Annotated in this window: 49 protein-coding genes and 3 pseudogenes (1 of these 52 running past the window's edge); 21 read left to right on the top strand and 31 right to left on the bottom strand. The window is 65.5% G+C overall.

Going from position 1 to position 56,687, the window contains the following annotated elements; genetic code table 11:
- The 3 genes from xseA to KBY95_RS14060 all read right to left on the bottom strand — a co-directional run.
- Positions 1-851 carry the 5' portion of an exodeoxyribonuclease VII large subunit gene (xseA, locus tag KBY95_RS14070; protein ID WP_254965777.1) on the bottom strand. The gene continues 403 nt to the left of window position 1, outside the view, so 851 of the gene's 1,254 nt are visible here — the first part of the coding sequence; its start codon is at positions 849-851; its stop codon lies off the left edge, out of view.
- 4 nt (positions 852-855) lie between these two features.
- On the bottom strand, positions 856-1,050 hold the full coding sequence (locus tag KBY95_RS14065) for a hypothetical protein (RefSeq protein WP_254954316.1): 195 nt from the start codon (positions 1,048-1,050) through the stop codon (positions 856-858).
- 130 nt (positions 1,051-1,180) lie between these two features.
- On the bottom strand, positions 1,181-1,327 hold the full coding sequence (locus KBY95_RS14060) for a chlorophyll a/b-binding protein (RefSeq protein ID WP_015109196.1): 147 nt from the start codon (positions 1,325-1,327) through the stop codon (positions 1,181-1,183).
- Positions 1,328-1,576: 249 nt separating this feature from the next.
- Between KBY95_RS14060 and KBY95_RS14055 the strand changes: the two genes are divergently transcribed.
- Positions 1,577-2,314: an HAD family hydrolase gene (locus tag KBY95_RS14055; protein WP_254965776.1), complete on the top strand. Its 738-nt coding sequence runs from the start codon at positions 1,577-1,579 to the stop codon at positions 2,312-2,314.
- A gap of 35 nt (positions 2,315-2,349) precedes the next feature.
- On the opposite strand, the gene hrpB is transcribed toward KBY95_RS14055, so the two are convergent.
- The 3 genes from hrpB to KBY95_RS14040 all read right to left on the bottom strand — a co-directional run bounded on the left by hrpB (position 2,350) and on the right by KBY95_RS14040 (position 5,658).
- Positions 2,350-4,905: an ATP-dependent helicase HrpB gene (hrpB, locus tag KBY95_RS14050; protein WP_315861411.1), complete on the bottom strand. Its 2,556-nt coding sequence runs from the start codon at positions 4,903-4,905 to the stop codon at positions 2,350-2,352.
- A 14-nt stretch (positions 4,906-4,919) separates the two neighbouring features.
- A complete protein-coding gene (locus KBY95_RS14045) occupies positions 4,920-5,303 on the bottom strand; it encodes a hypothetical protein (RefSeq protein WP_216909205.1) in 384 nt (127 codons plus the stop codon).
- 64 nt (positions 5,304-5,367) lie between these two features.
- Positions 5,368-5,658 (bottom strand): DUF2973 domain-containing protein, encoded by a 291-nt coding sequence (locus KBY95_RS14040; protein WP_254954319.1) that lies wholly within the window; start codon positions 5,656-5,658, stop codon positions 5,368-5,370.
- 252 nt (positions 5,659-5,910) lie between these two features.
- Here KBY95_RS14040 and KBY95_RS14035 point away from each other — a divergent pair, with 252 nt between their 5' ends.
- A complete protein-coding gene (locus KBY95_RS14035) occupies positions 5,911-7,071 on the top strand; it encodes a trypsin-like peptidase domain-containing protein (protein WP_254965775.1) in 1,161 nt (386 codons plus the stop codon).
- A 61-nt stretch (positions 7,072-7,132) separates the two neighbouring features.
- On the opposite strand, the gene KBY95_RS14030 is transcribed toward KBY95_RS14035, so the two are convergent.
- From KBY95_RS14030 to KBY95_RS14010, 5 genes are all read right to left on the bottom strand, one after another.
- On the bottom strand, positions 7,133-7,402 hold the full coding sequence (locus tag KBY95_RS14030) for a hypothetical protein (protein WP_254965774.1): 270 nt from the start codon (positions 7,400-7,402) through the stop codon (positions 7,133-7,135).
- Between the two features lie 173 nt (positions 7,403-7,575).
- Complete coding sequence (locus KBY95_RS14025; protein ID WP_254954322.1) at positions 7,576-7,740, bottom strand: hypothetical protein; 165 nt, start codon at positions 7,738-7,740, stop codon at positions 7,576-7,578.
- A gap of 111 nt (positions 7,741-7,851) precedes the next feature.
- On the bottom strand, positions 7,852-9,615 hold the full coding sequence (locus tag KBY95_RS14020) for an ABC-F family ATP-binding cassette domain-containing protein (protein ID WP_315858938.1): 1,764 nt from the start codon (positions 9,613-9,615) through the stop codon (positions 7,852-7,854).
- Positions 9,616-9,856: 241 nt separating this feature from the next.
- On the bottom strand, positions 9,857-10,102 hold the full coding sequence (locus KBY95_RS14015) for a hypothetical protein (protein ID WP_254965773.1): 246 nt from the start codon (positions 10,100-10,102) through the stop codon (positions 9,857-9,859).
- A gap of 114 nt (positions 10,103-10,216) precedes the next feature.
- Complete coding sequence (locus KBY95_RS14010) at positions 10,217-10,525, bottom strand: hypothetical protein (protein WP_254965772.1); 309 nt, start codon at positions 10,523-10,525, stop codon at positions 10,217-10,219.
- 224 nt (positions 10,526-10,749) lie between these two features.
- On the opposite strand from KBY95_RS14010, the gene KBY95_RS14005 reads away from it, so the two are divergent.
- On the top strand, positions 10,750-11,082 hold the full coding sequence (locus KBY95_RS14005; RefSeq protein ID WP_254965771.1) for a ribbon-helix-helix domain-containing protein: 333 nt from the start codon (positions 10,750-10,752) through the stop codon (positions 11,080-11,082).
- Here the strand turns inward: KBY95_RS14005 and KBY95_RS14000 are convergent.
- From KBY95_RS14000 to KBY95_RS13970, 7 genes and pseudogenes are all read right to left on the bottom strand, one after another.
- The gene (locus KBY95_RS14000; RefSeq protein WP_254965770.1) at positions 11,071-12,210 is read right to left on the bottom strand and encodes an anhydro-N-acetylmuramic acid kinase; all 1,140 of its coding nucleotides are present in this window, start codon (positions 12,208-12,210) and stop codon (positions 11,071-11,073) included. The two genes, KBY95_RS14005 and KBY95_RS14000, sit on opposite strands and share 12 nt — an antisense overlap.
- A gap of 5 nt (positions 12,211-12,215) precedes the next feature.
- The gene (locus KBY95_RS13995; protein ID WP_254965769.1) at positions 12,216-12,920 is read right to left on the bottom strand and encodes a TrkA family potassium uptake protein; all 705 of its coding nucleotides are present in this window, start codon (positions 12,918-12,920) and stop codon (positions 12,216-12,218) included.
- A 73-nt stretch (positions 12,921-12,993) separates the two neighbouring features.
- Positions 12,994-14,373: a TrkH family potassium uptake protein gene (locus tag KBY95_RS13990; RefSeq protein WP_254965768.1), complete on the bottom strand. Its 1,380-nt coding sequence runs from the start codon at positions 14,371-14,373 to the stop codon at positions 12,994-12,996.
- Entirely contained in the window at positions 14,370-15,005 is a 636-nt protein-coding gene (locus KBY95_RS13985) for a peroxiredoxin (protein WP_254965781.1), read from the bottom strand. The genes KBY95_RS13990 and KBY95_RS13985 overlap by 4 nt, the downstream gene beginning before the upstream one ends.
- Before the next feature lie 84 nt (positions 15,006-15,089).
- A pseudogene (hflX, locus tag KBY95_RS13980) lies at positions 15,090-16,358 on the bottom strand (GTPase HflX); the annotation flags it as partial.
- 347 nt (positions 16,359-16,705) lie between these two features.
- Entirely contained in the window at positions 16,706-17,368 is a 663-nt protein-coding gene (locus KBY95_RS13975) for an HAD-IA family hydrolase (RefSeq protein WP_254965767.1), read from the bottom strand.
- Entirely contained in the window at positions 17,365-18,579 is a 1,215-nt protein-coding gene (locus KBY95_RS13970; protein ID WP_254965766.1) for an NAD(P)/FAD-dependent oxidoreductase, read from the bottom strand. Before KBY95_RS13970 ends, KBY95_RS13975 begins: the two co-directional genes overlap by 4 nt.
- A gap of 51 nt (positions 18,580-18,630) precedes the next feature.
- Here KBY95_RS13970 and KBY95_RS13965 point away from each other — a divergent pair, with 51 nt between their 5' ends.
- Positions 18,631-19,452: a phosphoadenylyl-sulfate reductase gene (locus tag KBY95_RS13965; RefSeq protein ID WP_254965765.1), complete on the top strand. Its 822-nt coding sequence runs from the start codon at positions 18,631-18,633 to the stop codon at positions 19,450-19,452.
- Position 19,453: 1 nt separating this feature from the next.
- Positions 19,454-20,227: a type III pantothenate kinase gene (locus tag KBY95_RS13960; RefSeq protein WP_254965764.1), complete on the top strand. Its 774-nt coding sequence runs from the start codon at positions 19,454-19,456 to the stop codon at positions 20,225-20,227.
- Here KBY95_RS13960 and bcp read toward each other — a convergent pair.
- Positions 20,197-20,664 (bottom strand): thioredoxin-dependent thiol peroxidase, encoded by a 468-nt coding sequence (gene bcp / locus KBY95_RS13955; protein ID WP_254965763.1) that lies wholly within the window; start codon positions 20,662-20,664, stop codon positions 20,197-20,199. The genes KBY95_RS13960 and bcp overlap by 31 nt on opposite strands.
- Before the next feature lie 161 nt (positions 20,665-20,825).
- Between bcp and KBY95_RS13950 the strand changes: the two genes are divergently transcribed.
- A complete protein-coding gene (locus tag KBY95_RS13950) occupies positions 20,826-21,539 on the top strand; it encodes an alpha/beta hydrolase (RefSeq protein WP_254965762.1) in 714 nt (237 codons plus the stop codon).
- A 54-nt stretch (positions 21,540-21,593) separates the two neighbouring features.
- Here the strand turns inward: KBY95_RS13950 and KBY95_RS13945 are convergent, their stop codons facing one another.
- On the bottom strand, positions 21,594-23,828 hold the full coding sequence (locus KBY95_RS13945; protein ID WP_254965760.1) for an AAA family ATPase: 2,235 nt from the start codon (positions 23,826-23,828) through the stop codon (positions 21,594-21,596).
- Between the two features lie 342 nt (positions 23,829-24,170).
- A complete protein-coding gene (gltS, locus tag KBY95_RS13940; protein WP_254965758.1) occupies positions 24,171-25,391 on the bottom strand; it encodes a sodium/glutamate symporter in 1,221 nt (406 codons plus the stop codon).
- Positions 25,392-25,886: 495 nt separating this feature from the next.
- Between gltS (KBY95_RS13940) and KBY95_RS13935 the strand changes: the two genes are divergently transcribed.
- The gene (locus tag KBY95_RS13935; protein WP_315861410.1) at positions 25,887-26,156 is read left to right on the top strand and encodes an NADH-quinone oxidoreductase subunit K; all 270 of its coding nucleotides are present in this window, start codon (positions 25,887-25,889) and stop codon (positions 26,154-26,156) included.
- 260 nt (positions 26,157-26,416) lie between these two features.
- On the opposite strand, the gene KBY95_RS13930 is transcribed toward KBY95_RS13935, so the two are convergent.
- Positions 26,417-28,666, bottom strand: coding sequence for a cation:proton antiporter (locus tag KBY95_RS13930; protein WP_254965753.1), 2,250 nt, complete (start codon positions 28,664-28,666; stop codon positions 26,417-26,419).
- A gap of 371 nt (positions 28,667-29,037) precedes the next feature.
- On the opposite strand from KBY95_RS13930, the pseudogene KBY95_RS13925 reads away from it, so the two are divergent.
- Positions 29,038-29,166, top strand: a pseudogene (locus KBY95_RS13925) (cation:proton antiporter); the annotation flags it as partial.
- Positions 29,167-29,191: 25 nt separating this feature from the next.
- Here the strand turns inward: KBY95_RS13925 and KBY95_RS13920 are convergent.
- On the bottom strand, positions 29,192-31,987 hold the full coding sequence (locus tag KBY95_RS13920) for an HAD-IC family P-type ATPase (protein ID WP_254965752.1): 2,796 nt from the start codon (positions 31,985-31,987) through the stop codon (positions 29,192-29,194).
- A gap of 1,697 nt (positions 31,988-33,684) precedes the next feature.
- On the opposite strand from KBY95_RS13920, the gene KBY95_RS13915 reads away from it, so the two are divergent.
- From KBY95_RS13915 to gltS (KBY95_RS13860), 12 genes are all read left to right on the top strand, one after another.
- Positions 33,685-34,674, top strand: a complete 990-nt coding sequence (locus tag KBY95_RS13915; protein WP_254965750.1) for an efflux RND transporter periplasmic adaptor subunit — start codon at positions 33,685-33,687, stop codon at positions 34,672-34,674.
- 10 nt (positions 34,675-34,684) lie between these two features.
- Positions 34,685-38,095 (top strand): efflux RND transporter permease subunit, encoded by a 3,411-nt coding sequence (locus tag KBY95_RS13910; RefSeq protein WP_254965749.1) that lies wholly within the window; start codon positions 34,685-34,687, stop codon positions 38,093-38,095.
- On the top strand, positions 38,095-38,379 hold the full coding sequence (locus KBY95_RS13905) for a hypothetical protein (protein WP_254965748.1): 285 nt from the start codon (positions 38,095-38,097) through the stop codon (positions 38,377-38,379). Before KBY95_RS13910 ends, KBY95_RS13905 begins: the two co-directional genes overlap by 1 nt.
- Positions 38,380-38,487: 108 nt before the next feature.
- Entirely contained in the window at positions 38,488-39,600 is a 1,113-nt protein-coding gene (locus tag KBY95_RS13900; RefSeq protein ID WP_254965747.1) for an efflux RND transporter periplasmic adaptor subunit, read from the top strand.
- A gap of 6 nt (positions 39,601-39,606) precedes the next feature.
- Entirely contained in the window at positions 39,607-42,906 is a 3,300-nt protein-coding gene (locus KBY95_RS13895) for an efflux RND transporter permease subunit (RefSeq protein ID WP_254965746.1), read from the top strand.
- Positions 42,907-43,000: 94 nt separating this feature from the next.
- The gene (locus KBY95_RS13890; protein WP_254965745.1) at positions 43,001-43,486 is read left to right on the top strand and encodes a hypothetical protein; all 486 of its coding nucleotides are present in this window, start codon (positions 43,001-43,003) and stop codon (positions 43,484-43,486) included.
- A gap of 145 nt (positions 43,487-43,631) precedes the next feature.
- Positions 43,632-44,468: a LysM peptidoglycan-binding domain-containing protein gene (locus KBY95_RS13885; protein WP_254965743.1), complete on the top strand. Its 837-nt coding sequence runs from the start codon at positions 43,632-43,634 to the stop codon at positions 44,466-44,468.
- A 245-nt stretch (positions 44,469-44,713) separates the two neighbouring features.
- Positions 44,714-45,340: a 20S proteasome subunit A/B gene (locus KBY95_RS13880; protein WP_254965742.1), complete on the top strand. Its 627-nt coding sequence runs from the start codon at positions 44,714-44,716 to the stop codon at positions 45,338-45,340.
- Between the two features lie 13 nt (positions 45,341-45,353).
- Positions 45,354-46,340, top strand: a complete 987-nt coding sequence (gene glsA, locus KBY95_RS13875; RefSeq protein ID WP_254965741.1) for a glutaminase A — start codon at positions 45,354-45,356, stop codon at positions 46,338-46,340.
- A 69-nt stretch (positions 46,341-46,409) separates the two neighbouring features.
- Positions 46,410-47,414 carry an AI-2E family transporter gene (locus KBY95_RS13870; protein ID WP_254965740.1) on the top strand — a complete coding sequence of 335 codons (1,005 nt, stop codon included), beginning with the start codon at positions 46,410-46,412 and terminating at the stop codon, positions 47,412-47,414.
- Entirely contained in the window at positions 47,359-47,973 is a 615-nt protein-coding gene (locus tag KBY95_RS13865) for a hypothetical protein (RefSeq protein ID WP_254965739.1), read from the top strand. The genes KBY95_RS13870 and KBY95_RS13865 overlap by 56 nt, the downstream gene beginning before the upstream one ends.
- 6 nt (positions 47,974-47,979) lie before the next feature.
- Complete coding sequence (gltS, locus tag KBY95_RS13860; RefSeq protein ID WP_254965738.1) at positions 47,980-49,191, top strand: sodium/glutamate symporter; 1,212 nt, start codon at positions 47,980-47,982, stop codon at positions 49,189-49,191.
- A gap of 12 nt (positions 49,192-49,203) precedes the next feature.
- Here gltS (KBY95_RS13860) and KBY95_RS13855 read toward each other — a convergent pair whose 3' ends face one another.
- Entirely contained in the window at positions 49,204-50,556 is a 1,353-nt protein-coding gene (locus KBY95_RS13855; protein WP_254965737.1) for a carbohydrate porin, read from the bottom strand.
- Positions 50,557-50,569: 13 nt separating this feature from the next.
- Entirely contained in the window at positions 50,570-52,216 is a 1,647-nt protein-coding gene (locus tag KBY95_RS13850) for an alpha-D-glucose phosphate-specific phosphoglucomutase (protein ID WP_254965736.1), read from the bottom strand.
- A 115-nt stretch (positions 52,217-52,331) separates the two neighbouring features.
- Between KBY95_RS13850 and KBY95_RS13845 the strand changes: the two genes are divergently transcribed.
- Positions 52,332-52,757, top strand: a complete 426-nt coding sequence (locus tag KBY95_RS13845; RefSeq protein ID WP_254965735.1) for a hypothetical protein — start codon at positions 52,332-52,334, stop codon at positions 52,755-52,757.
- 12 nt (positions 52,758-52,769) lie between these two features.
- Here KBY95_RS13845 and KBY95_RS13840 read toward each other — a convergent pair whose 3' ends face one another.
- The 6 genes and pseudogenes from KBY95_RS13840 to KBY95_RS13815 form a co-directional block, all read right to left on the bottom strand.
- Positions 52,770-53,237, bottom strand: a complete 468-nt coding sequence (locus KBY95_RS13840) for a hypothetical protein (RefSeq protein WP_254965733.1) — start codon at positions 53,235-53,237, stop codon at positions 52,770-52,772.
- 35 nt (positions 53,238-53,272) lie between these two features.
- Positions 53,273-54,475: an FAD-dependent monooxygenase gene (locus KBY95_RS13835; RefSeq protein WP_254965732.1), complete on the bottom strand. Its 1,203-nt coding sequence runs from the start codon at positions 54,473-54,475 to the stop codon at positions 53,273-53,275.
- Positions 54,476-54,513: 38 nt separating this feature from the next.
- Positions 54,514-54,786 carry a hypothetical protein gene (locus KBY95_RS13830; RefSeq protein WP_254965731.1) on the bottom strand — a complete coding sequence of 91 codons (273 nt, stop codon included), beginning with the start codon at positions 54,784-54,786 and terminating at the stop codon, positions 54,514-54,516.
- A 17-nt stretch (positions 54,787-54,803) separates the two neighbouring features.
- Complete coding sequence (locus KBY95_RS13825; RefSeq protein ID WP_254965730.1) at positions 54,804-56,234, bottom strand: phosphatidylserine/phosphatidylglycerophosphate/cardiolipin synthase family protein; 1,431 nt, start codon at positions 56,232-56,234, stop codon at positions 54,804-54,806.
- Between the two features lie 76 nt (positions 56,235-56,310).
- Positions 56,311-56,517 (bottom strand): hypothetical protein, encoded by a 207-nt coding sequence (locus tag KBY95_RS13820; RefSeq protein ID WP_254965729.1) that lies wholly within the window; start codon positions 56,515-56,517, stop codon positions 56,311-56,313.
- Positions 56,517-56,687: pseudogene (locus tag KBY95_RS13815) on the bottom strand (DUF4912 domain-containing protein); the annotation flags it as partial. The gene KBY95_RS13820 and the pseudogene KBY95_RS13815, both read right to left, overlap by 1 nt.

Below are 56,687 nucleotides of genomic sequence, written 5' to 3'. Positions count from 1 at the left end.
GAACGGAGCACCTGGCTGCGGTCCGGCAGCACGGCCACCAGGGCGGCTGTCGGTGTGGAGGCCCGATAGTCAGCCACGAGATCAGCGATGGTGACGTCATCTTCGTGGCCGATGCCACAGATGACAGGCCACGGCGACGCCGCCAGGCAGCGAGCCAGCTGCTCGCCGTCGAAGACGGCCAGATCCTCCCGGCTGCCCCCGCCACGGGCCAGCACCAGGGCTTCGAGGCCCAGGCTGGCGTGCTTCTGGCCAAGGCCGTCGATGGCACTGATGATCTGGGACTCCACATTCCCCTGAACGGGGATCGGCACCACGAGCAGCTCCGTGGCAGGCCAGCGTTCCCGTGCCGTACGCAGCATGTCGGCCAGGGCGGCGCTGGGCACGCTGGTGAGCAGGGCGATGCGACGAGGCCAGGCCGGTAGCGGACGCTTCCGCTCGGGGTCGAACAGACCTTCCGGCTCCAGGCGGTCGCGGACCTGCTCAAACTGGCGCAACACCGTGGTCAGGCTGGGGCGCAGATCCAGCACCTGCACCGTGAGGCTGGCCCGGGCGGCCCAGAAGTTGAGCTTGCCGACCACCACCACCCCATCGCCTTCCTGGGGAATGAAGCTGAGTTTCTGCAGCTGGGAGGCCCAGATCACCCCCTGGATGCTGGCCTGGCCGTCGAGGAGGCTGAGCCAGAGATGGCCTTTTTTCTGCTGGGGACGCCCCACGGTGGCCTCCAGCAGGAAGCGGGGCGCGAACCCTCGGTCAAGCAGGGTGCCGATGGCTTGGTTCAGCTCGGCGACCGTGAAACGGGGAATGCTGTCGTGCTGGCGGGCAGCCGCGGTGCTGCCAGGGGCCATGAGCATGGAGTCAGTGCTGGAGCTTGCGATAGCAGAGCCACCAATAGAGGCTAAGCAGGCCTGCCACCAGGGCCACAGCCCGTCCAACGGGATGGTCCAGGCGGATCAGGCCAGCCCCGGTGATCACCAGGGCGCTGCTCAGCAGCCTGGACCCATCGCGACGGTTGCCGACATAGAAGCGTGAAACAGTGGCGGTCGGTGCCATGGCGGGATGCAACCCGGGAAGAACCCCAACCTAGGACCGCCGCTGGGGCCATGAAAAAGCCGCCGGATGAACCAGCGGCCACGGCCACGGAGGCGATTCAACTGTTGGTGGGGGCGTTGGTCCCAGGGCTTCAGCCGAGGCCAACCTGGGCCAGAATGCCTTGGCCGGTAAGAATTTCGGTCGCGAGGCCGATCACAAAGCCCATCATGGCCAGGCGGCCATTCCAGGTTTCGGCGAAGTTGACGAAACCGAAGCGGGGCTGGGAAGCGTCAGACATGGAAGGAACCCTCGGGGGAGACCTCACTGTAACGAATCATGGAGGGATCTTGACAGTGGCGAAGGATACAAACTCGGGTGTGGGTTGCACGGTTGACAGGAGTGCCCTGTGATGGGATAGAGTCCGTTCACGGTCTCCGGTTCCGGGAGTGGTTCCCTCTGGGGGCCCGGTCGTGAGGCCCATCGGAGGGCTCCCCGGGCCCGCTTCCAGGAGCACCTGGCGGCGCCCCTGCCTAGCGAGATCGATCTGGTGCTGGTCACCGACCTCGATGGAACCTTGCTGGAAGGGACTATCCCGACCCGCCGTCGCCTGTATGGCTGGCTGGCCTCCCAGCGCCACAGGATCCTGCAGGTCTTCAGCACGGGACGGGACCTGCGTTCCGTCGCCCGGCTGCTGGTTCAGGAGGCCGCCCATGGCCTCCATCCCCCCCACCTGGTGATCGGCGATGTGGGCTGCACCGTGGCCTGCGGGGCTTCCCTCACCCCCTCGCCCCTGGCGCTGGAGCCGATCGAGGCCCTCTGGCGTGGACGGGCGGAGCAGGTTCTTCCCCTGCTGGCGAGCCTCCCCGGTCTCTCTGCCAAACCGCTCAGCACGGTTCGGCGCCTGGCCTACGGCATCGATCCCCTCAGGCTCGACCTCAGCCAACTGCCGGCGATTGAGGCCCATGGGGTGGATTGCCTCGTCTCCGGTGACAAGTACCTCGACGTATTGCCGGCCGGTGTCAACAAGGGCAGCACCCTGCTGGGGCTGCTCGAATGGCTGGAGTTGGAAGCCGCCCTGGTGGTCACGGCGGGAGATTCCCTCAACGATCTGGCCATGTTCGAGACGGGTCTTCAGAGCGTGATGGTGGGCAATGCCGAGCCCGGACTGGTGCGCGCCCTGCCGGGCCTGTCCCGCACCTACCGCGCCAGCGGCCATGGTTGCGAGGGCATCCTTGAGGGACTGCGCCATTTCGGTTACGGCCATCTGTTGCACGGACTGATCTGACCGACACCTGGTCTGGGCAGATCAGATCCGCTGGATCAGCGTTCCGGGGCCTGGTCGCGACGCTCCCGCGCCAGTCCGGCTTTGGTGCGTGCAGTGGCAATGCCCTGGCGGGGATCCTCGGGCCAGGGGTGGCGCGGGTAACGGCCGCGCAGCTCCCGGCGCACCTCGGCGTAGCCCTGGCTCCAGAAGCCGGCCAGGTCACTGGTGACCGCCGCCGGGCGTCCCGCCGGTGACAGCAGCTCCACCCGCACCGCCAGCCGGCCGTCCAGGACCGTCGGTCCTTCGAGGCAGCCGAACATTTCCTGCAGCTTTACCGCCAGCATCGGGGTGCCGTTCCCGTAGTCCAACGGCACTCGACGGCCGGATGGGACCGTCTGGGTGAGGGGCAACAGCCGATCCAGTTCCCGGCGCAGGGACCAGGCCAGATCACCCCAGAGCAGATCCGAAAGGTCCAAACGCTGCAGATCCTGAAGACTGCGCAGACCGCCCAGGTGGGGACCCAGCCATGACGCCGGATCCTGCTGCAACCGCTCCGGAGACCGGTCGGGCCAGGGTGATCCCAGGTGCTGGTGGGCCAGCATCAGACGCTGCTGCAGCTGGCGGCTGGCGTGGCACCAGGGCAGTACCTCCAACCCCAGCCCCTTCAGCCCTTCCAGCAAAGCCCGCTCCACCAGTTCCCCGCTGGCTTCGGGCCAGGGACGGCGCTCCAGCACCAGGGCCCCGGCGCGCCGCAGCTGTTCGCAGCGCACCCGCTGGTCGGCGCTATCCCAGCGGGCTTCGGTGCACGCCTCGATCCCGTCCGCCAGCAGCTCTTCCAGGCCCCGGCGGGAGAGGACCACCGCCAACCGCACCCGGGCTTCCTGGCCCTGGCCGTCGACGCTGGCGATCGCCAGAGCTTCGGCGCCGGCGAGGGGGTCCCCTGGGGGAAGGACGGCGCCGCGACCGCTGCGCATCAGAAAGTGCCCATCGCCCCGGCCCCGGCCCAGGGCCAGCCGTTCCGGATAGGCCCAGCCCAGCAGCTGGGCCGCCCGAGCATCGTCACCATCGGAGGCGGCATCGCGGCCGGAGCGGCTCGGCGCTGGTGCGCCAATGGAGCGCCCGTCCCTGAGCTGGCGCAGTAGCTGGGATTGGAGCTCTCGCCAGGGGCCCCTTGCCCCGGCACGGTCGTGGCCGCCAGGGCCTGCGGAACTCCGCCGCAGCCAGTCGAGGCGCCGTATCAGATCGCTGCCGGCCTCGCGGCGATCGAGGGGATCCCGTTCGCTCAGCAGCACCGCCACGGCACTGGCCAGGGCCTCCCAGCCCCGTTCCCGGGCCCGCAGCATCATGTGGGCCAGGCGGGGATGGACCCCCAGCCGGGCCATCGCCCGTCCATGGCCGGTGATGCGTCCGCCAGCATCAGTGGCGCCCAGCTGCAGCAGCAGGTTGCGGGCCTCCGCGAGGGAACGGCGGGGGGGCGCCGTGAGCCAGGGGAGCGTGTCGTCCGCCGCAGAGCCCCATTCGGCCAGTTGCAGGGCGATCGGCAGGGGATCGACTTCGAGCAGTTCCGGGGGATCGAAGGCGGGGCGACGCTGCTGTTCCGCCGGAGACCACAGCCGCAGGCAGTGTCCGGGTCCGAGCCGCCCGGCCCGGCCGCGTCGCTGTTCGGCACTGGCCTGACTGGCGGGCTGGGTGACCAGGCCATCCATGCCCGTGGCCGGGTCAAAGCGGCTGAGACGGCTGAGGCCGCTGTCGATCACCAGGGTCACGCCGGCGATCGTGAGCGAGCTCTCCGCCACCGCCGTGGCCAGCACCACCTTGCCGCCCGCCCGCTGGGATGCCGCGATGGCCCGACCCTGGGCTGCCAGCGGCAGCTGGCCATGCAGAAGAACGCAGTCCACTTCGGCCCCCCAGGGGGTGGCTTCGATGGCCCGTCGCGCCGTCTCCAGCTCCCCCAGGCCCGGCAGGAACACCAGCACGGTGCCCCTGGGCTGGGGCTGGTCGAGCCAGTGGCCCTCGAGGGCCCGCAGCACCTGGCGCTCAAGCCGCTCCTCCTGCCGCGGCGGTTGGTAGGCGACCGTGACCGGATGGCCACGGCCCTCACAGCTGATCACGGTGGCCCCATCCAGCTCGGCGGCCAGGGGTTCCAGGTCGAGGGTGGCTGACATCACCAGCAGCCGCAGCTCTGGGCGCAGCAGGCTGCGGGCCTGGCGCACCAGGGCCAGGCCCAGATCCGCCTCGGCCTGGCGCTCATGGAATTCGTCGAAGATCACGCAGGCCACCCCTTCGAGGGCGGGATCGGCCTGGAGCCGGCGCAGGAACAGGCCAGCAGTGACCACCTCCAGACGGGTGGCCGCCGAGGTGCGTGACTCCAGCCGCACGCTGTAGCCGACCCGACCGCCCAGGGGTTCGCCGAGGTTGGCCGCCAGGCGCTCGGCGGCGGAACGGGCCGCGAGCCGGCGCGGTTCCAGCATCAGGATCCGGCCCTCGTGGCCGAAGCTCTCCAGCAGGGCCAGGGGGACCCGGGTGGTTTTGCCCGCTCCGGGTTCGGCCTGGAGCAGCAGGGTGGCCCCGGGCGCGAGGGCGGCGGTGATGGCCGCGAGGCGGCCATCAATGGGCAGGGACGGATTCAGCGCACGTGGCGGAGGCCGTCCACAGGGTGGTACGCCTCGCCTGTGGTTTCCTCGTACACGATGGCCGGCAGGCCCGTCTCGAACATGGTCTGCAGGGCCTCTTTCAGGTAGGGGTTCCAGCCGCCGGTGGTGACCTTGCCATGACGCACCGTCCAGTCCCAGGTGCCCTGGAGATCGCGTGGGATGCGGCCCTCCCGATCCCGACGGGCCACCAGGTCCTGGGATTCAACGATGCCGACCAGGATCGGATCTTTCCCGTAGGACGGAGTGATGCTCAGCTCGAGCCGGATGGGATCGTCCTTCACCATTTTGAGGCGAAAACGAGGCGGCAACTTCAGTGCTCCGAGCACGGCCGCCACGATTCGCGTTCTCTGATCCACCATCGATCTCAGCCTTTGAGCGCGTTCACCTCAGGGAGCCTATTCAGCGGCCGGCCTGACGCGGTCAGTTCGGATCGGCAGGAAAGGCGGGCTGTTCGTTGTCACCGCTGAACCGAACCGTCAGCAGGTCCTCCTGGGTGAGTTGGCCGTCGGCGTCGAGGAGCTCAGGATGGATGGTGAGCCGGCCGGTGCGATCAGCGGAAGCCCCACCCGGATCGGTCGCGGCGGCCCCGGGGTCGCCCGGTCGTGGAACCGCTCGGAATCCCTGTGCCATCACCCGGAACGCCTGCCAGAGAAGCAGAACAAAGCAGGCCCCGTAGAGGATCGGAAAGATCTGCGAGAGGAGGGAGGTCATGGCGCGATGGGAACCCCGCATGCCGCGGACTCTCCCCCATCATCACCCGTCCGACGGAGCCGTGGTGGTGGCCAGCATCCAGGCCCACAGGGAGGTGCAGGCGGCTCCGAAGGCGAGAAAGGCGAGTAGCAGGTGGCTTGTGTCCATGACTCGATAAGAAAGTTTACAAATCATAGCGGATCAGGCCGGTTTGCCTCCCCTTCCTGCTGGGGGATGACGTGTCTACGGTTTTGTTACTGACGAGCTTCTGCGATGCGTTCCTCCCGCGTTCTTGCCGCCGCCGCCGCCGGGCTTGCGACGGCCACGGCGGCGGCTACAGCCACGGTCATGGCCACCACCACCCTCATCAGCCCGACCCTCACCTCCCCGGGCCTTGCCCAGCCGGCCGGGGCGGTGCTCGGGCGGCAATCCTTCGTCGCGGCAGCGATCCGCCGGGCGGGCCCTGCCGTGGTCACCATTGACACGGAGCGCACGGTGCAATCGGCCGGTGGCGGTGGAGGGCTGCCCCGGGGGCTGATGAATGACCCCCTGTTCCGTCAGTTCTTCGGCATCCCGCAGCAGGGAGCCCCCTCGCGGCGCACCGAACGCGGTCAGGGAAGCGGCGTGATCCTGCAGTCCGATGGGTTGGTGCTCACCAATGCCCACGTGGTGGATCAGATCGACCGGGTGACGGTGGGTCTGGAGAACGGCCGGCGCTATGAGGGCCGGGTCGTGGGACTCGACAAGCTCACCGACCTGGCGGTGGTGCGGCTGGTGGGGGCAGGCCCCTGGCCCGTGGCGCCCTTGGGCAATTCCGACGCCCTGCAGGTGGGTGATTGGGCGATCGCGGTGGGGAACCCCTTCGGCCTCGATAACACCGTCACCCTTGGGATCATCAGCAGCCTGAACCGCAACGCCAGCAAGCTGGGCATCACCGACAAACGGCTGGATCTGATCCAGACCGATGCCGCCATCAACCCCGGCAACTCCGGCGGACCACTGCTCAACGCCGATGGTGAAGTGGTGGGAATCAACACCCTGGTGCGCTCGGGGCCTGGGGCGGGACTGGGCTTCGCCATTCCGATCAACCGGGCCCGCAGCATCGTCAGTCAACTGGTGGCGACCGGACGTGCCACCCACCCGATGATCGGTGTTGGGCTGGATGAGGTCAGGGCGGCCAGTGGCCAGGGCGCTGCCCGAGGCGCGGTCGTGGTTTCCGTGCAACCGAACGGACCGGCGGATCGGGGCGGCCTCAGGACAGGGGACGTGATCGTTGCGGCCCAAGGGGCTGTGGTGAAAGACCCCTCCCAGGTGATCACGGCCGTCGAGCGGGCTGGGGTGGGAGGAACGCTCAACCTGACGGTGAATCGTCAGGGGGCGACGGTGAATCTGCGGCTCGTTCCAGGCGATATGGCCGTGTTGCGTCAGGGGTGAGCAGGGTGGCCTGGTCCCGCCACCTCGGGGCCGGGCCACGGCGTTAGCCAAGGGGCAGCTGTCAGAGGATGTCCATGCCTCCTTTGCCGCCGTCCGGACGGATGGCGTCGAGCAGGCCGGCATCGACGGCCAGTTCACCGCCAAAGCGGGCCGGTGCACCGAGCTGCTGCCGCATGACCCACTGCGTGGCCGCCTTCTGGCTCTGCCAGGCTTGCAGCAATTGCTTGGCCAGACCCCGCAGGACCTGCGGATCGCCGGTGGCGTCGATGGCCCGGGTCATGCGCTCAAGCTCGAATTTCTGACCGAGGCTGAGGGCGAGGGGTTCGGACATGGTGGGAGGCGCGATGGGGCGTTTCTGACCGGCCCAAAGCTACAAACTGTTTCAAGATGTCACGTAGCGGCTGTTACAGGGCCTAAGTCCCGGTCAGGAAATCCGTTCAACATCCTGAACAGGGCCCCACGTCCTGGCCTGGCTCCCACGCCCTGGCCTGGCCCCTGGGCCGATCAGTGGCGCTCGCGCAGCTCTTCCACGCAGCGGGTGACGCACTCCCCATCCTCCAGGGAGCAGGTGGTGATGCATTCGAAATACACCTCCATCGCATCGCTGGTGCTGGCCGTCTCTTCCCGCTCCGCGTTCCAACCGTCGGTGACGACGTTCTGGATGGTCATCGCTGCTCCTGGATGGGTGACCCTGTCAGCCTATGCACACAGAACCCACGGCACCAGAGAAATGAGTCTTCCTGCCTAGGGAACCATGAAGTTGTATTTTCAGCCGCTCCGTCAGCTGCCCTTCCCGGACTCCCCAGCCACACCGCCCTTGGCTTTGGCACCGGCCTTGTCGGCTGATTTGGCCCGCTGTTTCTGTCGCTGCTCCTCCCGTTTGGCGGCCAGCTTGCGCTCCTGCTCCAGGCGCTCGTTCTCCTCGGCCTCCTCGCGTTTCTTTTCCTGGTAGTAGGCGTAGTCACCGCGGTAGAGCACCAGTTCGCCGTCGCGCACCTCCACGATCCGGTTGGCCACACGGCCAATGAAGAAACGGTCGTGGGAGACCAGCAGGGCCGCCCCCTCGTAAGCCATCAGGGCCTCCTCCAGCATTTGTTTGGCCGGGATGTCGAGGTGGTTGGTGGGCTCATCGAGCACCAGCAGGTTGCAGGGGGTGAGCAGCATCAGGGCCAGCGCCAGCCGGGCTTTCTCCCCACCACTCAGCTTTTCCACCGGCTTGAAGACCGAATCGTTGCTGAAGCCGAAGCTGCCCAGCAGGGAGCGCACCTGGGTCTGGGTCCAGTCGGGAACGGCCTCGAAGAGGGTGTTGATCACGGTCTTGGCCAGATCGAGGGCTTCGGCCTGGTTCTGCTCGAAGTAGCCCGCCACCACGTGGTGTTCCCCCAGGCCGGCCTGGCCCTCCAGGGGCAGCTCGTAGCCCATCACCAGCCGCAGCAGGGTGGATTTGCCGGCTCCGTTCGGGCCGACGAAGGCGATCCGATCGCCCCGCTCCACCTCCAGATTCGCCCCCAGGAAAAGGATCTGGTCGTCGTAGCCGTGGGTGAGGTTGTCGATCGCCGCCACCAGGCGGCCCGAGCGGGGAGCAGGGGGAAAGGCGAAACGCGGCCCGCTCACCGATTCCAGCGGCGCCTCGATCCGCTCCACCTTGTCGAGCAGCTTCTCGCGGCTCTTGGCCTGGGTGCTGCGCGTTGCGCTGGCCCGGAAGCGGTCGATATAGGCCTGCTGGCTGCTCAGTTCCTTCTGCTGGCGCTCGAAGGCCGCCTGGCCGGCCTCCCGCTCCAGGGCCTTCTGCTCGAGGTGCTGGCTGTAGTTGCCCAGGTAGGTCCGCGAGACACCGCGCTCCGTCTCCACGATCTGGTTGCAGACCCGATCGAGAAAGGCCCGGTCGTGGCTGATCACCACCAGGGGAACCGTCTGATCCACCAGGTAACTCTCCAGCCACTGGATCGTTTCGACGTCGAGGTGGTTGGTGGGTTCGTCGAGGAGCAGCAGATCCGGCTCCTGCAGGAGGATTTTGCCCAGGGCGATGCGCATCTGCCAGCCGCCGGAGTAGTCCCCCACAACCCGCTCGGCCGTTTCGGGGGTGAAGCCGATGCTGGGCAGCAGCTTGTCGATGCGGGCATCGAGCTCGTAGCCGTGCAGGGCCTCGAAACGACTCTGCAGCTGGCCGAGTTCGTCGATCAGCTGGTCGAGCAGGGCTGGATCGGCGGCAGCCTCCTCGGTGGCCATCGCCTCCTCCACCTGGCGCTGACGGTTGAGCACCAGGGCGGCCTCGCCGAAGGCCTGGAACAGTTCCTGGCGGACGCTGCGGACGAGATCAACATCGAACTCCTGTTGCAGGTAGGCGATGCGGGGATCCCCCTGGCGCACCACCTGGCCGCTGGTCGGTTCCTCCAGCCCGGCGATGATGCGCATCTGGGTGGATTTACCAGCGCCGTTGACCCCCACCAGGCCGATCCGATCCCCTGCCTTGACTTCCCAGGTGATGTCCTTGAGCACCTCCCCGGTGGGGTAGATCTTGCCGATGCGTTCGAGGCGCAGCACGGAGCGGATGACGGTCGCAGTGAGCGCATCATCCCCTGTCGGGGCGTCCTGCAGACTGGCAGACCTGTTCGGTCGTGTCGTCAGAATGATCAAGCGACTCGAGCAGATCGCTGCCCTGGTGGTGGCGGCGGGCCTGGCGCTGACGAGCTACTGGCTGTTCTTCAGCTGGGCCCAGGGGGGAGGCTCCGAACGCCGCCAGCAGCCAGGCCGGCCCCAGCAGGAGGGACGCCGTTCTCCGGCTTCAGAGTCCGCCCCGGGCCTTGATCAGCCATTGTTTGGTGTCGCCATCATCGAGGCCGGCCAGGTGGGCCTTCACCTCCTCCGGGCTGACCGGCAGGCCCGCCTCCTCGCCGAGGGCGACGATCCTGCTGAGGGCTCCGCTCGGATCCTGAAGAGCCTGGCGAAACAGTGACTGGGTGAGCGCCACGTCGTTGCTGATGCGTCCGTAGAGCTCTGCGGCGTTGTCGGTGGCGTTGTTGGTGGTCATCCTGGCCGGGATTCTTCCCTGACCTTATGGGCTGGGGGGGCATCGGCGCAGCCCCCTCGAGTGGATCTTCAGGGGCATTGAGGAGTGGTGTTGTGGAGTGGCGATGGGGCTGGATCAGGCCGCGCGCGGACTGGTGTCCTCTTCGGCGCCGCTGGCGGAAGCATCTTCCATGCTGCGGGCATCGAGACAGAGCACCTTGCGCAGCTGGGCGTAGTTGGCGGCCAGGGATTGACGTCCCTCCTGCTGGGCGCCGAACTCGGCGCGCTGCAGCACATGGTGCAGATGGGTGAGCAGGTAGGTGCTGATCACGGCCGAAACCAGCACATCGCTGCGTTCCGCCGTGCTGCGTCGCCGGCTCTGACGGCTTTTGGGCTGCAGGGGGGTCTCGGCACCTGTGGGGCGGGACTGGGTGGATCGGGCCATGGCAGAAGCGGCCGTTGGGCCGTCGGAGGGGACGGGGGGCGTGGAAGCAGTGGGCTAAGGCTTGGGGGGAAGGGTGATCTGGGGGGGGGGCCGGGATGGCCTTCAAACCAAATCTTGGTCCACAAACCTACGTTTGGATACTACCCATGACAGTCACTGTACACTTTTTCCTATCTCGCCGTACCCCCGCGGCGCCCGCTTACCGGCACCCACCCAGAGGCACCGTGCCCACCCGCCAGACCTCCTCCAGCGGCAAGCCCAAGTCGCCGCGGATCCAGGTCGTCCTGCCGGAGGAGCTTTGCGCCCGCCTCGCCGCCCTGGCGGAGAGCGAGTCGCGCACGGTCAGCAACATGGCCAAGGTGCTCATCCAGCAGGGGGTGGAACGGCTCGAGCGGCAACGCCCCATGGCGCCCACCCAAGCGCCCTACCTGGGCGGGCCCGCCGCTGTCGCCGATCGTTTCCGCCGGGAACTCGAGCAGCAGGAACAGGGCGGCACCCGGCGGCTGCGGGGGGCGCCACGCCGCCTGCGCCTGCGTCAGCCCCCCCTATCCCCCTGACGGGGGAGGGACGGCGATCACGCCGAGAACCGCGGCCTGGCGGGCCCCTGTGACCGAAGGCAGCGACCCCGGGTGGCCCCGCCAGCGCCACCAGGCCAGCAGGGCAAAGGCCAGGGCTTCCCGCTGGTCATCGGCGATGCCATGGCCGGCCAGGCTGGTCACCGCCATGCCGCGGCATCGCCGCTGCAGCTGCTCCATCAGGAAGCCATTGCGGGTGCCGCCTCCGGCCACCAGCAGCTCCAGGGGACGGGGACCCCGGGCCAGGTCCTGGCCCACCACCGCTGCGCTGAAGGCCGTCAGGGTGGCCAGGGCATCGGCCGGATCCACACCGGTGCCGAGCTCCGCCAGGCGCCGTTCCAGATCGGCGGCCCCGAACAGCTCGCGGCCGGTTGATTTTGGCGGTGCCGCCTGGAGGTAGGGCTCCCGCAGCCACTGCTGCAGCCGCCCCTCGTCGATGCGGCCCTGCCGTGCCCAGGCACCATCGGCATCGAAGTGCAGGCTTCCGTTGCTGAAGCGGGCCACCGCCAGATCCAGCAGCGTGTTGGCCGGTCCGCAGTCCCAGCCCTGCACCGGGGCGTTCCGGTCGGGACCCGTGGGGGGGGGAAGCAGGGTCAGATTGGCGATGCCGCCCAGGTTGAGCAGGGCTCGCCAGCCGTTGATTCGCCCCAGCAGGGCAGCGTCGGTGGCCGGCACCAGGGGGGCGCCGTGGCCGCCGAGGGCCAGATCGACGCTACGGAAGTCGAAGACCACCGGCCGCCCCAGCAGTTCCGCCAGCAACGGCCCCTGCAGCAGTTGCCAGCTGGCCCCGCGGCGCTCGCCGTCCGGTGGGCGATGCCACAGGGTCTGGCCGTGGCAGCCCACCAGCTGGGCCTGGCCCTCAGGATCGCAGGCCCGGGCCGCCACGGCCTGGTGCTCGGTGAGGTCTTCGGCCAGGGTCAGCAGGGCGTCGGCGTCGAGGGGAACCCCTTGGCCGACCGCCACCAGACGCTCGCGCAGGTTGGGCGGATAGGGGGTATGGGCGCCCGAGAGGATCCGCCAGCGGGGCCGGGCGGCCCGACCCCCCAGGCGCACCAGCACCGCATCCACCCCGTCGGCGCTGGTGCCGCTCATCAGGCCCAGCACTCGCATGCCCGTCAGTGGGATGGCAGGGCTTCGAGGGCTTCGCTGCTGCCCATCACCACAAGCAGCTCGGAAGCGTTGAGCACATGGGAGGCGGGCGGGTTGACCGTGAGCTGGTTGGAGGGGCCCGCGGCCAGCACGCTGACGTTGTAGTTCTTGCGCAGATTCAGATCCCGCAGCGACTGGCCGACGAAGGAGCTGGGGACCTTGATCTCCTCGATGCTGTTGCGGTCATCGAGACGGAGCCGCTCGAGCAGGTTGGGCCGGACCAGTTCCATGCCCAGCCGCGTTCCCTGCATCTTCGAAGGGAAGACCACCTTGTCGGCGCCGACCCGGCGCAGCATCTTTTCGTGCAGGTCGCTGGTGGCCCTGGCGATCACTTGCCTGACCCGGCTGCCTTCGCCGTCCCTGACGATCAGGGTGGCGGTGATGCTGGCGCCAATCGGTTCGCTGATCGCCACCACCACCGTTCCCACGTCGAGGGCTCCGGCGGCCCGCAGGGCCTCTTCGTCGGTGCAGTCCACCACACGGGCCTCAATGGCGGTATCCATCTGACGGAGCTCATCGATGGCCCGCTGGTTGTTATCGATCGCCAGCACCTCAGCCCCGTGGCGCAGGAGTTCCTTGCAGACGGCACTGCCGAAACGGCCGACGCCGATCACGGCATAGCTGTTGGAGGTGTCAGCCTCACCGCCTTGCCACTGCCACCACTGGTTCATGGGAACGACGTTGTAAGGGGCATGGAAGTCAGTGGGGGGAATGGGCAGGGGTGGCAGGGGAGGACTCTGGGAGTCAGATGTAGAGCTCCTCGCGGGGGTAGCCCACACGATTCTGGGGCCGGCTGCCATAGACAGCCGAAAGCAGCAGGAGAATACCGATCCGGCCCACGAACATGCCGATCATCAGCACCAGCTGCCCCCAGCGGTTGAGCTGGCTGGTGACCCCCAGATCGAGGCCCACGGTGCCGAAGGCGGACACGCAGGTGAACAGTTTTTCCAGGAAGGAGAAAGCCTCACTGCCAGGGGTTCCGGCGGTGGTGTCGCCCAGCCCCAGCAGCAACGCCATCAAGAGGATGAACAGGCCCGAACCGAGGGTGACGCCAACGGCCTTGAGGATCACCTTGAGTGGGATCTCCCGATTTCTCACCACCACCGTGTCGTGGCCGCGCAGGGTGGAGCGGGTGGCGGCGATCAGGGCGGCGAAGGTGGTGGTCTTGATGCCGCCGCCGGTGCCACCGGGACTGGCGCCGATGAACATCAGGATGATCATCAACAGGATGCCCGAGTCGGAAATGGTTTCCACACTGATGGGAATGGTGTTGAAACCAGCGGTGCGCGTGGTGATCGACTGGAACAGGGTGACCTGAATTCTTTCCCAGAGGTTCATCTGTCGCACCATTTCCTCGGTGGCGAAGTGTTCGGTGAACAGCAGACCCACGGTTCCCACGACGATCAGCAGGATGGTGGTGCGAATCACCAGCCTGGTGTGCAGGCTGAGACGGCGGATGCGCGCCAGGCGGAAGCGGTTGACCCAGATGTCGTTGGTGACGCGCCAGCCGATGCCACCCATCACAATCAACAGCCCGATCACCCCATTGACGATGGGCTGGCTCTGGTAACCCTCCAGACTGTCGCGCCACAGGCCGAAACCGGCGTTGTTGTAGGCGCTGATGCAATGAAACAGGGCAGCCCAGAGCCGCTGGCCCTTGTCGGGGATATCGGTAAAGCCAAAGTTGTAGAGAATCAGCGTGCCGATGCCGATCACCACGGCGGCAATCAGCAGAATCTGATTCAGGGTGGGGCCGATACCGCCGACGCCGAAATCATCCAGGGCACGCCCCTTATCGAGCCGCTGGCGCAGGCCCGAGCGGCCCTGGACGAAGCCCTGAAGGAAGGTGGTGATCGCCATCAACCCCAGGCCGCCGGTGAGGATCAGCCCGGCCAGGGCCACCTGGCCGGCAAAGGTGAGATCGACGCCAACATCAATGATCGACAGGCCCGTGACGGTGATGGCGGAGGTGACGGTGAAGAGGGCCTCCCAGAGGCCCACCTCATCGCTCGAGCAGAGCGGGCTGGCCATCAGCAGCGTGCCGAAGGCGATCACCAGCACGCCAGTGACCAGCGTGAACTGCGGCACCGTCAGACGGTGCCGCCAACTCTGCAGTCGCCTCATTTGTTGGGCTGGGGGGTCATCCGGAGATAGGGACGGATTTCAGTGACACCCTTGGGAAACTTCTGCCGCGCTTCATCGGTGGGGATCGAGGGCACCACCACGCAGTCCTCGCCTTCTTTCCAATTCACTGGAGTGGCCACCTGGTGATGGTCGGTGAGCTGGAGGGAATCGATCACGCGCAGGATCTCATCAAAATTGCGGCCCGTGCTGGCGGGGTAGGTGATCTGCAGACGCAGCTTCTTGTTGGGGTCGATGATGAACACCGAGCGCACCGTGAGGTTACTCAGGGCATTGGGGTGGATCATGCCGTAGAGGCTGCTCACCTTTTTGTCGCTGTCCGCCAGGATCGGATAGTCGACGGTGGTGTTCTGGGTGTCGTTGATGTCGCCGATCCAGCCCTTGTGGCTTTCGGCGGAATCGACGCTCAGGGCGATGGTCTTGACGTTGCGTTTCTCCCATTCGGCGCGCAGCCGAGAGACCTCGCCCAGTTCCGTCGTGCAGACGGGTGTGTAATCGGCGGGATGGGAGAACAGCACCACCCAGCTGTCGCCGGCGAAGTCGTAGAGGTTGATCGGGCCGAGCTGGGATTCCTGAGTGAAATCAGGAACGGTGTCGCCCAGTTGCAGGGTCATGGGAGAGAAATTGGCGCCGGACGATGCTGGCACAGCAGTGGGGCCGCCCGTCGTGGTGGCGGCGGGCCACGACTGCAGCTCCTGGCGCAGATGCTGGAGGCCAAGGTCCGCCGTGGCCGAAACGAACAGCATGGCCGGATCCACGGCCCTGGCCCGCTCCAGTTCGTCGCTGGCGCAGCGGTCGATCTGGTTGCCGATCACCCGCCTGGGCATCGTGGCCTGCAGGGAATCGAGGATCGCCTGCACGGTGGTGAGCTGCTCGGGCCAGGCCGGATCGGCCAGGTCGACCACGATCAGCAGGCCATCGGCATCGAGGGCCTCCTCGAAGGTGGAGCGGAACGCCTCCATCAACTGGGGGGGCAGCTCGCGGATGAACCCCACCGTGTCGGTGACCAGCAGCGGCTGGCCGTCCGTGCCGCCGCCTGCCGACCGCTCGATCCGACGGGTGGTGGGATCGAGGGTGGCGAAGAGCTTGTTCTCGGCCAGCACGGCGTCGCTGCCACTGGCCCCGGTGAGGGCGTTGAGCAGCGAGCTCTTGCCGGCATTGGTGTAGCCCACCAGGGCCAGGCGCGGCAGGTCGCGGCGCCCTTCCCGCAGGCGGGCCCGGTGGGCCCCCAGCCGCTGCACCTCCCGCTGCAGCCGTTCGATGCGGCGGGCGATGGCGCGCCGGTCCTTCTCCAGCTGGGTTTCGCCCGGGCCCCGGGTGCCGATGCCGCCCCCCTGCCGCGACAGGCTCAGTCCCCGGCCGGTGAGCCGCGGCAGGCGGTAGCGCAACTGGGCCAGCTCCACCTGGAGCCGTCCGGCGCCGCTCGCCGCCCGCTGGGCAAAGATGTCGAGGATCAGCTCGCTGCGGTCGCTCACCGGCAGGTCGAGCAGTCCCTCCAGGTCGCGGGCCTGGCCCGGGGTGAGTTCCCGATCGGCCACCACCAGGCTGGCGCCGACGCGGCGAGCCTCCAGGGCCGCCTCCCGCAGCTTGCCCTCCCCCCAGGGGCTGCGGGAGACGGGGCCATGGCGGCGTTGCTCCACCCGGCCCACTGGAATGGCACCGGCACTGCGCACCAGGCCTTCCAGTTCGGCGATGCGCCGGTCGCTCAGGGCCCGGTCGCCGCTGGTCTGCACCAGCAGCAGCACCCGCTCCGGGCCCGCCAGGGCGGGGGCTGGTTCGGCGTCCGGCGGCTCCGCCGCGGCGAGGGCGACGGGGTCCAGGTCACAGAGTTCGGCCAGATCCCCTTCCAGGACGCAGTCCCAGGCGCGGTCACCGCTGCAGGCCGGGGTGTGGATCGCCGCCGGCCAGCGTCCGCCGACGTCCGGTTGCTGGCCGAAGCGCAGCCACAGGTCAGGTGCCACGTCCATGCCCACCACGGCCTCCTGGGCTGAGGGCTGCAGGTGCGCCTGGCGTCCTGCCCCTGCGCTGGTGAGCAGACGCAGGTTGTGCCCCTGACGCCTGGAGGGGCCGGGAAGTTTCTCCAGCAGGCGCGCCGAATGGTCCAGCTCCCCCACCCAGAGCAGACGGCAGAGGCCGCGCCCATCCACCACCAGGGTGAGGGGCAAGTCCAGGTCGCGGCCCTCGGCCGCCAGGCGCTGCAGGGTGAGCAGATCCGCCACCGCATCGCCCGGGTGGCGGCGGTGGCAGATCTGCTCCAGCCGACGCCGCTCCGCGGGCCGCAGACCCACTGTTTTACCGGCCAGCACCCCTTGCCTCAAGGACGCCGCACCAGCAGGCAGCGCACACCGGCGGCCCTGGCGCCGGCCCCATCCTCCGGGCTGTCGCCCACATGCCACACCTGGGAGGGCGTCAGAGCGAGTGACTCCAGGGCGACCTGGAAGGGCACCGGCGACGGCTTGGCGGCTCCGGCGCTGCTGGAGACCACCACCGCCTCGAACAGATCTGCCAGGCCCAGGCCCTCCAGCAGCGGCTGCAGCCGTCGATCGAAATTGCTGACCACGGCCAGACGCAGGCCCGCCCCGTGCCAGCGGCGCAGAACGGCGGGGACATCGGCAAAGACGTGCCACAGCGAAGGATCGGCGAAGCGATCGAACAGGGCGTCATGCAGCTCCGCCGGGACCTCCGCTGCGCCGGCCGCCTCCAGGACGGCGTCGATGCGCTGCCCCCACCAGTGGCGCTCTGCCTGAAGCAGGCTGTCGCCGTCGAGGCCGGGGAAGGCCAGGGCAGGGGCCTGACGCAGGACCCCAGGGAAGGCCTGGTCGATGGCGTCAGCGGCGACACGCAGGCCGTGCTCAGCCGCCACGGCGGCATAGGTATGGCCCACCGAGCGGCGCAGGCCGATCAAGGTGCCCATGGCATCCAGCAGCAGGCCCCGGGGACGGGGCCAGGTCGACGGCGACACCGTCATGGCCGTCATGGCTTCCAGTCGGCCAGCCAGCCGGCGGCCACCCGCAGCTGGTGGGGCCGGCCCGGCAGGCGGGCCAGGTAGGCCAGGCGGCGCAGCTGGTAGGCGGCAGGGCCGGCCAGGGTGAAACCGGCGGCGGTCAGGCTGGCTTCGCCGACGCCCAGACTCATCATTTCGCCCAGGTCATTCCACTGAAAGGGCTCCAGGGGTTCTCCCCGGAGGGAGCGGATCAGGTTGGTGGCCAGCACCGAAGCTTGCTGAAAGGCCACCTGGGCCGTGGCCGGAGTGGCGCCGTCGGGGACCTCACCGGCCGTTCCGTCAGGATCCACAGGGGCGGCAATATCTCCCGCCACGAACAGATCCCTATGGTCCTGGAGGCACAGATCGGGGCCGCAGAGCAGGCGGCCGCGGCTGTCGCAGGCGGGAGCGGGGTCGATCCGGGGCGCAGCGAAGCTCAGCCCGGCGGTCCAGACCACCGCCCGAACGGCGAGGGTCTCGCTGTGGGCGGTGCTGTCCCCGTCCGGGTGGCACTGGAGCGTGATCGCTTCGGCCTCGACCGCCTGCACGCGGGTACGGGTCCGCAACCGCACGTCACGGCGCCGGAGGGCAAGGGCAGCCTGTTCGCGGTTGAAGGCCCTGGACTGGGGCAGCAACTGCGGCCCCTGCTCGATCAGCTCGATCACAGCGCTGCCCTCGGCCATGTCGGCGAGCTTGCAGGCCAGCTCCACCCCGGTCGGCCCTGCCCCCACCACGGCGATGCGCTGCAGGGGCTTCCGCTGGCTTTTCAGGTCAGCCACCAGGCACTGGAGCCGCTCCACATCGGCCAGGCTGCGGAAGCCCAGGCTGTGGCGGTCGGCCCCCGGCACCGCGAAAGTGTTGCTCTGGGCCCCTGTGGCGATCACCAGGCGGCCATAGGAGAGGGTGCGGCCCGCCGCCGTGTGCAGCTGCTGGCGGTCGGCATCGATCCGCTCCACCCGGTCCTGCAGCCAGGCCACGCCACGGCCCGCCAGCAGGCCGTCAAAGCGCGGGGCAATTTCCCAGGCACGTAGTTCGCCGCTCAGCAACTCGTAAAGCAGTGGCAGAAACAGGAACCGGTCGTTGGGCTCAATCAGCAGGACAGGGGGATGGTTCTTTTGCTGAGCCAGCGCCAGCGCCGTGTACAGGCCTCCGAAGCCACCCCCGATGATGACGACGTTCTGGGCCTTTTGCCGTTGCCCTTGCATCCCGTCACCCTAACCACAATCCCCTGATCCCTGAAAGGCGATGATGGAAGGATGGTGTCCTTCCCCCTCACGGCGTCCATCAGCCCCGAGGGCAGCCCGGCGGGTCTGGATACGGCCCACCAGGCCCTGCCCCGCGATCGCCATGGATCCGCCATCGACCTCGGTGCCGCCCGCTCCGAACTGGAGCCCCTGGATGCCATCGGCCGGATGCGCTGGGCCCAGGAGGCGTTCGCCGGTCACTTCGCCGTCACCACCAGTTTTGGCATCCAGTCGGCGGTGATGCTGCACATGGTGAGTGCGCTTGACGGCTCCGGAGCCTGGCCAGCGATCCCCGTGCTCTGGGTCGACACCGGCTACCTGCCCCCCGAGACCTATCGCTACGCGAACGAGCTCTGCGACCGCCTCAAGATCGATCTGCATGTGCTGCAGGCCGATCTCAGCCCGGCCCGGATGGAGGCTCTACACGGCCGGCTGTGGGAAACGGAGAATCGCGACGACATGCTCACCTACAACCGATTGCGCAAGGTCGAACCCCTCGACCGGGGGCTGCAACGGCTGGAGGTGCACTGCTGGGCCAGCGGTGTGCGGGCCGGCCAGACGGATCACCGGGGAGCGATGCACTGTCTGGATCCGGTGCGGGAGCGCTGGTCGCTGCGGCCGCTGCTCGCCTGGAGCCGCCGCGACATCTATTACTACATGCAGGCACACGATCTGCCCCAGCACCCGCTCTTCGAGCAGGGCTATTCCACGGTGGGCGACTGGCACACCAGCGGCCCCGACGATGGCACCACCAATGGCCGAGCCACCCGTTTCGGCGGGCTGCAGCAGGAGTGCGGCATCCACATGCCAGGGCTGATGGGCGAGGGCATCTGAGGTGTCGGATCGCCAGCTTCGCTGGCTGCTGATCGGCAACAGCCGCTGGCACTGGGCTCTGTCCGAGACCGGCGAAAGCGGTGCCGACCAGCTCCAGCGGTTCCAGCACCTGCCCCCACCGACGTCACCCCTGACGGTGGCGGTGGACCTTCCCCTGGTCTGGGCTGCGGTGGGACCAGTCCCACCCTGGGCCGGTCTCCCGGCCGAGACCCGCCTGGCTCTGGACGATGTGCCGCTGGCTGAGGCCCCCCCCTGGCTGGGCATCGATCGAGCCCTGGCGGGTTGGTGGGCGGCCCGGCTTGCAGGCGGCCCGGTGCTGGTGGCCGATGCCGGCACCGTGCTGAGCCTCACCCGGGTGGACGGCTGCGGCCGTTTCGTCGGTGGCCGGCTGATGGCGGGTGCGGCCCTGCAACTGAGGGCCATGGGCGCTGCCACCCAGGCCTTGCCTTCCCTGGAGGGGGGCCTGGCGAGTGCCGTTGGCGGGGAGCCCTGGCCCCGGGCCACCGACGCGGCGATGCGACTTGGGGTGGCCGAAGGCCTGGCCGCCGCGGTGCTGGAGGCCGGACGCCAGGCCCGGGCGCTGGATGACAAGTGCCGGATCGTGCTCACCGGTGGGGATGGGCCGATCCTGTGGCCGCTCCTGCGCAGGTCGTCCGGGCTGGGGGAGGAGGGTCTTCTGCACCGTCCCGAGCTCTGCCTGGAGGCCCTTGTGGCCCTGCGTCCCGCTCCGCCGATCGGGGTCCGTCAGACCAGGCCCAGATCCTCAAGAATCTGATCCGCCATGGTTTCGGCCTTCACCTTGAGATAAAGGCGTTCCAACTTGCCCTCGGCATCGATCACGAAGGTGTGCCGCATCATGCCCATGTACTCCTTGCCCATGAACTTCTTGAGCCCATAGCTGCCGTACGACTCAGCCACAGGGCAGGGCTCGGCATCGGTGAGCAGGGTGAAGGGCAGGTCGTATTTGGCGACGAACTTGCCATGGCTGGCAGCCCCGTCCTTGCTGATTCCCAGCACCTTGATGGCGTGGGTTTCGAAGGCACCCCAGCGGTCCCTGAAATTGCAGGCTTCCTTCGTGCAACCAGGAGTGTCGTCCTTGGGGTAAAAATAAATCACAACACGCTGCCCCTTCAGTGCGGAGAGGGACACCGCCTCACCTGTCTGATCGGGGAGGGTGAAATCGGGGGCTGGATCTCCCACCTGCAGGGCCATGGGTCGAACCTTGAGAACGAGGAAGACCCGTGTAGCCTAGTGGTACTGCCCCTCAGAGCCCCGTTTCGCCCCTTGCTGGCCACCCAAGTCCGCACGAATTTGCCCGTTGTGTGTGGAGAGGCAAAGAAACTGGACACGAGAAGTACGCAAAACGACCCTTGATGGCTAGGTTGATATTGAAGTCAACATCGCCTCCCGTGTTCAAGCGAACTCTCACCGCTCTCTTTGTGGGAACGGCTCTTTCCGCCTCCGTGCTGCCCGCGTCCGCGGCCGTGGACAACGACCTGCCTGTGCGTTGGAACACCGGCGGCGCCGTGTGGTCCACCCACCAGAAAGCCTTCGACACCTTTCTGGGTTCCGGCGACATCACCGACCGTGGCCTGGAAGGCGGTCTCGCCCGCTCCGGCTGGACGTCCGACGAAGTCAAGTCGGGCATGACCAAGACCTATGCCGTCAACCTCGTCGGGGTCTCGCGCTTCCTTTACTCGGACGCCGGTGTCAAGTTCCTCAAGAACGCGACCAGCAGCTACTTCCCTTACTACAGCATGAATACCTATGCTGTACAGGCTCTGCGGTCGGCGATCATCTCCGATTCCAAGGACGGTTCGATCTCCTCGGCAGGCATCATGAAGGCCCTGCCCACCGACTTCCGTCTGGCTGATTTCTGCAACACCTATACCGGTTCCCAGAACATCTGTGCCGAGGGTCGTTGCCAGCCCGGCACCGCCCAGTGCACCTCGCTGCTGTCCTGGTACGTCTTCCTGCCCGCCTGCATCCAGGCCAACCAGATGGCCGACCCCGTCGCCATGGTTCGGGACACCCCCGGCCCCGCCCCTGCGCCAATGATGGATCAGCCGGTTCGCGGCCTCTGGTGATCGATCGGGGAGATCTCTCCCATCCTTTCCAGCCCCGGCAATGCCGGGGTTTTTTCATGGCTCAGCGCTCCACTGGGCCAGCAGCAGGGTGTGCCCAAGGGGCTGGGGCAAGGTGGTACCCCGTCGCTCCCGGAACAGGGCTTCGAGGCTCTTGCGGCCAGCGGCCGGAAGCGCTGCCGCCAGATGCTTCCGGTAGCTGGCCTCAGCGCCGAACCAGCGCTCCAGCAGGGCCTCGCTCAGGGGAAGGTCGAGCCCCTCCTCCCAGAAGCGGCGCTGCACATGCCAGCCGAGGGCTTCCAGCCCCTCCTGCACCCGATCGGCCAGCTCGGCGTCGCCCGCCAGCCACTCCTGTTCCCTGGTAGCCGCGCGCTCAAGAACGGCCGGCACGTCGCCTGCGGCGCGGCTGAGCAGGTGGGCCCGCAGGCTGCCCGCCGGTCCCAGCAGGGGATGGGTGAACAGCAGGCGGGCCCGGGCTCCCGGGGCCGCCAGGGCCGTGAGCTGCTCCAGCCAGGCCAGCCGTTGCGCTGCGGAACTGTGGCGCCAGGGCTGGCGCGCGGCGATCCACTCAAAACGACCCTCCCCCTGGGGCGGACCGGCCAGTTGCGTCTGAAGCTCCTCGGGGGCGTCGCTGGCCACGGCCAGCAAGCGAGGTCGCCGCAACTGATCCAGCAGCTGCAGCTGGGCCTGCAGGCGATCGCGCACCGCCGCGCTCGGCGTGGTCAGCACCACTTCCCCCTCGCTGGCAGCTTCGAGCGGATCGAGGGCCCAGAGCAGGGAGTGGGCTTCGACCACCAGCACCCGGTCGAGGCGCCCGATGGCGGCGTCCTGCCAGAAGCGCTGGCGCAGCCGGTCGAGCCGCTCCCCCTCCGCTCCGGCCTGGCGTTGCAGCCAGCGGTTCAGCAGCGGGTCGTCCGGGCTGCTGCTGAGCAGGTCGCCCCGGTCGTCGGCCGCTGTTTCGGCCGCGGCGGCCAACTGGGCGGCCCGGCGCTGCTGCAGCCGTTTGCGCAGCCCCCCTTCCCAGCCCAGGGATCCGGGCTGCCAGAACACCTCCCCCTGCAGGGCCTGGGGCAGGTACTGCTGGGCGACCCAGTGGTCGGCATAGGCGTGGGGATAGCGGTAGCCCACCCCATCGCCGAAGGCCTGGCCGTCCCGGTTGGCGTCGCGCAGATGGGCGGGCACCTGCTGGCGGCGGGCTTCGCGCACCGCCTTGACCGCATCGAAGAAGCCCAGGCTGCTGTTGCTCTTTTCGGTTCCGGCCAGATAGAGGGCGGCATGGGCCAGGGGATAGAGCCCCTCCGGCAGGCCCACCCGGTCGAAGGCGGCGGCGCAGGCTTCCACCACCACCATCGCCTGGGGATCGGCCAGGCCGATGTCCTCGCCGGCGGAGATCAGCAGGCGCCGCAGGATGAAGCGAGGGTTCTCGCCGGCTTCCACCATCCGCGCCAGCCAGAACAGGGCCGCATCGGGGTCGGAGCCCCGGATCGACTTGATGAAGGCGCTGATCGTGTCGAAGTGGGCATCGCCCTGCTTGTCGTAGAGCACCGCCCGCTGCTGGATCGATTCCTCGGCAATGGCCAGGTCGATGCGAATCACGCCGTCGGCGTCGGCTTCAGTGGTTTCCACTGCCAGTTCGAGGGCGTTGAGCAGGCTGCGGGCATCGCCCCCCGCCACGTCGAGCAGGTGGGCGCCCGCTGGTTCGGAGAGCTCGACGGAGCGTTGGCCGAAGCCGTGTTCGGGATCGGCCAGGGCTCGCGCCAGCAGCAGGCGCAGATCGTCCGGTTCCAGGGGTTGAAGACGGAACAGACGGGAGCGGCTGACCAGGGCCTTGTTGACTTCGAAGTAGGGGTTTTCGGTGGTGGCGCCGATCAGGGTCACGGTGCCGTTCTCGACCCAGGGGAGCAGGGCATCCTGCTGGGCACTGTTGAACCGATGCACCTCGTCGATGAACAGGATCGTGCGCAGACCGTGGTGCTCGAGGCGCAACTTGGCGGCGTCCACCTCGGCACGCAGATCCTTCACCCCGGCCAGCACGGCGTTGAGGCTGCTGAAGTGGGCCCGGGTGCTGCCGGCGATGATCCGCGCCAGGGTCGTCTTGCCGGTGCCGGGGGGGCCGTGCAGGATCAGGTTGCCGACCCGGTCGGCGGCGATGGCACGGCGCAGCAGCCGCCCCGGACCCAGGATTGCCGCCTGACCAACGAAGTCGTCGAGGCTGCGCGGCCGCAGGCGCTCGGCCAGCGGGGCGATCCTGCGCCTGGCTTGCTCGCCTTGATGGCTGAACAGATCATTCACCGTTGCGTGCCCCGACTCACGTCACCCGTGAATGAAAGCGTGAACTGATGCCCACCAGCCTTGCGATCCAGGGGAAGGCATAGGACCGATGGACCCACCCACAGCAACGTAGGCAGGGGAGACGCTGCCGTACCTTCCCCGTCATGGTCTGAGATTGGCGCGCCGATTGGCTGGTCACAAGCCAAGGCGTCCTAGGCAGGTTTGGCTTTTGGGTGATGGAGGCCCTGCTGCTGCGGCGCAGCTTTTCCTCAAGGTGATGGGGATGGGGGCTGGGCGGGCCAACATCTGAGAACGAATCGAAGATCTGCGTGATCGTCCCGTGGCTGGAGAGCGGCGGCAGGCTCAGAGGCGGCGCAGAAAGAAGGGGATCAGCACGGCGTTGAACAGATCGATGAGGAACGCCGACACCAGCGGCAACACGATGAAGGCCTTGTACGAAGGCCCGAAGCGTTGGGTGACCGCCGTCATGTTGGCCATGGCGGTGGGGGTGGAGCCCAGCGAGATGCCGCCGAAGCCTGCGGCGATCACGGCGGCGTCGTAGGTGCCACCGAGCAGCGGAAACACCAGGAAAAGATTGATCACCAGGGCCAGCAGGAACTGGGCGATCAGGATCAGCAGCAGGGGCCCTGCCAGATCCACCAGCGTCCAGAACTGCAAGGCCATCAGGGACATCGCCAGGAACGCCCCGAGCGAGATCTCGGCGATCAGGGCCAGGGCCGGGGTGCGGGAGGGCCAGCGGAACCCTGCCTTCGGCCCTGGCCTTGGAAGCAGGTTGCTGAGCAAGATGCCCATGATCAGGCAGGGCACGAACAATGGCAGAAACAGCCCGAGGTCGCGCATCAGCTTCTGCAGAATCGAGCCGAGGATGATGCAGATGTTGATCGCCAGCACCGCTCCGAGAAAATCGAGGGAACCCATCACCTCCCCGCCTCCCCTCGGGTTTGCCTGCACGGGCGACTCCTCGGAGCCGGGGGTTGCCAGACGGTGGCGGCGGATCAGGTACTGGGCGATCGGTCCTCCAGTGGCACTGGCGATGATCAGGCCGAAGGTGGCGGCCGCTATGCCGATCTCCAGGGCGTTGGCCACGCCGTGTCCGGAGGCGAACTTCGGTGCCCAGGCGATTGTGGTGCCGTGGCCGCCGATCAACGACACCGTGCCCACCAGCAGTCCGGTGGCGGCCGGCAATCCACTCCAACGGGCCAGGCCGATTCCCAGCAGGTTCTGCGCCACCATCAGCACGATGCTCAGCACCAGCAGCACCACCAGGGAGCGGCCACCACGGCGCAGGTCGGCGAAGCTCGCATTCATGCCCACAGTGGTGAAGAAGTAGACGAGCAGCACATCACGGGCCCGCATACCGAAGTTGATCTCAAAGCCAAAGGCGATATGCAGCAGGGTGATCAGCAGCGCCACCAGCAGGCCGCCACTAACGGGCTCCGGAATGGTGAAATCCCGCAGGAAGCGGAAGCGACTGTTGAGATCCTTACCGAGGAAAAGAACGAGAATCCCCAGGGTCACCGTGAGGAAAGACTGCACCTCAATCGCTCCATCCACAACGTTCATCTTCGGTGACCTGGGTGGAAACGAACCTGTTAGCAGGGAGCCTACTCCACACGATCAGAAGCCAAGGGTGGCGCGAAGCAGCGCGGCCCCCACGCTGAGGCTGAAGCTATCGCGCAGACGGATCCGAGTGGCCAGTTCTGAGGCGAGGCCGGAGTCCTCACCGCCATCGCGTGGCTGTTGCCGTGGCCGAGGATGTCCCTTCAGTTTGGAACCAAGTACCAGGGGGTGGTACGCACGCCGGAAAGCCCCGCAACCGCATGGCTGGTGAACGCGAACCGGTCGTGGCCCCAGCTGGCGCTGATCGAGGCGATCCAACCTTCCGGAGAAGCCTGCCCATAGCCGTCCAGCGACCAGGCGATGCTCTCCCAGTCTCGGGAGCGGGCGGCGCGTCATCCATCCCATGTCGGTGGGGCAAGGGTGTGATGGAGAGAAGCTGGCCGTGAGGCGCGCTGCTCGGTGCGGAAGAAGGCCCCGATAGATGACTGATCTTCCGGAATGTCTGAGAATCCATGGCCATCCTTGATGCTGCTCACCGTGTTCACGGGCCTGGTGGGTCTGCTGCTTCGCCGTAACCTTTTCCTCAAGCTGATGGGAATCGATGGAATGGGCACCGGGGTGATCTCCTTCTTGGTGCTCGTTGCTGCCCGTAGTGGGTTTCGCACCCCTTTCTCGGCGGTCGTGTGGTGTTTCCCGGCGGTGGCGACTGAGGACTATGGATGCCCCCCCGTTCCCTGGCGTCCTGGGAACCGAGTGATTCGCTCCTGACGATCGCCTGGCTGCTGCTGCCGTTCCAGGCGGCCCTGGTCCCGCGGCTGGCGCGCCCCTTGATCCTGTCGGTGGTGGTCACGACGCTGGCGATGGCCCTGGCGTCTTGGCAGGGCTGGCTGCCAACGGATCTGCTCCTGCTCGGGCCCCTCGGATCTGCACCGTATCGGAGATCAAAGGCCAAACGAACCTTCGGGTCCCATAGCACTGATGCTGTGAGCTTGCCACTGGGGCCGGATGCCAATAAAGCATCTAACTCCTCAATCGGCGATGATCGTATCGATGCCTGTCTTGGTTGCGATCTTTCGACCAAGGTCAGCAAGAAACGTCAGTTCGCCGAACAACAGTAACTTGTCGCCGGCGTGGATCACAGTGTTGCCATTGGGGAAGCGCAGATATTTTCCTTTGCGACGAATTGCCTGAACGAAGGCTCCGAACTGCTTCTGGAACTCAAGTTGAGCCAGGGTTTTCCCAGCAACTATACTGTCTTCTTCAACAAGGACCCAGATGGAAGAATCAGTATCCTCTGGCAGTTGGGAAATCGATCCTGTGGCGAGCTGTTTAAATGCGGCCAACTCATCGCCATCACCTACCAACAAATAACTATCTCCATCCTCAAGTAGGGTATCAGCCTCTGGGTAGTCAATTTTTTCACCGCTTGCTCGGGTAATCGCCATCAGAATAACCCCGGTCAAAGACCGAAGGCGGCTTTTCTCTAGAGATCTACCCATCAAGACAGAATTCGAAGGAAGGGAATAGAATTTGGTTTTCATTGTTCGTGTCGCCTCCTTGATCTCTCTGAAGATCTGATCCTTGGATTGATCAGGACGCAGGGTTGAGTAGTGACAATCGCGAATTTGCTGAATGTTTTGTTGAATGGCTGCCAAGGGAAGACCCAGACCAGAAAAAAGATGGGTTGAAAGTTCTAAACTCGCTTCAAACTCTGGTTGGACGACTTCTTTCGCACCCATTTGATACAGGGGTTCAATGTCTTTCTCTGAACTGGCACGAACCACCAGATCCAGTTCGGGGTTGAGCACCAGGGATCTCTTCAGGCACAAACGTATACTCATGGGATCAGGCAGGGCGATCGCCATGCCTTTGGCCTGATTGACCCCAGCTTTTTCCAGAACGAGGGCACTGGCTGCATTGCCAAAGATGTATGGGATTTTTTCATCCCTTAGCTTTTGGACATACTGCTCGGATTGTTCAATCACTAGTACCGGATAGTCGCGTTCACGTAACAGCTTCACAATGTTGCTGCCAACTCTTCCATAACCGCAAACCACAATATGATCCTTTAGCGATAGTGAATCTTCTGAGACTTCTTGGGGGCCATCAGCCTGGGCAAACCAGGGTAGAGACTCGGCTCTGGCTAACAGAGCAGGCAGCCATTGCAGCACGAAGGGCGTAACGATCAAAGTAACGGCAGTTGTCCCTAGTATCAGCGAGTAAACATTCTCCGAAATCAAGCCAAATTTGCTGCCTTGGCCTGCCAGTACAAAGGAAAATTCACCAATCTGAGCCAACCCTAAGCCAGCGATGATAGCTGTATTCAGGGGATAGCGAAACAGGACAACCAGGGGCGTAATTAACAACGACTTGCCGATCAACACAAGGGTAACCAGTCCCAGGATCAGCGGCAGGTTGTTCCAGAGGAAAACCGGATCAATCAACACTCCAATCGCTGCAAAAAATGCAGCTGCACAAATGTCTCGGATCGGTTCAACGTAATCGAGGGTTTGGTCGGAATACTCGACCTCTGAAATCATTAGTCCCGCCACAAAAGCGCCCATTTCAGTTGACAGCCCAATCTTTCCTGTGAGCAGTGCAATCCCCAGGCAAAGCGTCACGACCCCTAATAGAAAAAGTTCGTGGCTTTCGGTCTTGGCCAGTAATTGCAGGTAAGGAGGGATGAGCCATTTCCCCACCACGAACGCCCCTAGGGCAAACAGTGCGAGCTTCAACAAGGCGATCCCGATCGCAAATCCAAGCTCCTCAATCGGACTATTCAGCGCCGGCAAGATTGCAAGCATCAAGCCAAGGGCAAGATCTTGGACAATCAAAATGCCCAACATCACCTGTCCGTGGGCCGTGGCCATTTCATCCTGCTCTGCCAAGGCTTTGATCACCACGGCAGTGGACGAGAGTGACACCAACTCGCCGAGAAAAATACCCTGAGGAACAGTGGTTACCCAGCCCGCCACCACGGCCACCAAAGCCGTTAAGGAAATCGTTAGGACCAGTTGCAGCCCGCCACCACCCAAGGCGATCTTTTTGACCTTATTGAGTTCAGCAAAGGAGAACTCAACTCCGATGGTGAAGAGTAGAAACGTAACGCCCAATTCTGCGATCGTTTCAACTTCCTCGTAATTACTGATCAGACCGAGCTCAAAAGGCCCAACAATCACACCCGCAAGCAGATACCCGAGAATAACGGGTTGCTTTAGCAAAGACGCCAGTAAGCCGCCGAAAGCCGCCGCTGCAAAAATTACAATGAGCTCGGTCATTCGTGGTTAAGAATGGCTTGGGGCCGTAGTGTATTACTTTCGTCCCCGCCCGAAGGCCAAGACGATCGGATGGGCTGCACGATCAAATCCGGCAGCGAGCGAGAGTTGGCGATGCCCAGCAGTCGCCGCACTTCGTCATCGCTGAGGAGCAGCTGTGGCATCGGACGGCCAAACGCCACGCAGTACCTCGGGAGATCTTGGTTATTCTAGTTGTGGTTTCCGGGGCGGGGCTAGGGATTGACCCTTGAATCCCCTTCCCCTGATCGGAGCTTCCCTTCTTTGCTTGGTCCCTTGCTTGCCGCCAGGGCCACCCCGGTGGCGAGGTGGTGGTGATTGATCACCCTGACCCCGTTGGTTCATCCAGGCTGGTGAGCGGCCACTTCGGAACGGTGGAAAGCGGAGGCTGGATCCCCCTGCTGAACGTGCTGATTGCCATCAAGGTGACCCTGGGATCCTGGACAATGGTGCAGTTGTTCGTGCGTTGTCGGGGCCTGCTCTGAGGGGCCAGCGCCTGCTGCAGGCAGTTCATCCAGCTCCGGAGACGGTGCGCTGGGGGGGGACCCAGTTGACAGGCCAACGGTTGGCGAGAAGAGCCACCAAGAGCATCGGCGTTGCCAGGCCGAAGCAAGCAAGCCATTGGTTGGCGGTCATCGGCGTGGTCTCAAACAGGAGATTCATCACGCGCCACTGACTGAACATCACTTGCAGCAGAAAGGCGGCAACGATGCCGAAGCCGATGCGTGAGACGTTCCCCAGAACCACCTTGCGTCCCTGCAGCCGTGCCACCAGTGAGGACCAGAACTGACTGAGGCTGAACAGGTAGATCACCAGGCCCGTGACCAGCGTCTGGATGGCCATCGTGCGGGCGAGGGAGAGATCGCCACTGGAATCTCGGATCCAGGCGAAGACGCTGAAGATGAAGATCAGATTGAGGGTGGAAATCAGGGCGATCCGTACCAGCAGCGGCCGCGACAGCAGGGGCTGCTGGGGAGAGCGGGGCGGGCGCTCCATCAGGTCGTAGGGCTTGGGCTCAAAGGCGATGGGAATCGTCATCGTGATCGAAATGATCATGTTGATCCAGAGCACCTGAAGCGGCAGAATCGGCAGGGACTGACCCCGGCCAACCATCACGCTCAGAAACACGCTGGCCGCCAGACCACCGTTGACCGGCAACAGGAAAGCCAGCGCCTTCATCAGGTTCTGGAACACATTTCTGCCTTCCTCCACGGCCGCTTCGATCGAAGCGAAGTTGTCGTCGGTGAGGACCATATCCGCAGCCTCCTTCGCCACTTCCGTGCCGGTGATCCCCATGGCGATGCCGATGTCCGCCTGCTTCAAGGCAGGCGCATCATTCACGCCATCGCCGGTCATGGCGACGATGTGACCGCGGGATTGCAGGGCCTGAACCAGGCGAAGCTTCTGCTCTGGAACGACCCTGGCAAAGACGCTTCCCTCCAGGGCGGCATTGACGAAGTCGTTCTTGTCCAGGTCCGAGAGCTCTTGTCCGCTGAAGGCCGTGATCGTCTCCTGTCGGCTGAGCTTCATGCGATCGGCAATCGCTTCAGCGGTGACCTTGTGATCACCGGTGATCATTTTCACATCGACGCCCGCGCTGTGGAAGGCCCGAATCGATTGGATGGCCTCGGAGCGTGGCGGATCGATCATTCCCTGAAGACCGAGGAACACCAGGCCCGAGGCCAGATCGTCGTGATCGATGGTGGTGTTCGTATGTGGCTTCTGGGCAAAGGCCAGGACGCGCAGACCCTTGGAGGCCATGCGATCGGCCTGCAGTTGGAGCCTTTCCTTATTGATCGGATGAGCACGTCCCTGGGAATCAAGGAATGCATCGCTGCGCTTGAGCAAAGATTCGACGGACCCCTTCATCCAGATCAGCCCACCGGCATCGTTCGGCATTTGATTCAGGGTTGCCATGTATTGATACTCGGATTCGAACGGGATGCTGTCGAGGCGGGGATGGGTTTCGGCGAGCTGGGAGCGCTCGAGGCCGACCTTGCGACCTGAGACCAGCAGGGCACCTTCGGTGGGATCACCCACGATGCTCCAGATCTTGTTTTCATGGGCCAGTTCCGAATCGTTGCAGAGCACGCCGGCGAGCAAGCAGTCCCGAACTGCCACCGGCAGCTGGGTGATCTCTATTGGTTCATCCTCTGCATCCAGAAGATCCCCCTTTGGGGTATAACCATCACCGATAAACTGATAACGCTGACCACCTGCGTATATCGCTTGCACGGTCATTTCGTTTTCGGTAAGGGTTCCTGTCTTGTCGGAACAGATGATGGTGGCACTGCCGAGGGTTTCCACGGCCGGTAGATTCCTGACGATGGCGTGCCGTTCCGCCATCCGCGAGACCCCGATGGCCAGCGTGATGGTGACCACGGCGGGAAGACCCTCCGGGATGGCACTGACAGCAAGGGCGACGGCAGCCTGAAACATATCGAATGGGGTATTGCCCCAAGCCAGACCAACAATGAAGGTAAAGATGGCAATCCCTAAAATCGCCCTCAGAAGCAGATTGCTGAATCGTTCAAATTTTCGCGTGAGCGGTGTGGTCAGGGCGCTGCTTTCATCCATCAATGTTGATATCCGGCCAGTTTCGGTGCCCTGCCCGGTTTCGACGACGACGCCTTCAGCCTGCCCGAAGGTGATGAAGCTGCCGGCATAGGCCATGTTGATTCGATCGCCGAGGGGAACATCGGGATCCAGTGCGTTGGCCTCGGCATCTTTCTCCACGGCAACGGACTCTCCCGTGAGGCCGGACTCATTGACCTGCAGGCTGCGGCTCGAGACGAGGCGAATGTCGGCGGGCACTTTGTCGCCAGAGGCGAGAAGCACTAGATCCCCTGGCACGAGTTCCGATGAAGGAAGTTTCTGCATCTCCCCATTGCGACGCACCATGGCCTCGGTGGTGACCGATGAGGCCAATGCCTTGATCGCAGACTCCGCCTTTGATTCCTGTGCAAAAGCGATCAGCGCATTCAGAACGGCGACACCGGAGATCACGCCTGCCTCAATCAAGGAGCCCATGAAGGCCTTGACGACACCAGCAATGAGCAGAATGTAAAGCAGTGGATTCTTGAACTGAATCAGAAACATCCAAAGCGGAGAGCGACCCTGCTTGGCTTTCAGTTCATTCTTCCCGAAGCGCTCCTGTTGCTTTCTGACCTGAGCATCGCTCAAACCCTGTCCTGGATCGACAGCAACGCGAGCCAGCACCGCAGAAAGATCAAGGCTGTGCCAGGGGGGCGCCTGTGCGGTGCTTTGCGGATCCGCTTGATGAATGGCGGCGCTTGGCGTTGTCATGCCTGGAGAGTCGGTGTGTGGAAATGACAGGGATTAGAACTGAATGGAGCGCAAGGCTAAACGGCCTATCTTGCAGACTCCATCAGCTATCCTTTCAAGCTTACATCCTTTTTCCTGGCCAATCTGGTTTTTTTGAACGGAGGATTGCCCCCGCCATCATCGGCGATGCTGCGGGGGCGGTCAGACAATAAGCTGGTTGGCCACAACACATCCCCAGTCCCATGGATGGATGAACGGTTGACCTGTGAGGATGTGGGGGACCAGGGGGCCGACAGGTTCCGACTGGAAACACAATGTTTCCCAGTTCAATCTCTCGGGGTGTTCCAGCAGGTTGGGCCGCTCGAGTTCTGGGGAATCCGTCGGACGAGCCTGGCTTGTTAGAGCTGATGGCCACAAAGGCTCCAAGTGGTGTGAGGGTGAGCAGACTGTCGCCCACGGTCTTCATCACCCTTCGGGAAGAGGTATAGATCCCGACGGCAATCGCTAAGGCTGCCCTGAGGATGGGTGAAACGATCCAGGTGCAGAGTGTTCGACTTAACGATTTCAGGTCCGTCATCGAGCCACTGGAAGGGGTTCAGCCAATGATCTGTCCACCAAGGTCTGTCCGGTGGCGGCCGGCAGGACCAGCTTGCTCCTCCAGCCCATCGGCGTCCCCTGCCCCGCTCGTCACAGCAACGATACGCCTTTCACGGCATCAGTGTTCAGAGCTTCAAAGTTCGCTCAAGCCTCACAGTGGCTTCCGCCTGCACGTTCGATGTTCAAGTCCTCATGCCTAGGTCCTCATTCATCGATCATGGCGATCAATTCCCCTTGCAACTTCAGGACGTCTCCACGGATGTCAGAAATCAACATTGTGGTATGGAGCAAGATGCGGAGCAGGCGATGGGACATCGCGTAAGGTCATTTGATGACAACGATCCAGTCTCGTTTCTCTTCGCACGCCGCTGGGGCCTCCCATGCGGAGAGATTGGTCTTGACGCCCATTGGCAGATCAATCGCTCCCAGTTGATCTGATCCATGAACTCATCGATCAGGCCCTGTTGACTCCTGATTTATCCGAACAGAGGCGGTGTCACTCTCCTCGATCGTCGCTTTTCGCTTGCTCATGACGAGTGTCGTGGTATCTCAGCCGATGGCAAAGGCGTGCTGATTGGGCTGTGATTGATGTTCCTTTGGGTTCCATGGCAGAGGGGCTCCGCGAACCCAGGCCTTGGACGGCCCATCGCCTTGATCAGAACAAGACAGGGACTTGGCTTTTATGGTGTTATCGTGATATAGCAATCTCCCGATTGGCATGGCGGCGTCTCGCTTTTGAATCATTCCGAAGGGGATGGCCTGCCACAGATGATGCAGGCTCAGGCACGGTCTCAATGCATGATTGATACGGATGAGGCGCTTTCAGGGCCTCTGGTGTGGTATTGAAGTGGTCAGCCAATCTGGGCTCGAAATCCCCCAGGGTTCAGCCCCAGAATTCTTCTTCCATGCCTTAGCATTCGCCGGGCTAAAGGGTTCGCGTTGAAGGTTCGGTGCGCATAACTTCATCAGGGCTGCGACAGAGCGCAATCCATCGCCTTTTCCCCAAGCGTTGCCGTTCATCCAAGGCTGTTGGGGCAGGTCTGCTGAGCGGCCCTCTGCTGGCCCTGACTTTGCTGTCGGCCTGCCAGGCAGAGCCTCCCGCCGCCAGGCCTCCGCTGTCGGTGCGCTCCGAAGCGGCCACCCTGGCGCCCTTCACCGACAACGTTGACACCGTCAGCACCCTCGAAGCTATCGAGGAGGTGCGCTTGGCGGCCCAGGCCGGCGGCCGCATCCAGCGCCTGTTGGTGCGCCAAGGCGACAAGGTCACCGCCGGCCAGATTCTGCTGGTGCTTGATCAGACCCAGGTCAGGGCGGACGTGGCCCGCCTTGAGGCCGAGGTGCAGACCAACAAACTGAACTACGAGCGCTATGAATACCTCGTGCGTCAGGGGGCGGCCAGCGCCTTCGAACGCGACAGTTTCCGCCAGCGATACATCGCCTCCCAGCAGAATCTGGTAGCCCGACGGGCAGATCTGGCCTTTCTCGATCTGAAGGCGCCGATCTCCGGCATCGTCGGCGACCTGCAGGTGAAGCAGGGGGACGTGATTTCAGCCAATGCTGCCTTCACCTCGATCATCCGCAATGACCGCCTGATGGCCCGGGTGGATGTGCCGGCTGTCTTCTCCGATCGGCTGCGGCTGGGGCAGACGGTGATCCTCATGGATCCCTCCACCAACAAGCCGATGGCCCAGAGCGTCATCGGCTCCCTTGATCCCGGCGTGGTGGCCGGTACCCAGTCGCTGCTGGCCAAAGCGGAGTTCGCCAATCCGGCGGGGCTGCTGCGCACCGGCCTGCGCACCCGCACCCGGCTGGTGCTCGACAGCCGCCAGGAGTTATCGGTGCCCTTCGCCGCCGTCACCCAGATCTCCGGTCAGAGCTTCGTCTACGAGGTGGGCAGCCTGGCGGATCTGGAGCGGCGTCCCGGCCGCACGGATCTGACCGTGGCACGCAAGCTGCCGGCCGGCACCAGCTTCGCTCTGCAGACCCCCGTACAGCTGGGCCCCTTGCAGAACAACCGCTATCCGGTGCTCAAGGGACTCCAGGCCGGGGCTCGCGTGATCACCACCAACCTGATCAATCTCCGTAACGGCGCGCCCGTCAAGGTCAACTGAGTCCTGCCTGATGTCTCCTTCGAACACGTTCATCCTCAGGCCGGTGCTCACAACGGTGTGCAGCCTGTTGATCGTGATCTCCGGTCTGATTGCGATCCCGCTGTTGCCGATCGAGAACTTACCGGACATCGCGCCGCCGACGGTGAGGGTCACCTCCCGGTATGTGGGGGCCGACGCTGTCAGCGTCGAGCAGGGCGTGACAAGTGTGCTTGAGCAGCAGATCAACGGGGTGCAGAACATGGAGTTCATCACCTCCAACAGTGCGGCCGATGGCTCCAGCGCCATCTCCGTCACCTTTGCCAGCGGCAGCGACGGCGACATCAACCAGGTGAACGTTCAGAACCGGGTCTCCCTGGCCCAGCCGAGCCTGCCTGAGGAGGTGCGCCAATCCGGCATCACGGTGAACAAGGCCTCCAACTCCATTCTGCTCGTTTACAACTTCACCAGCGAAGATCCAAAACAGCAATTCAGCCTTGAGACCATCAGTGGCCTGCTGGATCAGAACCTCACCGATGCTGTCCGGCGGGTTCCGGGTGTCGGTGAACTCACCTACTTCGGTAACCGCCAGCTGGCCTTCCGACTCTGGCTCGACCCGGATCGCCTGGCGGCCAACAAGCTCTCGGCCGCCGACGTGGTGCAGGCCCTGCGCAGCCAGAACCGTCTGGTCCCCGTTGGACGGATTGGCGGAGCTCCCTCCCCAGAGGGCCAGAAGTTCACCCTGACCGTGCAGCTGCAGGGACGGTTGCGGACCACCGAGGAATTCGGGGCGATGATCCTGCGCTCCACTGCTGAAGGTGGCCTGGTGCGCCTGAGCGACGTGGGACGGGTGACGCTGGGGGGCGAATCCTTCGACATCGAAGCCTCCGACCTGCGCGGTGTCCCATCGGTGGGCATGGCGATCTACCAGCTCACCGGCAGCAATGCTCTTGATGTCTCCAGTGGCGTGGAGGAGGTGATCAAGGAATTCACCGAGACCATGCCGGTGGGCATGACGATCCAGAAGATCTACGACAACACCGAATTCGTCGAGGCTTCGATCGACGGCGTCACCACCGCCCTGCGGGAAGCGGTGGTGCTGGTGGTGCTGATCCTTTTCCTGTTCTTGCAGAATTGGAAGGCCACCCTGGTGCCGGCCATCGCCATCCCGGTGGCCCTGGTGGGCACGTTCCTGTTCGTGAAGGCTTTCGGCTTCACCCTCAACCAGCTCACCCTCTTCGGTCTGGTGCTGGCCGCAGGACTGGTGGTGGACGACGCCATCACCATCATCGAAGACACCTCGACCAAGAAGGCCTCGGGGCTCAGTGCTCTCCAGAGTGCCAAAGCCACCATGGATGAGTTGTTCGGCGCGGTGATTGCCACCACCCTGGTGCTGTTCGCGGTGTTTGTTCCGGTGCTGTTCTTTCCCGGGGCCACCGGAACGATCTACAAGCAGTTCGCTGCCACGATCATCTTCTCGATCCTGATCTCCACCTTCAACGCCCTCACCTTCTCGCCGATGCTCTCGGCCCTGTTGCTGGCCCGGGAGAGTGAGCCCCCCAGCCGCCGCACCTATGCCATCTCCGGGGTGTTCATCGGCTTCGTGTATGGCCTGCTCGCCAGCGGCGGCGGCACCCTGGTGGCCCTGGGCATGCTGGCGCTGGCCACGGGGGTCGGCTTTGGCCTGCTTCTGCTCACGGGCCTGCCGCTGCGGCTGCCCTTCGCGATCGGTGGCGCCGTCTCGGCCCTGTTGCTGGCGGGGGTCAACAGCCAACTGGAGGTGCTGATCTACACCCTGATCGGCGGGGTGCTGGGTTGGGGGGCTCCTTTCCTCTTCCGCCGCTTCAACGTCCTCTATGCCGGTGTGGAGCAGCGCTACCAAGCCGGGCTGGGCTGGGTGCTGGGCAGGCGTCGTCTGATCATGGCCCTGCTGGCCGGGGGTATCGCGCTCACCGCCTTCGCCTTCACCTCGATCCCGACGGGTTTCGTGCCCGTGGAGGATCAGGGCTATGCCATCGGCTTCGTCCAGGCCCCCGACGGCGCTTCTCTGGAGAACACCCGCCGCATCAATCAGCGGGTGGCCGAAATCCTGCGCAGTGAGAAGGACATCACCTCGGCGGCGGTGTTCAGCGGCGCCAGTCTCGATGGCAATGCTCCCAACCGGGGCCTGTTCTTCTTCGGCACCCGCAACTGGGACGAGCGCACGTCCGATGCGCAGTCGGTGGCGGCGATCACCCAGCGCCTCAACCGCAAGTTTTCGGTGATCGAAGAGGCCCGGATCATTGTGGTTGAACCCCCCGCCATTCCCGGCTACGGCACGGGCGCGGGTTTCGAGATGCAGATGCTCAACCGCAGCGGTGGCTCCCTCACACCCGCGGATTTCTTCGCGGCGGCCACCCGGCTGGTCGGCCAGGCCAATCAGAGCGGCCTCTTCGACCGGGTGTTCACCCAGTTCTCTCCTGAAGCCCCCCAGCTGCAGATTCTCGTCGACCGCGACCGCATGGCCGCCCTGGGGGTGGACTACGGCACGGCGATGCAGACCTTCAGCTTCAACATCGGTTCGTTCTATGTCAACGACACCTTTGATGCCGGCAGGGTGCGCCGCATCTTCGTGCAGGCCGATGAGCGCTACCGCACCAATCCTGAGCAGCTGAAATCCCTGTATGTGCCCAACGCCAGCGGTGATCAGATCCCGCTGTCGGAGTTCATCCAGGTGGAGTCCGTCACCGGCCCGTCGGTGATCCCCCGTTTCAACCTGTTCCGCTCCATCAAGGTGGAGGGGTCCGCCCTGGCCGGGCGCAGCTCCGGCCAGGCGATCAAGGACATCCAGGATCTCTTCAACAACCTCTCCACCACGGGCGTCGGCTACGACTGGACCGGCATCTCCCGGGAGGAGGTGAGCGCGGGAGCCCTGGCGATCGTGATCTTCGCTCTCGGGATTCTCGCGGTGTATCTGGTGCTTTCAGCCCAGTACGAGAGCTACAGCGATCCCTTGATCATCCTGATGACCGTGCCGACGGCCATGCTCGGCGCCCTGGCCTTCCTGGCGCTGAGAGGTGAAGTGCTCAACATCTACGCCCAGGTGGGGTTGGTGATGCTGATCGGCCTGGCGGCCAAAAACGGCATCCTGATCGTTGATCTCGCCAACCAGCGCATGGAGGAGGGTGCCAGTGCCCTGGAGGCGGCGCGGGCCTCGGCCCTGTCCCGCTTCCGGCCGATCCTGATGACCGCCATCTCCTCGCTGTTCGGCTTCCTGCCCCTGGTGTTTGCCAGTGGTGCCGGCGCCCGTAGCCAGGCGTCCCTGGGTACGGTGGTGTTCGGAGGCCTGGCCGTGGCCACCGTGTTGTCCCTGTTCGTGGTGCCGGTGTTCTACGTCGTGGTGAAACAGCTCACAGGCGCTTCGCCTCCAGCGATGGCTGAGGCCCCGGCGGGCGAGGCGTCCTGATGCCGGCCCCCTGCCCACCCCTGAGTGGCCGGCGGGTGCTCTTTGCAGGGATGATCACGGGTCTGGGGGGGCTGGCGATCGCCCATTTTCTGCGCGCCATTGTGGCCAATACCCCCCTGCGGATCACCCCTGAGGCCCTGTTCTGGAGCACGGTGGTGCTCGGAGGCTTCGGAGTGGTGGCCGGCATGGCGGTGGAGGCGGTGCGCCAGTTGCAGGAATCCAACCCGGAGCCCGATTACCACCGGCGCCATGGCCGCCGTGGTGGGCCCGGTCCCCGCGCCTGAGGGGCCGCAAGGCGAGCCGGACCAGTGGGGTGATCGGGGCTTTTCCGGTACGTTGCAGAGGTATGGACCGGTTCTGTGCGCTGGCAGGCTTTCCCCCCTCTCCTTCCCTTGGCGCTGCTGCTGGTGGCCTGCGGCTCTGTTAAGCCCGAGGCCCGCCAGCCGCTGGTGGTGCAGACCGTGATCGTGGGGGAGTTCCGCTTCGCCCCGGGCATCGAGACGATCAGCGTCATCGAGTCCACCTCCAATGTGGTGATGCGGCCCCAGTCGGATGGCCGGGTGGTCCGCATCCTGGCCAGGGAGGGCCAGCGGGTGAAGGCGGGTCAGCCCATCCTCGTTCTCGACAACGTGCAGGAATCGGCCACGCTTGATGCGGATCGGGCCGAGGCCATCAAGGATCGCGTCAACGCCGAGCGCTACGTCTTCCTCAATGAGCAGGGGGCCGTCTCGACCAAGGATCGAGATGCCTACATCACCCAGGCGATCCAGAGCCGGGACCAGGCCCGCTCCAGCGCCGCCACCCTCGGCTACAAGTTCGTCACCGCCCCCATCGACGGGGAAATCGGCAACCTCGACTCGGTCAAACTCGGCGATTACGTGCGCCAGGGCCAGGCGATCACGGGAATCGTCAACAACAGCTCCCTCTGGACCCTGATGGACGTGCCGGCCACCCAGTCCAGCCAGGTGAAGATTGGCCAGCCGGTTCAGGTGGAGAGCCAGGGCAATCCACCGGTGAAGGGCGTGGGCCAGGTGGTTTTCGTCTCCCCCTACTTCGCCACCGCCACCGAGCAGGGCTCTTCCACCCAGCCCAACACGGTGCTGGTGAAGGCGGAGTTCCCCAATCTCACCGGGATCCTCAAAACTGGCCAGTACGTGCGCAATCGCATCATCACCGGCATCAGCAACCAGCTGGCGGTACCGGTCGAGGCGGTGATGATGCAGGCCCAGCAACCCTTCGTTTACAAGGTGCTGCCCCTCGCCACGATCCTGCCCCAGATCAAGGCCTCCGATCAGCTGTTGCCAGCCCAGAAGCAACAGCTGGAGAAACTTCCCGGCACCACGCCCGTGGTGGTTCAGACGGCGGTGACGCTCGGCAAGTTGCAGAACAACGCCTATCCGGTGCTCTCCGGCCTGGCCAAGGGGGATGAGGTGGTGGTGAGCAACACGGCCCTGCTGCGCTCCGGCATGCCGGTGCGGCGGGCCGCTGCCCCATCGGCGAGCTGAGCCCAGATGTCGTTCTCCGATAACTTCATCAAGCGGCCGGTCCTGACCACCGTCTGCAGCATCCTGATCGTGCTGGTGGGTCTGATCGCCATCCCCACCCTGTCGATCGAAAACCTCCCCAACATCGCCCCACCCCTGATCCAGGTGACCTCCAACTACGGAGGCGCCAATTCCCTGGTCACCGAGCAGGCGGTGACCAACCCGATCGAGCAGCAGATCAACGGGGTTCCCGGGGCCAATTACATATCCTCGACCAGCAACATGTCTGGGACGAGCACGATTCAGGTCTTCTTCAACGAAGGGACTGACATCAACATCGACCAGGTGAACGTGCAGAACCGCGTCTCCCTGGCGATGCCCCAGTTACCCCAGCAGGTGCAGGCCACCGGGGTTTCGGTGATGCAGAGCACCCCGTCGATCCTGCTGGCCTATCAGGTCACGTCGACGGAAGGCCAGTTCGATGCTTCCTATCTCAATGGTCTGATCTATCAGAACCTTTATTTTCAGCTGGAACGGGTGCCCGGTGTGGCCACCGTCAACTTGCTCGGCGGCAGTAATCCTGCCTTCTGGTTGTTCGTTGATGCCAACAAGCTGACCGCCAATAACCTCACCGCCGATCAGGTGGTCAATGCGGTGAGCAGCCAGAACAGCGTGGCGATCGGTGGCCTGGTGGGGGGACCGCCTGCTGGGGGCAACCAGAAGTTCGCCTACCCGATCCTGGTGGAGAACAACGGCAATCTGGTGTCCGTCGAGGAGCTCAACAACCTGATCGTCGGTCGCACGCCTGCCGGCAACCTGCTGCGGCTCAAGGATGTCGGCGAAGCCACCTACGGCACCAACACCTACGCCCAGCAGGCCGTCAGCATTGAAGGCCACCCGTCGATCACGGTGGCGGTCTTCCAGACCCCCGAGAGCAATGCCCTCGACGTCTCGAACCAGGTGGTGCAGGTGATGAACCAGTTCACCCAGACCGTCCCCCCGGGGGTCAAGGTGTTCGAGATCTACAACATCGGCCAGTTCATCGAATCGGCCGTGGAGGGGGTGATTGATGCCCTTGGCCTGGCCATCGTGCTGGTGCTGCTGATCCTGTTCCTGTTCCTGCAGGACTGGCGGGCCACGGTGGTGCCCAGCCTGGCGATTCCGATCTCCCTGATCGGCACCTTCGCCTTCATCAAGATCTTCGGTTTCTCGATCAACCAGCTCACCCTGCTGGGCCTGGTGCTGGCCACGGGCCTGGTGGTGGATGACGCCATCGTGGTGATCGAGGCGGTGGAGAAGAACCTGGAGAAGGGCATGCGCCCCCGCCAGGCCGCCATGGAATGCATGGGTGAATTGTTCGGTGCCCTGGTGGCCACCGCCCTGGTGCTGATGGCGGTGTTCGTGCCCGTGGCCTTTTACCCCGGGGGCATCGGCATCATCTACAAGCAGTTCGCCCTCACCATCGCCTTCTCGATCGCCATCTCCGCCTTCAACGCCCTCACCTTTTCGCCGATGCTCTCGGCCCTGCTGCTGAGGAGCCAGAAGTCGGCGCCTCCGGGCCGGCTGGTGGGCATCATCGGTGGCGTGGTGGTGGGCCTGGCCTTCGGCCGTTTCAGCGCCGCCTCCTTCGGCAACCTCACGTACGTGTTGGGCGTCGTGGCCGGTGTGCTGGCCGGCGCCAATCTGGTCTGGATCTTCAACCGCTTCAATGCCTTCTTCTCCCGCCTGGAGCGCGGCTACGCCGCGATGGTGGGGGCCCTGATCGCCCGGCGCCGCTGGATCCTGGTGGGTCTGGGCGGCGGCATCGCCCTGACCCTGTTCGCCTTCAGTGCCCTCCCCTCCGCCTTCATCCCTGAGGAGGACCAGGGCTACGGGATGGGCATCTTCCAGCTCCAGAACGGTGCCTCCCTCAGCCAGACCCAGGGCACCGCCCTGGAGGTGGCCAAGGTGCTGAATGCGGAAGAGGAGATCATCGCCGGTTCGGTGGTGAGCGGCTACGGCTTCAACGGCGCCAGTCCTGATCAGGGGGTGTTCTTCTTCGGCTTCAAGCCGCTCGAGGAGCGCAGCGGCGCCGACCAGAAGGCGCCGGCGATCGTCAACCGGCTCAACGCCAAGCTCAGCCAGATCAGTTCCGGCATGGCGGTGGCGGCCCAGCCGCCGGCGATCCCGGGCTTCTCCGCCCAGGGTGGCTTCTATTTCCAGTTCAACGACCTCAGCAACGGGGCCTTCAGCTTCAACGAGCTCAATGATCAGGCCAAGCAACTGATCCAGGCGGGTACGGCCAGTGGCGGTTTCTCCACTCTCTACACCCAGTTCATCCCCAGCGCCCCGGCCTTCGGGCTGAAGATCGACCGCTCGATCCTCGGGGCCCTCAACGTCGACTTCCAGCAGGCGATGCAGACCATCGCCGTGCTGGCGGGCAGCAACTATTCGGGCCTCACCTATGAGAGTGGCCAGGTCAGGAACATCTACGTGCAGGCGGCATCCGAGAACCGCAGCTCCCTGGAGGATGTGCTCAGTTACTACGTGCGCAGCAAGGACAACAAGCTGGTTCAGGTGTCGGAATTCGCCAGCGCGGAACTCACCAGCGCGCCTCCGGTGATCAGCCATTTCAACCTCTACCGCACCATCCTGATCCAGGGGGCCGAGGCGATCGGAACGAGTTCCGGCCAGGCACTGATCAAGATTCAGGAGCTCTTCCATGCCCAGGAGTTCAACAACATCGGCTATGCCTTCACCGGTCTGGCTGCCCTGCAGCTCTCCGCTGGCAATGCCAGCGTGCTGGTGTTTGGCCTGGGGATCCTTGTGGTTTACCTGGTGCTCTCGGCCCAGTACGAGAGCTATGTGACCCCGGTGATCATTCTGATGACCGTTCCCCTGGCCATGCTCGGAGCCCTGGCGTTCCTGGCCCTGCGCTCGATCGATCTCAACATCTACGCCCAGGTGGGATTGGTGACCCTGATCGGGCTGGCGGCCAAGAACGGCATCCTGATCGTCGAGGTGGCCGAGCAGCACATGAAGGAGGGCCTGACGGCAGCCGAGGCCGCCATCGCTTCGGCAGAGTCGCGGCTGAGGCCAATCCTGATGACGGCCATCGCCGCCCTGGCCGGCTTCTTGCCCCTGGTGGTGGCCACCACCGCAGGGGCCAACAGCCAACAGTCGCTGGGGACCGTGATCTTTGGTGGCCTGCTGGTGGCCACGGTGCTCTCGTTGGGGGTGGTGCCTCCCTTCTACGTGGTGGTGAAGGCCCTGGAGGCCCGCTGGTTCGGGGAGTCCGAGGCCGACCAGGCGGATCTGATCGTTGCCCAGGACCAACCCCCCGTCTAGGCGATGTAACGAAACAGGCGCTGGGCTGGGTTCGGCATTGCGGTCGCTGGGCCAGGCCGTGAGGATCTCCCAAAGGGGTTGTGGAGAGATCACCATGCTGCCGACGCTTGCCGAACGGCTGCGAGAGCAGCAGGCGAAGACCAGGGGTCGGCGGCCGTCGCGCCAGCCCTGGCCCCTGCCCACCGAGCCGCCCACCGCCCTGTTGTTCCAGCCGCGTCAACACACGGCTGATCCGATCACTGTGGCCACTCCGGAAGCCGTCGCCTCTCCGGAACCCGTACCCGTGGCCCCTGCCCTGAAGGAACCGGAGACCATGCTGCCGACTCCGCCCCAGACCAGGACGGTTCTGGCGGAGGCGCTGCTGCTGCTCTTCTGGGCCGTGCTGGTGCTGATCGATGGGACGTTGGCGCTGGCCTCCCTGATCGATCGGTTCGCGCCCCGTGAGCGCACAAGGCCGGGGCTGCATCGCCAGAGGATCACTCCGGCGGCGTCATCCTCTGCCGGAGTTTCTGATCCTCCCGAGGACAAGGAAGCCAAGGCAGTTCTGCAGAGATGCCGCTCGTTGGCCGCCTCGTTATGAAGCAACTTTGTAACGTGTTGATGTAACGCTTCTTTGATACATCGCGTCCGTCTGGCTGGCGATCGTCGGGCCCGGCTTGGCGCGCACCTCTGGTAGTTTCGTTGTACAGAGAGCGGTGGCGATCGTGAGTCGAAAGGTCGTGGCCTTGAAAGGGTTTCTGATCGCCCTTGCTTTTTGCTTCGCTGGGTTCGGCTTTATCCCCGAGGCGTTCGCCCAGGCGGTCCCGCCTGTCCGCAGTGTGCGGGTCGTCCAGGGGGACACGCTTGAGGCCTTGGCCGCCCGCTATGGGGTGACTGTGCAGGAGTTGATGCGACTCAACAAGATCACCCGGCCCGAGGAACTGCAGATCGGCCAGTCGCTGAAGCTGCCCGCCGCAAAGGGCCTGGTGCAGGTGCGCACGGGCGACACCCTGGCCGTCCTGGCGGGCCGCCACCGCACCACCGTGGCGGAGCTGCAGAAGGCCAACCCAGGCGTGAAGCCTGACCAGCTGAGGGTCGGCGCCTGGCTGAAGCTGCCGCCGTCGCCTGCTGCAACAACCACGGCCAAGCCTGCCCCCAAGCCCTCCGCTGCCCCCAAGCCCTCTTCTGCTGCCAAGCCCCCGGCTCCGGCCAGTCCGCCGGCGCTGAAGGCTCCGGTCCCCACATCGCCCCCTTCGCCCCTGCCGCCGAAGCCTGCCGAAGCGGTCCGCTGGAAGTTCTATGGCAACACCCTCGTCGACTGGGGCGGCTGGAAGCTCCATCCCGGTGGGGTTCGGGTCAGCTTGGTTCAGCCCACCCCGGTGGAGGTCGGACCGATCCGGGCGCAGGCGACGGCCGTGGCGGTGCATTGCAGCAGCCTGCGCCAGGCCTGGTTGATCAACGGGGCCTGGGAACCCTGGGCGGTTCCTGAGGGGCGTTCGGTGGCCCAGCAGATCGTCCTGGATCTCTGCGCCAATGTCAGCGATCCCATCGCACCGGCCGTTCCGCCCCCTTCCGCCCCTTGAGGGCTGGGCCACCAGAAGCGTCAGTGGGGGGAAGTGACCGTGATCACTTCCTCGGTGATTGTTCGTGGGTGTGAGCTAGAATCAACCTTCCGTAACTGCTGCCTTTCTCGGTGACGTATTGCATCGGCTACTGGTTGGAGAAGGGCCTGGTTATGGTCTCTGATTCACGCACGAATGCGGGAGTTGATTATATTTCAAGCTACAGTAAGATGCATGCCTTTCAGCCGTCATCGGATCGGCTTTTCGTGCTCCTGGCGGCCGGAAATCTGGCCACCACCCAGGCTGTGGTCAGCTGGATCCGCCGCGATCTCGATCGCCCCACCGAGGCCTTTGGCGCGGGGGTAAGGGATCTGCGCTCCTGTGATTTCCTGTTCGAAGCGGCCGCCTACGTTGGCCGGGTGAGTGTGGCGGTGCAGCAGGAGAATGGGGCTGCCCTGCAGCAGGCGGGGGCCAGTGCGGGGGCCTCATTCATCCTGGGCGGCCAGATCGCCGGGGAGGCCCACGGTTTGTATCTGGTCTATTCGCAGGGCAACGCCATCATGGCCACCCGCGAAACCCCCTACCTACAGATCGGTGAAACGAAATATGGCAAACCCCCCCTCGATAACGTCGGTCATACCAACCTGTCCCTGGAGGATGCCGCCCGGCTCTGCCTGATTTCGGAGGTGCTCACCCAGCGCTCCAATCTCAGCGTGGGACCGCCGTTTGAGTTGGCCATCATTCCCACGAACGCCCTTTCGATTGCTCACCAGTTGACCTTTGGGGCGGACGCTCCAGAGCTTGCCGCCATGATCGAGACCTGGAGCGATGCCCAGCGGGAGGCGCTGCATCGCCTGCCCAGCTTCCCCTGGGAGCAGCCATCGCCAACCTGAGCCCTCTTACGCTATGTGGTCCGTCTCCGAATGGGTATCCAACGGCCACCTGCCCACCGCCGAGGTGGTGCAGGATCTGGTGGCCGAGGCCCATCGCCGCTTCGCCCCTGTTCTCGATGGGCAGGTGGCCGACTACATCCCAGCCCTGGCGGCGGCGGTACCCGGGCATTTCGGTCTCTGCGTGTCGAGTTGCGGTGGCGCCTTGTTCGAAGCGGGCGAGGCCCGGGAGTCGTTCAGCATCCAGAGCATTTCCAAGCCGTTCCTGTTCGCGTTGATCTGCCAGGCCATCGGTGAGGAGGCGGCCCGCGAGAAGCTCGGCGTCAACAGCACCGGCCTGCCGTTCAATTCGGTGCTGGCGGTGGAGCGCAGCGGCGAGGGCCTCTCCAATCCGATGGTGAATGCTGGCGCGATCGCCGCCACCAGCCTGGCGCCAGGGGCCAGCAGCGAGCAGAAGTGGGCCTTCATTCAGGACGGTTTCTCCCGTTTCGCCGGCCGGCGCCTGGAGATCGACGAACAGGTCTTTGAATCGGAGTTGGCCACCAATCGGCGCAACGTCGGTCTGGCCACCCTGCTCAGCGACCATGACCGCATCTGGTGGGATCCCGATGAGGCCACCGAGCTCTACACCCGCCAGTGTTCCCTCAGCGTCACGGCCGCCGACCTGGCCGTGATGGCCGCCACCCTGGCCAACGGGGGGCGTCAGCCGGTCACGGGCGAGAAGGTGATCGCCGCCATCCACTGCCAGCACGTCTTGGCGGTGATGGTCACCGCCGGGTTGTACGAAACCTCCGGTGACTGGCTGTATGCCACCGGCCTGCCGGGGAAGAGCGGGGTAGCCGGCGGCATGATCACGGTGGCCCCGGGGAAAGGGGGCCTGGCCACCTATTCACCGCCCCTGGATGAAGCGGGCAACAGTGTGCGCGGCCAACTCACGGCTCGCTTCCTCTCGGAGCGGCTGGGTCTCAATCTGTTCGCCTCCAGAGCAGAGGGAAACAGCTGAACCAAAGCAGCTGCAAGGGAGCAGGCCCTGGATACCTACAATCAGCTTCAGCATGGGCCTCTTGCCGCCATGATCAGCACCACCAATCTCGTGCGTTATCTGCTCCTGGTGGCCTGCATCGGCGTCACGGTGGTGATCTTCAATTACTTTTCAGGCACGATTGCGATGTTTACGGCGGCCGCGATCGTGGCGTCGCTGCTCAACGTCCCGGTGACATGGCTGAACCGTTACTTGCCGCGGGGATGGGCGATCGTCGCCGTTTCCTTCGCCGCCCTGATTCTCCTGATTGGCTTTGTCACTGGCATTGGCCTGCAGGTGTTGAATCAGGGCCAGGGTCTGTTGCAGGATCTGCAAGGCACCTTGAAACAGCAGGATCTGACGCCCCTGCATAAATACCTTGCGAACTATGGATTTGACCGAATCACCACGTTGCTACAGGAAGGATTGCTCACCGGACTGGGCTTGATGCGGAGTCTATTTTCCGGCGTCTTTACAGCAATTTTTGGTGCGGTGATCAGTCTCTACATGCTGATCGATGGCGGGAAGCTCTGGAATGGTTTTCTGCGGCTGATTCCAGAGCCCCACCGTGATCGGTTTGCTGCGGTCTTTCTGCAGAGTGTGGTGGGATTCATTCGCGGTCAGCTGCTGCTGATGATGTTTCTCACCATCTCAACGGCCGTGGTCTTTCCATTGCTGGGCGTGAAGTACAGCTTGATTCTGGCGGTGATCGTGGGGGTCCTCGATGTGATCCCAGGCATCGGTGCCACCCTAGGCATCATTTTGATCTCAGTGATGGTCTTCTCCTCCCAGGGGGTAGACATCGGCTTGCGGGCCTTGATCGCTTCGCTGGTTCTCGGTCAGATTCAGGACAACATCGTCCATCCCAGGGTGATGGGCAAGGCGATGGCGCTCAATCCGGTGATTCTGTTCCTGGCGCTGTTCATCGGTCAGCGGGTAGCTGGCCTGTTGGGGGTGTTTCTTTCGATCCCTCTGGCTGGCATGATCGCCATCTGGTTCCATGCAGAACTCCAGCAGCAGGATCCTGCCGTTCTCACCCCAGCAGGTGATGCCTAGGACTAAACCGCACACGCTCCCGAAGCCGACGGTGCGAGGTGTTGTCATCCGGCTGTCATGCTGGCCGTTGCTGATCTCTTTGGCTCCGCCCATGACTGTGATGCGTGTGATCACTCCGATCCTCCTGACCCTTGCCGCGACGGCGGCTGCAGGTGTGCCTGCGGCGCAGGCCAGCTGCCGCTTCCTGATGCCGCTCGGGGGCGGAGGCAATCCGGTGGTGTCCAAGCGCATCGGCCCGGACCGGCTCGTGGGTCGGACGAACTGGAACACCGACTTCATCGTTGATCGTGAGTTTCGCCGCTATCGCTTCTTCTTCACGTCGGCCTCCAGCGAGCGTGCCAGCTTCCCGGTGTCCGGATTCATGGTGTTCACCGACGGCAGCAACCTGCAGGTCATCAACGAAACACCGACGTTTGAACCTGGAACGGGCCGGATGTTCGGGCCTTTCCAAGCCGTTCCAGGCAAGCGCACCAGGCTGATGAATTTCCGGGTCGGGTCTTCCACCACGCCAGCCGCCCTTGGATTCAGTTATCGCATCTCTGTTCAGGGTTGTGACTGATTCCCCATGCAGTTTGAAAGTTTCGCGACCTTCAACATCGCCATCGTGGTGCTGGCCATCGGTCGCTGGCTGAATCGAAAGGTGGCTTTCCTGCGGGAGTTCAATATTCCAGAGCCGGTCACCAGTGGGTTGCTCGTTTGCATTCTATTGGCTCTGATCCATGGTTTCACAGGCCTGGAGATCGGATTCAACCTGCAGGCGCGAGATTTTCTGCTGCTTTACTTCTTCGCGGCGATCGGTCTCACGGCTGACATCAAGATGCTGCTCTCGGGCGGCTGGACTCTGCTGATCCTCGTGGTCAGCACCGTTGTCTTCATCATCCTTCAGAACCTCACCGGTGTGGGTATGGCCACGCTGCTGGGCTTCAACCCCCTGGTGGGGTTGCTGGGCGGTTCGGTGTCCATGCTCGGCGGCCATGGCACGGCGATCGCCTGGGCGCCAACGTTCGTCAATGTTTACGGCATCGAAAATGCCAAGGAAATCGGCATCGCCTGTGCCACTTTCGGCCTGGTGCTGGCCTCTTTGATGGGAGGCCCGATCGCCCGGATTCTCATCCGTGGCAACCGATTAAAGCCCGACAAGATCGTTCCGTTTGAAGACGGTTCTGGTGAGCCGGGGGCGTCCGTCAAGCCTGCCGCCTGGGAGTCTGTGACTTATTTCAGTCTGCTGCGAACGCTCTTCTGGCTGAACATGAGCCTGGGCCTTGGTGAACTGCTGTTCAAAGCCGTTGAAGCCAGCGGCGGCAAACTGCCTCTGTTTGTCTGCTGTCTATTCGCGGCGATCCTGCTGACCAACACCGTGCCGCGCCTGTTGCCGATCGGTTTTCTGGCCGCGCCCCGATCGCTGGCGATTGTCTCAGACATCTCCCTGGGCATCTTCCTGACGATGTCCCTGATGAGCCTGCAATTGTGGACGATCGCCACTTTGGCGGGTCCGATCATTGCCATCCTCGCTGCCCAGTTCACGATCGCCTTTCTGTACGTCATGGTTGTGGTGTTCCGGGCCATGGGAAGTGATTACGAAGCGGCCGTGATCTGTGCTGGTTTTGCGGGCTTTTCCCTTGGGGCTACCCCCACGGCGATGGCCAACATGTCGGCGGTGGCTCAGAAGTACGGTCCAGCCCGCCGGGCCTTCATCGTGGTGCCGCTGGTGTCGGGCTTCTTTGTGGACATCAGCAACGCCGTGGTGATTCAGCGCTTTCTCAACTGGCTCAGCTGATCCCGCAGCTGTTCAGAAGCGCAGCGTCGTTCGGATCAGTCCGGCCCACACCCCAAGGCTGGTGTCCCCCGAAGCGGCAGGAAAAAGCAGGGCCTGGGACAGGTCCGTGCTCCCGCCGAGGGCCCCACGCGGCCGGCTCAGCCAGAAGAGCGCCGGCGTCACCGAGAGCTCATCGCTGACCTGGATCCGGTAGAAGAGTTCGAAGGCCAACCCCTTGTCGTCGATCCCGCTCTGGCTGGGCGTCTGGATCGCGATCACTTGGGCCGGGGAGCCGGCGGCGAACCCCAGGCTGTTGCCCGCCCCCAGCACATCGCTCCAGACCAGGCCGGTGTACCAGGAGCGGCTGCGCACCCCCGAGAGGCCCGCTACCGCCGGGCTGCCGAAACGGAACCTGTCCTCTCCCCAGCCGGCGCTGATCGAGGGCAGCCAGCCGGAGCGGCGGGGCTGCCAGTAACCCGCCAGCGACCAGGACCCGAGGCTGCCGTCGCTGGCGCCGGCCGCCAGCTGGCTGGCCAGGGGGGTGCCCCGGAGCCTCACCTGGGGGCCGCTCACGCTGTAGGCCCCGGTGATGTTCCACTGGGGGCGGCTCAGGGCCAGCTGGAGGGTGCTGGTCTGGGAGGAGGACCCGGAGAACAGTCCGCCTCCCTGCTGTGATCCCCCCGCTCGGCCGGCCACGTAGGCGTAGCCCAGGCTCAGCCCCTGGAGCCCGCCGGTGGGCTGCCACCAGAGTCCGAAGCCGCCCCCCAGGCGCTTGCTGTAGGTGCCCGGCGATCCGGCGTACTGGAACAGATCCAGGATCGGGGAGGCGTTGTAGACGCTCGGCCAGACAGGGAGCATGTCGAGCTGCATGATCCGGGGACCGAAGCTGACGCGGATCTCCGGGCTGAGCGGCAGCTGCAGGTAGGCCCTGTTGATGTTGACCCGCCCACCTGAGCACCCCTCCTCCCCGACGCCGCAGGCCGGTTCCTGGAAGGCCACATCCAGCCGGCTCAGGGGGGTGGGCGGGTTGGAGAAGAAGCCGGAGGGGGCAAAGTTGCCGCTGCGCAGGCGAATCCGGAACAGGTCCTGGCCTGTGAAGCTCGTGTCGACCGTCAGACGCAGGTCGTGGTTGAAGCTGACGCCGTTCAGCAGCGGCCCCCCCGCCGCGGTGTTGCTGACGCTGTCCACCTCGCTGCCGCTGTATTGGAGAGCCCCCAGGACGCCATTGATCTGCAGGTTGACCGTGGTGGTGGTGGCGAAGCGGGTGGCCTCCAGCACCTGTGGCTGCTGAACAGGCAGCATCGGCATGTCCTGGGCCAGCAGAGGGCCCGAGGCAGCACCCCAGGCCGCTGCCAGCCAGGGGAGGGTGGCGCCAGGGGGCCTCATGGTGCCTGGCTACTCAGGTGATCACGGTGGGCCGCTCCATCCCGGTGCGCACCTTGATCTCGGCCAGCGCGTCGATGGCGGCGATCAGATCCCCCAGGGCCAGCTGGGGGTTCAGGCCGAGGTCGCCACTGGGGGGGACGTAGCTCTCCAGGTACACCCGCAGCGTGGCGCCTTTGGTGCCGGTGCCCGAGAGGCGCAGCACCACCCGGCTGCCGTCGTCGAGCAGCACCCGCAGGCCCTGGCCCTTGCTGATCGAGCCATCCTCCGGGTCGATGTAGCCGAAATCGTCGGCGGCCCGGATCGTGCGGCCGGCGAAGGCCTGGCCCGGCAGGGTGGCGAGCATCCCGGAGACCCGGTCGTAGAGGCCATGGGCGGCCTCACTGGCCACGGCTTCGTAGTCGTGGCGAGAGTAGTAGTGGCGGCCGAAGCGGCTCCAGTGGCCCGCCATCACCTCGGCCACCGAGCAGCCGCGCACCGCCAGGATCTGCAGCCAGAACAGCACGGCCCAGAGGCCGTCCTTCTCGCGGATGTGGTTGCTGCCGGTGCCGAAGCTCTCCTCGCCGCAGAGGGTGATCCGCCCGGCATCGAGCAGGTTGCCGAAGAACTTCCAGCCCGTGGGGGTCTCGAAGCAGGGGATGTCCAGGGCGCTGGCCACCACGTCGGCGGCAGCACTGGTGGGCATTGAGCGGGCCACACCGGCCAGGCCATCCCCATAGCCGGGGGCCAGGGTGGCGTTGGCGGTGAGCACGGCCAGGCTGTCGCTGGGATTCACGAAGCAATCCCGGCCCAGGATCATGTTGCGGTCGCCGTCGCCGTCGCAGGCGGCGCCGAAGTCGTAGGCGCTGCCGGCCAGCAGCAGGTCGGCCAGCTCGTGGGCGTAGGTGAGGTTGGGGTCGGGGTGGCCGCCGCCGAAGTCGGCCAGGGGCAGGCCATGGCGCACCGTGCCGGCCGGAGCCCCCAGCAGCCCCTCAAACAAGCGGCTGGCATAGGGACCGGTGACGGCATGCATGGCATCGAAGGCGACGCGGAAGTCGCCCCGCAGCAGGGCGGCGATGCGGTCGAAGTCGAACAGCTTCTGCATCAACGCCACATAGTCGTCGACCCCGTCGATCACCTCTACGGCCATGGCACCGATGGTGGTCGTCCCGGGGGCGTCCAGGTTCAGGGGCTCGGCATCGAGGATCCGATAGCCCTCCAGGCTGAGGGTGGCCCCGTGGATGGCCTCGGTGACCGATTCCGGTGCCGGTCCGCCGTTGGCGCCGTTGATCTTGACGCCGAAGTCCCCGTCCGGCCCGCCGGGGTTGTGGCTGGCCGAGAGGATGATCCCCGCCACGCCGCCGCGGCTGCGAATCAGATGGGAGGCGGCCGGTGTGGAAAGGATGCCGGCGGTGGTGGTGATCAGGCGGCTGACCCCATGGGCCGCCGCCATGCGGGCGATGACGTTGATGGCCGGGATGTTGCCGAAGCGGCCGTCACCCCCGACCACCAGGGTGCCTCCCTCGACCCCGGGCACGACCCGCAGGGAGGCCTCGATGAAGCTCTCCAGGTAATGGGGCGTCTGGAACTGGCGGGTGCTCTTGCGCAGACCGGAGGTGCCGGGCTTCTGGTCGTCGAAGGGGCGCTCCAGCGCCACCTGACGCAGCTCGGTCGTCTTCGCCATGGCCGGCGTCCTGGGACTTGGGGACGTCCAAACTACTTCCGTTGCTCCTTGCGGCCTGTCTTGGCAGGTAGCGCTGACAGGTCTGGCTAGTCTTTGGAAACACAATCATTCCCCCATGGCGTCCCTGTCGCTTCCCGCCACCTTGAGCCTGGCAGGTGCCGCTGTCGCCGGGGTCTTCCTGGTCAGCGCGACGGCGCTGGATCTCTCTTCCGCACGGGCGGCGGCCATGGGGGCCCCGAAGGCCCCCCCCTATGCCGAAGCCGTGACCCGCACCCACGCCGCCGCCGAAGCAGTGCTGGCCGGAGCGGGGGTGGAGTCCTGCCTGCGGGGCAAGCTCACCAATGCCCTGCTGGGGCTCTCAAGCAGCTGTGAGGCCAGCGGCGATCGCAACCCCCTCTGCCAACTGGCTGACAAGGCCGTCGTCGTCACCCCGATGAGCCTGGCCTTCATGCGCGACACGTCGACCCAGTTGCTGGCGTTGATCAAGGCACCGGGGGCCGGGAGCCCCCAGCCCTCAGCGAAGAGCTGCAGCGCCTGCTGAGCGGTCAGGGCTTCAGTTTTGATTGGGATTGATCAGGTTCAGACCTCCCTGGGGTCGGGGGGGGCCGCCAGCCGCCGGCTTTGGGGTCGGCAACTGCTGGCGGCACACCGCCGTGAGGCTGCGGGCGGCCCGGTCGATCGGTTCGCGGCGCTCGAAGCTGTTGCTGGCGGCCACCACTGACCGCTGACGGATGGTCCAGAGCGTGTCCTTGCAACTGGCGGGCAGACGCGGGTGGTCGAGCAAGGGGTTGGCCAGGCTGCGGGCCTTGTCGCACGGTTCGGCCGTGTTCTCGCGGCTGCAGGCCAGGGTGATCAGCTGCAGGGAGCGGAAGTCGGCGGAGGGCGGAAAGGGGGGCAGCTCCGACGCGGCCCGCAGCGGTGAGGCCCCCAGGAACGGCAGGCTCGCCAGCAGGGCCAGGTGTGGCAGGGACAGGCCCTGGAGGCGTGGGCCGGGGTGGGTGACGGAAACGGTCCGGTCCATGGCTGGCGGGGAGGTCCCCCAATCATGGCCGCCGTTCAGGGGTCCGTGCCGATCGCTTCGCTGCCGTGGCGCAACTCCTGCTGCGTGGCTCGCCAGCGCCGCTCCAGCAGGGGGCCGCTCCAGCGGGCGGTACGGGCCAGCAGACCCCGCAGCCGATGCCGCCGCCGCAGCAGATCGGCCCGGCGGGCCTCCTGCTCCTGCAGCTGCTGAATCCGCCGGATCTCCGGCAGCCGCGCGGCGGTGATCGCCGCTGTGGCCGCCTCGATGGCCGCAGGTCCACCCGCCAGCAGGGCGGGTCCCAGGTGCCGGTCGGCCACCAGGGCATCGCGCAGGGCCATGTTGATCCCCTGGGCCCGCAGTGGGCTCATCGGGTGGGCGGCATCGCCGAGCAGCAGCAGGCCGGGCCGTTGCCAGCACGGGCAGAGCCCCACCCGCACCGGCAGCCGCACCGGCCCCTGCACGGCCGATCCCGCCAGGGCCCGCAGCCGCTGGGCCAGGGGCTCGGGGGCGTCCCTGGCCCAGAGCTTCAGCCAGGCCTCGGGGCTGGTCGGGGTGGGGGCCTGGGCGGTTCGACCCGGCTCGATCGCCCAGCCGAGCTGAACGCCGCCGCGGGCGGAGGGGAACAGGGCATAGCTGCCGGCGGCGCCCACCACGGTCACGAAGCGGCCGGCCAGCCAACCCACGAGGGCCTCGGCCGCCGGGGCCTCGAGCCGGAACCAGAGCACGTCGAGGGGGCTCGGGGCGCTCTGCAGCGCCAGCTCTGCCTTGCGGCGCAGCGGCGACTCTCGGCCATCACAGGCCACCACCAGGGCGGCCTCCAGGCCGGTGCCGTCCGCCAGACGCACCCCGGCGACGCGGCCGTTGTGCAGCAGCAGGTCGGTGACGGCCTGGCCGTCACGGCAGCGGAAGCCAGGCTGGCGGCCCGCCTGGCTCAGCAGCTCCTGCAGCAGGGAGTCCTGGTCGATCAGGGTGCAGGGGACGGGACTGCCCATCGGCTCGGGCGCCTCGAACAGGAGCTGGCCGTCAAGGAAGAAGCTCCAGGCCGTCAGGGGGCGTTGGGCCACCGCCACTGGCAGCGGCTCCAGGCCCATGGCGGCCAGGGCCTCCAGACCGCTGGGCATCAGCCCCTCGCCGCGAAAGGGCCGGCTGCCACGGAGCGTGGCCTCGATCAGGTCGACCTGGAGGCCGCGGCGGGCCAGCAGCAGGGCCAGGCTGGCTCCGGCCGGACCTGCCCCCACCACCACCACCCGGGCGGAGGCATCTCCAGAGGGGCTGTTCAGGTGAAGGAGTTGTAGTTGAGGCCTTCTTCGGAGTTGGGGGTTTCCGCCCCCTGGAGGGAGTTCTTCATCCTGAGCAGATAGTCGACCAGTTCCTGCTGAACGGTCAGCAGCTCGCTGGTGCAGCCCCGGAAGGCGGCCCGGTGGCGGATTTCGTCGTGGCGGGTGTGCAGGTCCCGCAGCATCAGGTTGATGGCATCCAGGCGTGGGGTGACCTGGCGGGAGCTGGTGGTGGAGCCTGGAGTGGCGGCGGAAGTGGACACCGGGTCCATGGATCGTGTGCTAAGCGTTACGGAATCGTAGTCGTCACCGCGGGGGCGGATTCGGCAGCCCTCTGCGTTCCGCTGCCGCAACTGCGCCGCCGCTGCTCCATGCGACGGGCCAGCCGGCCGCTGATGCCCAGTTCGGCCCCGCGCCAGAGGCGGTCGACTTCCGCTTCGAAGTGGCGCGCCAGCAACGGGGAGCGGATCAGCAGCAGGGTTTCATCATTTTGGAATGCGGCACTGGGGCTCCAGTTGAAGCTGCCGCTGATCACCGCACGGCCATCGAGCACGGCGAATTTGTGGTGCATCTTGTCGCCCCGGGCCAGCTGGGGCGTGCCGACGCCTTCCAGGGCCTGGCTCCAGGGCCGGTTGCCCGCCTCGATCTTGCAGTTGTGGTCGGGCAGGGTCACGCCGAGCATGTCGAGGGTTTCGCTGAAGGCCCGGTTGGCGAAGCCTGGATCGGCCAGCAGGCGGATCTTCACGCCCCGGCCATGCAGCTCCTGCAGCCGGTCGGCCAGGTTCTGGCCGGAGAAGACGAACAGGGCCAGATCGAGGCGCCTGTTGGTGCTGGCCAGCTTGCTCTCCAGCCAGGCCAGGCCGTGGTTGGGATCGCGGCGGCGGTGGGGGGAGAAGAGCACCTCCACCGGCGTGCCGGCCACGTCGACCACCTGGGCGCCGCCAGCTTGCTTGGCGATGCCGAAGCGGCTGTCCGGTTGGCCGCCGGGGCCATCGCCCCAGAGCCGGGCGAATTCGGCGGCGAACACCCCGGCCAGGGCGGGGCTGTCGAAGCGCAGCAGATGGTTGACGTTGCCGCGGGTGCTGGGCGCGCCCGCATCGCCATGGACGCAGGAGGGGCTGAAGTTGGCCGATCCGGTCACAACCACCCGGCCATCGACCACCAGGAACTTGTGGTGCATCAGGCCGCTGCCGCGGCTGCCGTCGGCGGTGTCATCGAGCACCGGCACGCCGGCCCGCTGCAGCACGGCAACGGCGTCCCCCTGGCCGAGGGCCGCCAGCTGCTGCTGGCGCTGGCGCTGGTGGGGCGGCAGGTCCACCGGGTGCTGCTGGCTCCAGGGGGCGCTGTAGAGGTTCTCGAGCACCACCCGCACCCGCACGCCCTGGCGGTGCCGTTCCGCCAGGGCTTCGGCCAGCGCCGGCAGGGAGAGCTCCTGCACCGCCACCAGGATCTCCTGGCGGGCCTCGCGGATGCTTTCGAGCAGCAGCGCCTCCAGGTCATCCCCCTGGCGCCACTGACCGCTGATCGGGCTGCGGTAGCGGCTGTCGCCGCGGTGGTTGAAGGCCACCCGGATGCCCGCTGGCAGGGGCAGGGCCTGGGGTGATCCACCGCTCAGGGCGGCGGGTGCGGGGCCGCAGCCCCCGAGGAGCACGGGGAACGCCAGGCCGACGAGAGCCCCGGGGGCACGCCGGAAGGCACGGAGGCGGAAAGCAGGGGCCATGGGCTGGAAGGCGCGGGAGATTCCGCTGCTTCAGCCTTCCCGGTGGCGGACGTCTTGGGGGCGCCGCGGGGGCGACTCAGTGGTGGCCGGGCATCTCCGAGGTGCGGAGCATGGCGGCGAACCAGAGCGTGCCGATCACCACGGCGGCGATCACCCCGGAGGCGATGCTGACCCGCAGCATCAGGATCGGCACCACCAGCGGGAAGAGGATGGTGCCGGCCATGGGAGTCAGCGCCACGACCAGCTTGAGCAGGCCGCGGTTGGAGCTGGCGGTGCCGTCCATCAGAACCACTCAGCCACGGCCTGGCTGGCGGGGTTGCTGTTGTCTTCCGGCGTCGAGCGGCGGAACTCCATGGTGATGCTGCGCTTCTGCTCCCCATCGGCGGCCACGGCCTCGATCGGATAGAGCTGCTGGCCGTCGCGGAAGGGCACCTGCACCCGGAAGGTGCCATC

It is taken from the genome of Cyanobium sp. Aljojuca 7A6 (genome assembly GCF_024346455.1).
Classification (GTDB): domain Bacteria; phylum Cyanobacteriota; class Cyanobacteriia; order PCC-6307; family Cyanobiaceae; genus Cyanobium.
This window is presented reverse-complemented; position numbering and strand designations above follow the sequence as displayed.

Excerpts from the sequence above, each read along its gene's own strand:
- bcp (WP_254965763.1), bottom strand. The coding sequence starts at position 20,664 with ATGGCCCTGCAGGTGGGAGATCCAGCCCCCGATTTCACCCTCCCCGAT.
- KBY95_RS14025 (WP_254954322.1), bottom strand. The coding sequence starts at position 7,740 with ATGACCATCCAGAACGTCGTCACCGACGGTTGGAACGCGGAGCGGGAA.
- glsA (WP_254965741.1), top strand. The coding sequence starts at position 45,354 with ATGTGGTCCGTCTCCGAATGGGTATCCAACGGCCACCTGCCCACCGCC.
- gltS (WP_254965758.1), bottom strand. The coding sequence starts at position 25,391 with ATGAACGTTGTGGATGGAGCGATTGAGGTGCAGTCTTTCCTCACGGTG.
- KBY95_RS14060 (WP_015109196.1), bottom strand. The coding sequence starts at position 1,327 with ATGTCTGACGCTTCCCAGCCCCGCTTCGGTTTCGTCAACTTCGCCGAA.
- KBY95_RS13865 (WP_254965739.1), top strand. The coding sequence starts at position 47,359 with ATGCAGAACTCCAGCAGCAGGATCCTGCCGTTCTCACCCCAGCAGGTG.
- KBY95_RS13970 (WP_254965766.1), bottom strand. The coding sequence starts at position 18,579 with ATGCAAGGGCAACGGCAAAAGGCCCAGAACGTCGTCATCATCGGGGGT.
- KBY95_RS13850 (WP_254965736.1), bottom strand. The coding sequence starts at position 52,216 with ATGGCGAAGACGACCGAGCTGCGTCAGGTGGCGCTGGAGCGCCCCTTC.
- KBY95_RS13825 (WP_254965730.1), bottom strand. The coding sequence starts at position 56,234 with ATGGCCCCTGCTTTCCGCCTCCGTGCCTTCCGGCGTGCCCCCGGGGCT.
- KBY95_RS13870 (WP_254965740.1), top strand. The coding sequence starts at position 46,410 with ATGATCAGCACCACCAATCTCGTGCGTTATCTGCTCCTGGTGGCCTGC.
- KBY95_RS13935 (WP_315861410.1), top strand. The coding sequence starts at position 25,887 with ATGTCTGAGAATCCATGGCCATCCTTGATGCTGCTCACCGTGTTCACG.
- KBY95_RS14010 (WP_254965772.1), bottom strand. The coding sequence starts at position 10,525 with ATGGCCCGATCCACCCAGTCCCGCCCCACAGGTGCCGAGACCCCCCTG.
- KBY95_RS14000 (WP_254965770.1), bottom strand. The coding sequence starts at position 12,210 with ATGCGAGTGCTGGGCCTGATGAGCGGCACCAGCGCCGACGGGGTGGAT.
- KBY95_RS13820 (WP_254965729.1), bottom strand. The coding sequence starts at position 56,517 with ATGGACGGCACCGCCAGCTCCAACCGCGGCCTGCTCAAGCTGGTCGTG.
- KBY95_RS13950 (WP_254965762.1), top strand. The coding sequence starts at position 20,826 with ATGGCTAGGTTGATATTGAAGTCAACATCGCCTCCCGTGTTCAAGCGA.
- KBY95_RS13895 (WP_254965746.1), top strand. The coding sequence starts at position 39,607 with ATGTCGTTCTCCGATAACTTCATCAAGCGGCCGGTCCTGACCACCGTC.
- KBY95_RS13840 (WP_254965733.1), bottom strand. The coding sequence starts at position 53,237 with ATGGACCGGACCGTTTCCGTCACCCACCCCGGCCCACGCCTCCAGGGC.
- KBY95_RS13830 (WP_254965731.1), bottom strand. The coding sequence starts at position 54,786 with ATGGACCCGGTGTCCACTTCCGCCGCCACTCCAGGCTCCACCACCAGC.
- KBY95_RS13845 (WP_254965735.1), top strand. The coding sequence starts at position 52,332 with ATGGCGTCCCTGTCGCTTCCCGCCACCTTGAGCCTGGCAGGTGCCGCT.
- KBY95_RS13965 (WP_254965765.1), top strand. The coding sequence starts at position 18,631 with ATGGTGTCCTTCCCCCTCACGGCGTCCATCAGCCCCGAGGGCAGCCCG.
- gltS (WP_254965738.1), top strand. The coding sequence starts at position 47,980 with ATGCAGTTTGAAAGTTTCGCGACCTTCAACATCGCCATCGTGGTGCTG.
- KBY95_RS14040 (WP_254954319.1), bottom strand. The coding sequence starts at position 5,658 with ATGACCTCCCTCCTCTCGCAGATCTTTCCGATCCTCTACGGGGCCTGC.
- KBY95_RS14035 (WP_254965775.1), top strand. The coding sequence starts at position 5,911 with ATGCGTTCCTCCCGCGTTCTTGCCGCCGCCGCCGCCGGGCTTGCGACG.
- KBY95_RS13905 (WP_254965748.1), top strand. The coding sequence starts at position 38,095 with ATGCCGGCCCCCTGCCCACCCCTGAGTGGCCGGCGGGTGCTCTTTGCA.
- KBY95_RS13910 (WP_254965749.1), top strand. The coding sequence starts at position 34,685 with ATGTCTCCTTCGAACACGTTCATCCTCAGGCCGGTGCTCACAACGGTG.
- KBY95_RS13920 (WP_254965752.1), bottom strand. The coding sequence starts at position 31,987 with ATGACAACGCCAAGCGCCGCCATTCATCAAGCGGATCCGCAAAGCACC.
- KBY95_RS14015 (WP_254965773.1), bottom strand. The coding sequence starts at position 10,102 with ATGACCACCAACAACGCCACCGACAACGCCGCAGAGCTCTACGGACGC.
- KBY95_RS13890 (WP_254965745.1), top strand. The coding sequence starts at position 43,001 with ATGCTGCCGACGCTTGCCGAACGGCTGCGAGAGCAGCAGGCGAAGACC.
- KBY95_RS13930 (WP_254965753.1), bottom strand. The coding sequence starts at position 28,666 with ATGACCGAGCTCATTGTAATTTTTGCAGCGGCGGCTTTCGGCGGCTTA.
- KBY95_RS13975 (WP_254965767.1), bottom strand. The coding sequence starts at position 17,368 with ATGACGGCCATGACGGTGTCGCCGTCGACCTGGCCCCGTCCCCGGGGC.
- KBY95_RS14065 (WP_254954316.1), bottom strand. The coding sequence starts at position 1,050 with ATGGCACCGACCGCCACTGTTTCACGCTTCTATGTCGGCAACCGTCGC.
- KBY95_RS13985 (WP_254965781.1), bottom strand. The coding sequence starts at position 15,005 with ATGACCCTGCAACTGGGCGACACCGTTCCTGATTTCACTCAGGAATCC.
- KBY95_RS14030 (WP_254965774.1), bottom strand. The coding sequence starts at position 7,402 with ATGTCCGAACCCCTCGCCCTCAGCCTCGGTCAGAAATTCGAGCTTGAG.
- KBY95_RS13995 (WP_254965769.1), bottom strand. The coding sequence starts at position 12,920 with ATGAACCAGTGGTGGCAGTGGCAAGGCGGTGAGGCTGACACCTCCAAC.
- KBY95_RS13990 (WP_254965768.1), bottom strand. The coding sequence starts at position 14,373 with ATGAGGCGACTGCAGAGTTGGCGGCACCGTCTGACGGTGCCGCAGTTC.
- KBY95_RS13855 (WP_254965737.1), bottom strand. The coding sequence starts at position 50,556 with ATGAGGCCCCCTGGCGCCACCCTCCCCTGGCTGGCAGCGGCCTGGGGT.